This is a genomic window from Bhargavaea cecembensis DSE10, from assembly GCF_000348905.1.
GTDB classification, from domain to species: domain Bacteria; phylum Bacillota; class Bacilli; order Bacillales_A; family Planococcaceae; genus Bhargavaea; species Bhargavaea cecembensis.
The window spans coordinates 115,343-173,013 of sequence record NZ_AOFT01000001.1; the positions used below are offsets into that span (position 1 = coordinate 115,343).

Consider the following 57,671-nt stretch of genomic DNA (forward strand, 5'->3'; position numbering starts at 1 on the left):
CGGTGTACAATCTGATCGGCGGCCGTGCCCATGACCGGATCGAATATCCGCGGGTTCTCAGCATCGAGGCTCCCGAAGTCATGGCGGAAAAAGCGGTCCGGGCGGTGGAAGACGGATATTCCTCGCTTAAGCTGAAAGTCGGAAAAGGGGACCCGAAGGAAGATGTCGCCCGCATCAAGGCCGTCCGGAAGGCTGTCGGGCCGAATGTTCCGATCCGTGTCGATGTCAATCAGGGCTGGAAAACACCGGGGACCGCGGCCGCGGCCATCCGTGAGCTGGAAGGGGAAAACCTGAAATGGATCGAACAGCCGATCCGCATGGGGGACATCCGGGGACTGTCGGATGTCCGGAGAAAAGTGACCGTACCTGTCATGGCAGATGAAAGTCTCCATGGCATGGAAGAGTTTCTTGAGATCGTCCGCCTTGAGGCGGCTGATGTATTGAACATCAAGCTCATGAAATGCGGCGGCATCTATCCGGCAATCCATATTGCCAAAGCGGCAGAGGCGGCAGGAATGCCGTGCCAGGTCGGATCGATGGTGGAGTCGTCTGTCGGATCGGCGGCAGGGTACCACGTCGTCACGAGCCGGGCGAACATCGAGTCAGCCGAACTGACCGGGCCGCTCCTTTTCAGCGAAGAAATCGGCGACCTGAACTACGAGCTGCCGCAGGTTCTCCTGTCGGGCAGGCCGGGCCTCGGCATCATTGTGGATGAAGCACAGCTCGAAAAACTGACAGTGAAAAAAGAAACGGTGCAATAAGACAAGCCGTTAAAAAAGGTTGTGCCCCCGCTGTTTCGGGGTGCACAACCTTTTACGTTTCTCAGTTCTGTTTCTGGGCTTCAATGAAAATTCCGGCAAAGGTCCTTGCGGCCATGGCAAGTGCCGGCTCATGGAAGTCGAACTTCTCATGGTGATGCGGGTAGGCGATCCGCCCGTCTTCCACCTTGGCACCGACAAAGAAGTAGGCACCCGGGCGATGCTGGAGGTAGTAGGCGAAGTCTTCGGCCGGCATGACCGGATCGATTTCCCGGTACACGCCGTCACCGCAGACACTTGCGACCGCCTGCTCGATCACACGTACGCCCTCCGTGTGGTTTTTGACCGCATCATAGCCGTATTCGACATCGGCTTCTGCCGTGCAACCAAGCGCTTTCGCGGTGTATTCCGCGATCTCCCTGATTCTTTGGGCACCAAGTTGGCGCAGCTCTTCATCAAAGACACGCATCGTGCCTTCCATCTCAGCTTTTTGCGGGATGACGTTTCCGGCGGAACCGGAGTGGAACTGCCCGATCGAGATGACGAGCTGTCCGAGCGGATCTGCATTCCGGCTGACCACCGACTGGAGGACGGTCATGATATGGGCCGCCGCAAGAATCGGGTCATGGCCGTTATGCGGCTCGGCGCCGTGAGTGCCTTTCCCGGTGACGGTGATGCGGATCGTATTTTCGGCCGCCTGCAGGTATCCGTCCCGGCTGTAGATGAGTCCGGCAGGCAGCAGGGACTGCAGATGAGCCCCGAACACCATGTCGACGCCATCCAGGCAGCCGTCCTCGATCATGCCGAGTGCGCCGCCGGGGTTCACTTCCTCGGCATGCTGATGGATCAGGACGATGTTGCCTACAAGCTCCTCCCTGAACTCGTTCATCACCTTCGCGAACACAAGCAGGGAAGCGGTATGCCCGTCATGGCCGCAGGCGTGCATGACACCAGGTACGGCCGACTTGTACGGGACATCGGTGGCTTCCTGGATCGGGAGCGCATCAAAGTCCGCGCGGAACGCGATGGTCTTGCCGGGCCTGCCGCCTCGGATCGTGCCGACGACACCCCTCCCGCCGACATGGCGGCGTACCTCGATCCCGAGGGCTTCCAAGTAATTGGCGATGTATTCGGGGGTTTTCTCTTCTTCAAAGCTGAGTTCCGGATTCATGTGGAGATGGCGCCGGATTTGGATCATTTCATCAAGTGATTCCCGGATTTTCCGGTCGATTTTCTGCAGGTCCATGTCAAGCAGCTCCTTCCGGAAATGATTATATCACCGGACGGAAGGGCGGAGACAATGGAAAATCCGGAAAGCGGGGGATCCGCTTTCCGGACTGGGTCCGAACCTGTCAGCTTGTAATAAAGTCGCCGCCATCGATGTGGATGGTCTGCCCAGTCATATAGCTGCCGTCCTTGGAAGCGAGCAGCACATAGGCCGGTGCAAGTTCTGCAGGCTGGCCGCGGCGCTTCATCGGAGTGGTGGAGCCGTGCTCCTCGACTTTGCCTGCATCGAAAGTCGCAGGAATGAGCGGGGTCCAGATCGGGCCGGGGGCCACCGCATTCACGCGGATGCCCTTGCTGGCGATGTTCTGTGCGAACGAGCGCGTGAAGGCCGTAATGGCTCCTTTGGTCGCGGAATAGTCAAGCAGTCCCGCCGAGCCGTTGTAGGCCGTTACAGAAGACGTGTTGATGATGCTGTCGCCTTCCTTCAGGTAGGCCATCGACTCTCGGGTCAGGTAAAACAGACCGTAGAAATTCGTTTCGAACGTTTTCTTCAGCTGATCGGAAGTGATTGCCTCGATATCCTTTTGCGGATACTGGACGCCCGCGTTGTTGACGAGGATGTTCAATCCGCCGAGTTCGTCCGCAACCTGCTTCAGAAGGGCGCGGCAGCTGCCTTCGTCGCGGATATCCGTCTTGATCTTCAACGCGCGGCCGCCGTATTTCTCAATATCACGGACGGTCTGTTCCGCGTCTCCGTCCTCGGCTTCGTCCAGATAAGCGATGGCGACATCTGCGCCTTCCTTGGCGAACGCGACCGCCACCGCACGGCCGATGCCGGAGTCGCCGCCCGTGATGAGGGCGACCTTGCCTTCCAGCTTTCCGGACCCTTTATATTCCGGATCGTCATAGATCGGCTCCGGCTTCATCTCCGATTCGATGCCGGGCTGGCTCTGCTGAGACTGCGGCGGCACCTGCTGATCCGCTTTTTCGTATTCTTTTCCTTTGCTCTGATTGTTCGTCATGCTGATCGCCTCCTTGGATAGATCTCCGTATTCAGATTCCGTCCATGTCAAAACGGATGCCGTTTCGGCTGCACCAGTCGTTCAGAAGCTTCTGCCGGGACATCTCCCGGTAATTTTTCCACTCATGCAGCAGCTCTTCGTTTTTAAGGATCTCTTCAAATTCTTCGGCCGGGCGGTTGTAGGCGAAGATTTTGCCAATCTTCTCCTGCAGGCCCGGCCTGTCCTGCAGGGTATGGGTGAATGCTACCCTCATCTGCTGCTCGGCTGTGTCATCAAAACGGGGAAGTTCGATATAGCGCGGCTGGTCATGATCGGCCTCATGCTGGGTGACCTGTCCGGTTTCCCGGTCATACCAGGACGGCTTGACGTCATGGGCCGCTTCATGCAGGTCGCGGTATGCGATGCGGTTGTGCTCCATCCGCCGATCCCTTCCTTTCCTGACTTCTCCTTTCGTATACCCTGCCACCGCAAGGGGATAAACCGTCATACCGGTATGGGTACAAAGAAGGGGGAAAGGGTGATACAATGGGGAGATGGAATATGCAGACGACGAAAAGGAATGATGAAGTTGGTTAAACGCAATGACCCGTGCCCCTGCGGCAGCGGAAAGAAATATAAGAAATGCCATGGCCGTTCTGAAAGCGGCATCCATCTGCTTGCGGAACAGGAACTAAAGAGGATCATGGCGGATTACATCGGCAACACGCCCGCCCCCGGTCCTGACCGCACCGAATTATCACTTCTCGTGAAAACATGGATGTCGAGGCTCGGCGGACTCATGAAAGCCGGGGCGATCGAAGGCGCGGCATATGAACATTACGCGTTCAACATCCGCCGCGACCTGTGGCAGCGGCATCTGGAACAGTCTGTTCCCGGCGCAAGGGAAGAAGTGAAGCGTGTTCTGGAAGCATGGAATCAGCCTTTTGTCATGTTCGCGGAACTGATCGGGAAAGCGGATGGCTTCCTGTTCCTGAAGGATGTGTTCGGGGACAAAAAGTGGGCGATGGCGGAAAATGAACGAATCACAGCCCCGGAGGGAACCCTACTGTTCGGTACGGTATTGGCGGATCCGCGTGTGCGGGAAGAGGCGATCCAGCCGGTATCCACGCTTTATTCGATCCCATCACAAAATGACGATGTCATAGACCGGGTCCGCGAGTACGCGGCATCCCTCGGTGAAAAGGCGGATGAAGCTTTTCTCGAGTCCCGTCTCCTTGAGATCTTTGCCATCCTGCACACGCCTGTGGAAGAGGCTGGAGAATTGCCGGATGCCGGGGAGAAGCGGGAACTGGCGGGTCGATCTGAAAAGGCGGCGGAAGAAGCCGCTGCCGATACAGAAGCTCCGGAAGCAGTCGAACCCGTACAAACTCCTGATGATGGAGACATCGAAGATCTGACGGACGGACAGCGCAACACGATTGACATGCTGATGTCGGAACTGGCATCCGACGGACAGGACAGCAACAGTTCCGAGAACCTGAAACAATCGGTCATCCGCTATTTCCGGGAGGAAAATCCGATTGTCCGGAAGCCGGGCGGCATCGTGGCCGGACTCTATCTGGCTGCACAGGAAGCGAGCCTTCTTCCCGGTGAGCCGTTCACTTCAAAAGAAGTGGCCAAACGTTTCGGCGTATCGGAAGGCACAGCCCAGAAATACGCAGCAGTGTTTTTTGGACGCCTGAAATAACTTGAAAAACGGACCTGCCGGTTTTGGCAGGTCCGTCTTTTTTGTATGCTTAATCAAAGCAGGCCGATCCACTTCCAGTAGGTGGCGCTGAAAAGCAGGATCAGCAGATAGCCGACGATGGTAAGCGGGATGCCGGCCTTGATAAAGTCCTTGACCGTAAATGCACCTGTTCCATAGGCGAGCATACTCTGCGGCGCATTGACCGGAAGCAGGAAGCCGAACGAGATGACGAACTGCTGGATCAGCACGAATCCGACGCTGCTTTCGCCCAGTCCGAGTGTTGCAGTGAGTGCAATGAAGATCGGGATCAGGGCTGATGCAAGGCTAGTCGCACTTGCAAACCCGAGATGGATGAATATGTTGAATAGCGAGACGAGCGCAATGGTTGCCAAAAGCGGCATGGAATCCAGTCCCAATGAGCCGAATACGGTGTTGGAAAGCCAAGAAGCCCCTCCTGTATTCAGCAGGATCGTACCGAGTGTGATTCCGACGGCAAAGACGATGATGGTCCCCCAAGGAATCAGCTTCTCGGCACTTTTCCAATCGAAGACACCGATTTTAGGAAGAAGCATGATCGAGACGGCGAGGAGTGTCACGCTTGTCGTGTCGAGCGGGTGAAGCTTTTCTTCTGTAGACCAGAGGGTCAGGAGGATGACGGAAAGGACGATGAGCCGGATTTCGACCGGCTTCAGCGGCCCCAGTTCCGCAAGCTTTTCCCGGATGACCTCTTTGCCGCCTTCGATGTTATCGGTTTCCGGTTTGATGAGACGGGTCATGATGAAATAAAGCACGATCGACATAATGATCGAAAACGGAGCGGCATACAGGAACCATGAGCTCCAGGCAATGGTTTCGCCCATCTCTTCCTCGATGAACCCGATGGCGACCATGTTTTGCGCGGCACCGGTTTTGAGGCCGATGTTCCAGATGGACACCGCATTTACGGCAGTCAGTACCAGAAGGGCGGCCAGCCGGCTATTGTTTTGAAGGCCAAATGCCGCCACCATACCGAGCAGGATTGGCACGACCGCTCCGGCACGCGCCGTCGCGCTCGGTACAAAGAAGGCAAGGATGATCGAAACGATGATACCGCCCATCACAATGGCGTTCGTCTTCGTTCCGACCCTGGACAGGATCCAGAGCGCCAATCGTTTATGCAGGTTTGTCGCCTGCATCGCCGCCGCGATGAACAGGGCACCTGCGACGAGGGCAACCGCACTGTTCGAGAATCCGGCGAGCGCAAGCTTCAGGGCACCTTTTGTACCGAGCAGCTCTCCTGTCCCTTCGGGGTCCGGGGAGAATCCGAGCAGCAGGGTGATCAGTCCAATGATAATCGCGGCACTGACCGGGTAGGTGACCGCCTCTGTCATCCAGACAATGACGGCAAAGGCCAGGATGGCGAGTGCGCGGTGGCCGATGACCGACAGCCCTTCAGGGGTGGGCAGCGCGAGGACGATGATCATGGCGGCAAAAGCCAATAGAAGGAAGAGCGCTTTTCGGTTTTGCTTTTTAGCTGCCGGAGGTAGTTCTGCCTGCCGGGGTTGCAGGTCCGGTTTGTTTTTTGCCATGTGATCCGCCTTTCTGCCCGGACACCCGGGCCATCTTTTTTCACATCATACCCTCCTTCAACCGGTGATAACCGACAGGTATATTGTTTGAAATCAGGGTAAGTCTGTTATAATAGGGTCCCCGCCAAGGAAGATGATGGATGAAAGGGTGTTCGGCTACACGATGGCATCGGATTACATCAAGAGGAAAGTCACGAAGATCGGGAACAGCCATGGGGTGACGCTGCCCTCGAAAGTCATGGAACATCTCGATCTGGGACCGGGTGACGAAGTACGCTTTAAAATCGGTCAGGACGGACGCGTCGCACTCGACAAACATAAGGAGCCTTCAGGACCGGATAACAGAAATGACGGTTTCCGGCTTCTGATGGACAACTACGAGGAGTCTTTCCGCAATATGAGGAAACGTCAGGACCCATAGAAGATTTGAAACAGACCAAAACCGGCCTCCCGCTAAGGGGAGGCCGGTTCTATTTGTGCAGCGATTATTTTCCGCCTAGGAGGTCGAACAGTCCGCCCGCAACGCTGCCTTCGCCTTTTGACTCGCCCGGTGTGTATGGGGCAGCGGCAAACACGCGGCTTGCAAGACGCGAGAACGGGAGGGACTGGACCCAGACTTTGCCCGGTCCGCGGAGTGTCGCGAAGAACAGCCCTTCTCCGCCGAACAGGGCCGTTTTGACACCCTTCACGGTCTCGATATTGTAGTCGACGCCTCGTGTCATGGCCACAAGACAGCCGGTATCGACCCGGAGAACTTCGCCCGGTGCAAGTGTTTTTTCATGGATGGTGCCGCCAGCATGGATAAACGCCATGCCGTCACCTTCAAGCTTTTGCATAATGAAGCCTTCGCCGCCGAAGAATCCTGCGCCGAGCCGTCGCTGGAATTCAATCCCGACAGAGACGCCTTTGGCGGCCGCGAGGAAGGCGTCTTTCTGGCAGATGATCTTTCCGCCTTCCTGGCTGAGGTCGACGGGAATGATTTTTCCCGGGTACGGGGAGGCGAACGAAACATGTTTCTTGCCTGCACCGGTGTTCGTGAAGGTCGTCATGAACAGGCTTTCACCGGTAAGGAGCCTTTTGCCGGCGCCTTTGAGCTTGCCGAACAGCCCGCCGCCTCCGCCCGAGCCGTCCCCGAAGATTGTCTCCATCTCAATGCCATCTTCCATCATCATCAGGCTTCCCGCTTCTGCGATGACCGTCTCGGAAGGGTCCAGTTCAACTTCAACAAACTGCATGTCATCTCCGTGCAGGACATAATCGATTTCGTGGTTGTTCATCTCTTCATCCCCGTTCCAGTTTGATAGTTAAGCATACGGCACGGACCGCCCAATGGTTTCACTTAAGATTCGAGGATTTGAGAAGCCGCCAGAGTGCGGACATGACGGTACGCGCTTCCGGTTCATTCGGCAGGCCGTCAAACAGCTTGCGGAATGGAACGGCAATGCTTTGCATGAGGGAGGCACGCGGCTTTTCCGACTTCAGTTCCGTCGAGAGGAAGCCGGCGAATTCCCGGCCGGTTCCCCTGCTTTCATGCGGAAGAGTTTCTGCAAGCCGCAGCATCTCCTCCGCAACCCGTCCCGGTGCCGGAAGGGAAGGGGAATCGGCCCTAAGGTCAAACTGTCCGGCCTCCAGCAGGTGCTCATCATTCTCTGCCATGTCCCGGAGCAGAGCTTCAGTCCGCCTGATGACAAAGCGGATCCGTTTGGACAGCTCCTCGGAGGAAGTGATGTCCGGAGCAAACTGCAGGTATTGGCCGAGCATGCCGAATTCCATAAGGGCAGCATCAGCGGCATAGGGACGGAACTGCTCTCCGTACACTTCTGTGAGCCTCTGCTCAAGCCAGGCGAGTTCGGAAAGGTGGACTGACTTCATATAGTCCCTGAGTTCCGGATCTCCGGAATGGAGGATCGCCTCGTATAGCCGGATCAGTTTCTGTTCACGGTTCATCCGGAGGCGGACAAGAATCTGTTCGACCAGCACCTCCGGACCGTCCGGACCGTCTGCAGCGAGTTCTTCGCGAAGGACGGATGCAGTTCCTGTGGATTCTTCGATAATGGAGATCAGGCATTCATTTTTGGAATTAAAGTAGTTATAGAACGTTCCTTTCGAAATGCCGGCTTCATCCAGGATGTTCTGGATGGATGTGTTGGCAAAACCGTTCTCAAGGAACAGCCGTTTGGCGGCATTCAGGACGTGCTGTTTCCGTTCGTTCAAAGCAGTCACCTTTCTGTATATCAGCGTTTACAAACGTTTTTATACCGGTGGTATAAGTTTAATTATAGCTGATTTCATGCGGTTGCTCAATTTATAGTAATGCAACGAAATTTATATGTTGAAATGATTGTACTGCCGGTATAAAATAGTTTGCATGCGATTTTTATTCGTAACACGGAATAACCGAATCGCTTTGAACGGAGGAATGACAATTGAATGAGCAACAACTCCACGCAAAACCCCCGTATGCGATGATTGCGGTCCTCTTTTTCGGGGCGTTTGTTGCGTTTCTGAACAATACGCTGCTAAACGTGGCCCTTCCGGTCATCATGACCGAATTCCAGGTGAACCCGGCACAGGTGCAATGGCTGACGACCGGTTATATGCTTATGAACGGGATATTGATTCCGGCGAGTGCGTTCTTTATCCAGCGGTTCACGAACCGGAATCTCTTCCTGACGGCGATGACACTATTCACGATCGGTACGCTGACGGCAGCGCTTGCTCCGTCATTTATCGTGCTGGTCATCGCCCGGATGATCCAGGCATCCGGTTCCGCCATGATGATGCCGCTCCTGATGAACGTCATGCTCGTCGCCTTCCCGGTGGAAAAGCGGGGGACCGCGATGGGATATCTTGGCCTCGTCATGATCACGGCGCCGGCAATCGGGCCGACGCTGTCCGGCTGGATTGTCCAGCATTACTCCTGGCGTGTGCTGTTCTGGATGGTGCTGCCGTTCGCGGTGCTCGTCATCCTGATCGCCTTCTTCAGGCTGAAGAACATCATGGAGACAAGAGACGTCAAGCTTGATGTCCTGTCGATCATCCTGTCGAGCCTCGGGTTCGGCGGACTGCTCTACGGATTCAGCATGGCCGGCGACAAAGGCTGGATGGATCCGCAGGTCTATGTGACGATCATTGTCGGTGCCGTCGCCCTGACCGCCTTTATCCGCCGGCAGCTGAGCATGCCGGTGCCGATGCTGGAGTTCCGGATCTACAAGCATCCGATGTTCACGCTGTCGACGATCATCCTGGTCGTGCTGTCGATCGCGATGTTCTCCGGAATGCTTCTGACACCGATCTACGTACAAAACGTGCGGGAGATCTCTCCGTTCCACTCGGGACTCCTGATGCTGCCGGGAGCGGTCATCATGGGGATCATGTCACCGATCACCGGGCGGCTTTTCGATAAGTACGGACCCCGGACACTCGCGATTTCCGGCCTGCTGATCACAACCGTGACGACGTTCATGTTGAGCCGTCTGGAGATGGATTCCGGCTACTTCTACATCATGGCTGTCTATACGGTCCGTATGTTCGGGATGTCGATGGTCAACATGCCGATCATGACAAACGGGCTGAACCAGCTGCCGATGCAGATGAACCCGCACGGCACCGCGATGAACAACACGCTCCAGCAGGTCTCGGGAGCCATCGGTTCCGCATTCCTCATGACGGTCATGAACAAGCGGACAGAAACGGAGGCGGCCTCGCTTGCCGGTGAATCGGCGGGGCTTCCGGATGCCGAAGCTGCGGCGGTGAAGGCGCAGATCGCCCAGGAAGCGCTGCTCCACGGCATCAATTTCGCTTACTTTGTGTGTACGGTCATCGTCTTCATCGCCCTGATCCTGACGTTCTTCGTCAAGCGGGTGGTCCCGCCGAAGGAAAAGGCGGAAGCGATGAAGGCTGCCGGCGGCGATCCGGTCAAGGCGGGCAAGTCCGGTACACATACTCCCCAGCACGAATGAATAAGATGAATCCGCAGGCAATTTGCCTGCGGGTTTTTTATTTTCCGCGGACAGGCAGGTGAATTTTGGCTGCCTGCCGGAAGAGTTCAAAAAACTGGGAAGGAATCCGGCCGGATTTGTCGAAAAAGGACAATGAAAGCGGTTTCAATAGAATGCGGAAAGGGGAGCTGGGCATGCAACTGAACAACTATATCAATGGATCCTGGCAGGACGGCGGCGGAGCCGATTACACGGCAGTCGTGAACCCTGCAAACGGGGAGACGCTTTGTGACGTCAGGCTTTCAGGCAAGTCCGATGTGGACGAGGCGGTTAAGGCTGCGAAGCGGGCACAAAAGGAATGGGCACTCGTCCCTGCGCCAAAGCGCGCAGATTATCTATATGAGATCGGCCGCCTCATGAAAGAGCGGAAGGAGCATCTCGCGCAGGTGCTCACAAAAGAAATGGGCAAAGTGATCGAAGAAGGGCGCGGCGAGGTCCAGGAAGGGATCGACATGGCGTTTTACATGGCCGGAGAGGGGCGGCGCCTGTTCGGCGAGACGGTCCCGTCCGAACTTCAGGACAAGTTCGCGATGAGCGTGCGGGCTCCGATTGGCGTGGTCGGACTCATCACGCCCTGGAACTTCCCGGTCGCCATCGCGACATGGAAGTCGTTCCCTGCGATTGTTGCGGGCAACACCTTCATTTGGAAGCCGGCAACCGAAACCCCGATGATGGCTTATGAAATGGCGAAAATCTTCGACGAGGTCGGACTGCCTCCGGGTGTGGCGAACGTCGTTTTCGGAAGCGGCGGAGAAGTCGGCACGGCAATGATCGAGCATCCGGACATCCGAGTCATCTCGTTCACGGGATCGACGGAAACCGGACGCCGGGTGGCGGAGCTTGGCGGCCGTCATCTGAAGAAAGTGTCGCTGGAGATGGGCGGCAAAAACGCGGTCATCGTCATGGATGATGCCGATCTCGATCTTGCCGTGGAAGGCATTTTGTGGAGTGCTTTCGGAACGGCCGGCCAGCGCTGCACAGCCTGCAGCCGGGTCATCGTACACCGGGATGTAAAGAAAGAGCTGGAGCAGCGCCTGCTTGAGCAGATGAAAGGACTCACCATCGGTGACGGGCTCGATGAGTCGGTGAAGGTCGGCCCGGTCATTAATGCACCCGCTCTCGAGAAGATCCACGGCTATGTGGAAATCGGCAAGAAAGAAGGCGCAAAGCTGCTTGCCGGCGGCAGGATCCTTGATGACGAGGGGCTGAAAGGCGGCTACTACTATGAGCCGACGCTCTTCACCGACGTGAAGTGGGACAGCCGGATCGCCCAGGAAGAAATCTTCGGCCCGGTCATCTCGCTAATTGAAGTGGATAGCCTCGATGAAGCGATCGAAGTGAACAACAGTGTCACCTACGGGCTGTCGAGCTCGATCTTCACGAGGGATGTGAATCAGGCATTCCGTGCCCAGCGGGACCTGGATACGGGGATTGTGTATGTGAATGCCGGCACGACCGGGGCGGAAATCCACTTGCCGTTCGGAGGGACAAAAGGGACCGGCAACGGCCACCGTGACTCGGGGGTCGCCGCGCTCGACGTCTTTACCGAATGGAAGAGCATCTACGTGGACTACAGCGGCAAGCTGCAGCGGGCACAGATCGATACAGAATAAAACGGCGAAAGGGGAGAGCTGCATGAAAGTAGTCGTCCTGGGAGCAGGCCTGATGGGAAAAGAAGCGGCACGGGACCTGGTGAAAAGCGATGGTGTGGAAAAGGTCTGGCTGGCAGATCTGAACGTCCGGCAGGCGGAAGACTTTGCTTCAGCGCTGATGTCGGACAAGCTGGACATCCTCAGGCTGGATGCGACGGATCACGACCGGCTCAGGGAAGTCATGTCTCTCGGCGATGTCGTCATCAACGCGCTGTTTTATACATTCAATGAGAAAGTCGCCCGCACGGCGATCGAGGCCGGTGTACACTGTGTCGACCTCGGAGGCCATATCGGCGGCGCGACCGATGCTGTCCTCGGACTCTCGGAAGCGGCAGAGAAAAAGGGTGTCACGCTCATCCCTGACCTCGGTGTTGCCCCGGGCATGATCAATATCCTCTCCGGCTACGGAGCGGGCAAGCTTGACCGGGCGGAGTCGATCCGTCTGTTCGTCGGCGGCATACCGGTTAAGCCGGAACCGCCGCTGAATTACAATCTCGTCTTTTCACTGGAAGGCGTTTTCGACCATTATACGGATCCGTCTCTTGTCATCCGCAAGGGTAAAGTCAAAGAAGTGCCTTCCCTGAGCGAGATCGAGACGATCCGTTTCGACGGCTACGGCGAGCTCGAGGCGTTTCATACGTCCGGAGGCACATCGACGCTGTCGAAGTCATTCCCTGACCTGGACACGCTGGAGTACAAGACGATCCGCTATAAGGGACATGCCGAGAAGTTCCAGCTGCTCGTCGATCTCGGGCTGCTGTCCCGCGACTCCGAAGTGACGGTCGGCGGGCAGCAGGTGAAAGTCCGCGACGTGATGAGGGAGCACCTGACGCCCAAGCTCCGGCTGGGCGACAAGAAAGATGCCGTACTTCTGCGGGTTATCGTGAAAGGGAGCAAGGACGGGGAAGAGGCGTATTACGAGTATGACCTGATCACCGAGAAGGATCCGAAGACGAATGTCACCGCTATGGCCCGTGCGACAGCCAATACGATTTCCGCAGTCGCCCAGATGATCGGAAGCGGAGTGATCACGAAGCGCGGTGTCCATCCGCCTGAAACGATCGTGCCGGGCGGGGAATATATCGCCGAAATGAAAAAGCGCGGCGTCCATATTATCGAGACATCGTCGGAGACGGCGGCAACGGTTTAAGAGGGACGGGAAGGAGAGAAGGCAAATGGATTTCCGGTTCACGGATGAGCAGGATCTGCTCCGGAAGACCGCAAGGAAGTTCACGGATGACGAAATCATGCCAAACATCGCCAAATGGGATGCGGAAGGCGGGTTCGACCCGGTGATCTGGAAACGTCTTGCTGAACTCGGGTTCATGGGTGTCTGCATCCCGGAAAAGTACGGGGGCAGCGGAATGGATTACAACGCCCTGGCTATTCTGTGCGAGGAGCTGGAGCGCGGCGACACGGCATTCCGCACCGCTGTGTCCGTCCATACCGGGCTGAACTCGATGTCGCTTCTGCAGTGGGGCAACGAAGAGCAGAAGCAGAAATACCTCGTACCCCAGGCGAAGGGGGAAAAGATCGGTGCATTCGGCCTGACCGAACCGGGAGCGGGGTCGGATGTCGCGGCGATGTCGTCGACCGCCGTGCGTGACGGCGACCATTATGTGCTGAACGGGCAGAAGACTTGGATCTCGCTGTGCGACCAGGCGGACCACTTTCTCGTCTTTGCCTATACCGACAAGCCGAAAAAGCACCACGGCATCACTGCCTTTATCGTCGAGCGGACGATGCCCGGATTTTCTTCCAAAGCGATCAAGAACAAATACGGCATCCGTGCGGGGAACACGGGTGAACTGTTTTTCGAGAATGTGCGTGTGCCGGCGGAGAACCGGCTCGGTGAAGAGGGAGAAGGCTTTAAGATCGCCATGGCTTCACTCGATAATGGCCGTTTCACCGTCGCGGCGGGAGCAGTAGGACTAATAAAAGCCTGTCTTGAGGCGAGCGTGAAGTACTGCCATGAACGGGAAACATTCGGCAAGCCGATCGGTAAGCACCAGCTGGTCCAGCAGATGATCGCCAACATGGAAGCGGGGTACGAGATGAGCCGGCTGCTCGTGTACCGGGCAGGAGAACTGAAAAACCAGGGTGTGCGCAACACCCGCGAGACATCACTTGCCAAATGGCAGGCGTGCGACTTTGCCAACAAAGCCGCGGACGATGCCTTCCAGATTCATGGTGCCTATGGCTACTCGGACGACTACCCGGTCGCCCGGTATCTCCGGAACTCCAAGGCACCTGTCATCTACGAGGGCACCCGTGAAATCCACACGATCATGCAGGCTGAATACGTGCTCGGTTACCGCCGGGACAAACCGCTCAACAAGATGCTGCCTGCGTGGGAGCCGGGTGAATAATAGAGGAGAGCCCCGCCGGAGACGGCGGGGCCTGTTTGTGCGCGACATGGAAGTTTACAGGCATTGAGTGCGCCCGTGTTTGCGTGCACATATCGCCGGGGCAAGGGAGTTACGGAAAATATAAATGACGCCTTGCCGGACTGGCCGGCAGGCGTCATGAAAGGGGTCCTTCAGAAGAAATAAAGCCCGATGGAGATGACGATCCCGGACAGGACAAGGACAAACACACAATACCCCATGATGTCCTTCGCCTTCAGTCCTGCAATGGCCAGTGCCGGGAGTGCCCAGAACGGTTGGATCAGGTTGGTCCAGGCATCCCCCCAGGCGATGCTCATCGCAACTTTCGCATAGTCGACTCCAAGCGTCTGCGCGGCATCCAGCATGATCGGTGCCTGTACAGCCCACTGGCCGCCGCCGGATGGTACAAAGAAATTGACGATGCCTGCTGCATAGAAAGAGAACAGCGGGAACGTATGCTCATTCGAGATGGACACGAAGGCATCCGAGATGACCCCGGCAAGTCCGGAGGAAGTCATCATCCCCATGATGCCCGCGTAGAACGGGAACTGGATGATGATTCCGCCTGCAGTTTTGACGGCATTGGCGACCGCGGCGAGGAAACGGCGCGGTGTCCCGTGAAGGATGATGCCGAGAATCAGGAAAATCAGATTCACGATGTTCAGGTTCAGGTCGAATCCGTTCCGAACAAAGTGATGGATCAGATAAATGAGTCCGAGCGCGCCGATCAGCATCGATAGAACTACGCTGTCTTCCATACGGGATGCAGGAGTCTTTTCGGACGGCTCTTCCACTTCGATCGGCTCTTCAAGCTTTGCCGGGTCGACCGTCACCGTATCTTCTGGCTTCGGCATCATCCAGCGGTTCAGGAGAGGAATGGTAATCAGAAGAACAAGAACGATAAACAGGTTATACGGCGTAAAAATGGTGTCGGTTGTCGAAATGACGCCGATCTGTCCGGCAAACGGATGGTCCGGTGTCGCAATCGACAGCGGAATCGACCCGCCAAGGCCGCCGTGCCAGACCACAAATCCCGCATAGGCACTGGCCACAAGGAGACGGTAATCAACGTTTGTGACTTTCTTCGCAATTTCCTTCGCGAACAGGGCGCCTATGACCAGACCGAATCCCCAGTTGATCCAGCTTGCGATAATGGAGACGACCGATACGAGAAGAATGGCAGCTCCGGGTGATTTTGCAATTCCGGCAAGTGTGCTGAGCAGCCGCTTAAAGAACGGGCTATTGGCCAAAACGTGGCCTGCAACGAGTACGATGACCATCTGCATGGCGAAGGCCAGAAGTCCCCAGAACCCGTCTCCCCAATAATCCACCATCTCGATCGGCCCTGTATCGGTCAGACCAAGACCGAGCAGAAACACGACCAGTGTCAGGACCGCAACAAAGATATACGGATCCGGCAGGAAGCGCTCCATGAGCGTGTTTGAGAATCTCGTTAATGTTTTCAAAGCTTTTCCCCCTTGTCGAAAGTTGTAGAACATCCCCCACTCCAATGTAGTCGAAGATGATTTGGATTGCCAGATTATTTTTATAGTATGTGATACCAACTCTGTCGATGAGCATTGGATGTAACCCTTTCCTGCAGTCCGCAGACTAATCAGAAAAGGGAGGGGTCCAGATGCGGAAGGGAAAAAAGGCGGTGTGGTTCGGGCTCGCCGTGCTGCTGGTCATAGCCGGTATTGCCGGTATCCGGGCAGCGGACCGCCAGAATGCGGGGGCAGAAGTGCGTGCGGATGCCAGTGTGGTCAGCGGGGAAACATGGCGTGCGTCATTTGCTGCAAAACTTTCAGGGGATGCTGCTGAAAGCGGAGCACTGAAAATCACGGATGAAGAAGGAAATCCTGCGCGTGCAAACATGCGGCTTTCCGGCAGCCGACTGGAAGTGGACGGACTGGCGCCGGGGCGCTACATTCTTCAGGTTTCCGAAGATGCCTTCGGAAAACGGCCGACGGCAGGGGTAGGAGCCATCCCGTTCACAGTCAGGGAAGACATCGGGCCAGTCGGATCGCTCAAGGAACTTGAGGAGCACTTCCGGCTGATCGCCGAGCAGCGGAAGAAGGAGATGGAGCTTTATCGGGAAGGGGCTGTGGTGGAAGAATCTGCAGCGTCGGAGGACAGTGCGGCAGGTCCTGACGGTGGTGCCGGACATTCCATGACCAACAATCAGGTATCGGGCATTGACGAAGGAGACATTGTCAAGACGGACGGCGACTTCCTGTATGTGACTTCCGACGGCACACTGGTGAAAATCTACGATATCCGGACTGAAGGAAAGCCGGCACACATCGCCACCCTTGAAGGGGAAGACGGATTCCAGCCGCTGGAGCTGTATCTGTCCGGGGATATCCTGGCAGTAGTCGGCCACGTATACCGGGGGACGGGCGGAAATCCTGGCGGGCCGGCAGATATCATGCCGGTGGAAAGCAGCGCAGTCGGGGTCCGGCTCTACGATGTCGGAAATCCGGCCGATCCCAAGCTTGTCAGGGAAGCCGGGAATGAGGGCTGGCATGTCTCATCCAGGATGAGCGGGAACATCCTCTACCTGATCTCCTCGATGACGCCGGTTTTCCGAATCATGGAGCAAGAAGGGGACGTCCGGCCGTACGAGTATGACAGTGCCCGTTCAGACGGGGCGCAGCCGATGGATACCGAATCGATTACCATCCTGCCCGGGCCTGCCGGTGATTCCTACACGATCATCTCCGCCATTGATCTCAAAGGCGGAGCGGACGCTTCTTTTGAAACGGAAGGATTTGTCGGCAGCGGCGGCGCGGTGTACATGTCACAGGACAATCTGTATCTTGCTTCCTCGGAGTATCAGGCGGAGCTGTTTTCAGAAGACGGATCATCGGGCGCAGCAAACGGATCGTATACGAAAATCTTCAAATATGCGCTGGATGGCACAGATGTCTCCTTCGCTGCATCCGGGGAAGTACCGGGCACACCGCTCAACCAGTTTTCGATGGATGAACATGACGGTCATTTCCGTGTCGCAGTCACTGAAGGCAACATGTGGGATGAGCGGCAGCCGTCCGAATCGGCGGTCTATGTACTCGATTCGGAGCTGAAAGAAACCGGTTCTGTAACGGGACTGGCAAAGGGTGAGAGGATTTATTCCGCCCGGTTCATGGGGGACCGTGCCTATGTGGTGACATTCCGTGAAACCGATCCTCTCTTCGCAATCGATCTTTCGGATCCGGCCTCGCCGGCCGTTCTCGGAGAATTGAAGATACCGGGCTTCAGCAATTATCTCCACCCGCTTGGCGAACGCCATCTGATCGGGTTCGGCCAGGAGACGGTCACCGTGAAGGGGGATGGGCCGGAGCCGCAGGTGCTGACCGCGGGCATGAAAATTTCACTGTTCGATGTGTCGGACATGACCGCGCCGAAGGAAGTCGCCGTGGAAGTGATCGGGGGCAGAGGGACTTATTCGGAGCTGCAATATGACCATAGGGCGCTGTTTGAACACAGTGGACTCGGCCTGTACGGATTCCCGGTGGACCTCTACGAGGGGACCACGGAGAGCGAGGAGGTCCGCTTCAGCGGGAGCGGCGCGATGATCTATGAAATCACCCCCAAAAATGGCATCCGCCTGCAGGGGAATTTCATTTCAGAGGAAGGGGCTGTACAGGGATATCCGGATTATGAAAAGAGGATTCTCCGGATCATCTATTCCGGGAACACGGTCTATACCGTATCACCCGAAAAAGTGTCTGCGTACTCGATTGACGGATTCCGGCAGCTCGGCACTTCAGCCGACTAAGTCCTCCGTTGAGTTTTCAGCCCGTTTCCGCTACGATGAAATTCAATGAACGGACGGACGGCGGTGAGCGGATGAACGATGCAAGGGAAGAGATGGGGATCGACGCCTGCCTGCTTGCGGGCAGGCTGATGATGGAAGCGGGTGCCGAAACGTATCGGGTCGACGATACGATGACAAGAATGGCCGCTTCTCTGGATATGGAAGGCGCCGACTCGTTCACCACTTCGACCGGGATCATATTTTCACCGGGCGGCCAGCGGAGGGTGAAACTGACCAGTATCCGGAGGCGGGCGACCGACCTCGAGAAAATCGCCCGTGTCAACGCCATTTCCAGGGCGCTGTCATCCGGCGAGATGACACTGGAAGGGGCATATGGTGCGCTGAAGAAAATTGAGAGCGGCAACTTTATGTTTCCGTTCTGGCTCCAGGTGCTGGCGGCGGCAATTGCCAGTGCCAGCTTCCTCGTCCTGTTTGGCGGCAATTGGCAGAACATGATTTTCGCCGTAATCGCGGGAGGCATCGGTTTTGTCGTATCGGAAAAGTTCCATGAGCGGACCCGGGTGAAGTTCTTCTCGGAATTCACCGGTTCAGCCGTGATCGGACTGATTTCTCTGGCCGCCGTCCGTCTGGGACTGGGGAGCCAGCTCGACATCATCATCATCGCTTCCGTCATGCCGCTTGTGCCGGGACTGCTCATCACAAACGCCATCCGCGACCTGATGGCCGGCCATTTCATGGCGGGGATCTCCAAAGGGGCGGAAGCTTTCCTCACAGCCTTCGCGATCGGGTCAGGAATTGCACTGATCCTGTCACTCCGGGGGGCGGGGCTATGACGTATGTGATCCATGGGATCTTCAGCTTCCTGGCCTCCACGATGTTCGGCATCATTTTCAACTCTCCAAGGAACCGGCTGCTGCACTGCGGATTTGTCGGGGCGGTCGGCTGGCTTGTGTTTCTCGCGTCGAGGGACCTGCTCCTGGAGGGGGATGCGGTCAAAGCATCCTTTCTCGGGGCATTTGCGGTCGCGATTGTCGCCCATCTATTCTCCAAGCGTTACCGGACACCGATGATCATCTTTAGTGTAGCCGGCATCATCCCGCTTGTCCCGGGCGGAACGGCATACAACACCATGCGCAACGTCATGGAAAAGAATTATGATGCAGCCACCGTCCATGCGATGGAGGTGTTCATGGTCTCCGGGTCGATTGCAATGGGCCTCGTGTTCGCGGAAGTGATCATTCAGCTGATTTTTAAGAAGCGAAAAACGACATAAACAAAACCCGCCCCCGGATGTGAGAATCCGGGGGCGGGTCTTTGTGGCAGTGGTCACGACTGGGCTTGGAGGCGTTCGGTCAGCTGGGCAACGGTCATCGGTCGGCCGGTGTAGTAACCCTGGACCGCATCGCAGCCGCTTTCTTCAAGCGCCTTCCAGACCGCCTCGTCCTCTACACCTTCCGCGACGACGGTCAGGCCGAGGGAATGCCCGAAACGGACAAGTCCGTCGACAATCTTGCCGACTTTGCTGTTGGTCGGGAAAGAAGCGATAAACTCCTCGCCGATCTTGATCTTGGAAAGAGGGACGGTCTGCATGTAACGGAACGATGCCGAACCGGTTCCGAAATCATCAAGCGCGAGGGACACCCCTTCCTCCTGCAGTGCTTTCAGCTGGTGCATGATCGCTTCCTCGGCTTCTGCCTCGAAGGCGAACCGCTCGGTAATCTCCAGCTCAAGCAGAGAAGCCGGGCAGCCTGTCCTTGCCAGGATGTCGCGGACCCTTGCTGTCATCTCTCCGTTGCGGAATTCCCGCACAGATGAGTTGCAGCTTACCCGGATGCCGATTCCCTGCTGCTGCCAGTAGACGGCCTGCCGGCAAGCGGCTTCGATCATGACTTCCCCGAGCGCACCGATCATTCCGCAATCTTCCGCAACCGGAATCAGTTCGGCGGGGCTGACCGCGCCGAGATCCCGGTCTTCCCAGCGGACCAGGGCTTCGGCGGCGATGATCTTCCCGGTCTTCATGTCGACCTGCGGCTGGAAAACAGGCTGGATGGCACCTTCCCCAAGGGCCCGGGGCAGCTTCTGCTCGATACGGAGTTTTCGGGCAACCGCGCGCTGCTCTGACTTTGGCAGGGAGGCGATGTGGTTCCCGCCTTCCATCCGTACCCGGTGCCGTGCCATGGAGGAAGCGCTCAGCAGATGCTTAAATGACTGCTGATCATCAGGGTATTTTGCGATGCCGCCGCTCACGCGGATCTGGAGGCCGGTAAGCTCCGAACGGATCGGATGCTCGTCCAGGAAGCTGAGGAACCCTTCGGCGAACCAGCTGCCGAGCGGGGTGAGGACGGCGAACTCATTCATGCCGATCCTGGCGAACAGGCTGTTGCGGAAATAGATTTTCATGCTCCGGACAAATTCCTGGAGAATCCGCTTTTCCGCATCCTGGTCCCCGGGTTCCATGAGTGTATGGAAATTTTCGATGGAGAGATAGACGAAGGTAAAGTGACGGTCTTCCGATATCAGGCGCTCTGCCTCGTCCGACAGCTTATGGCGGTTCATCAGGCCGGTATCGGGATCTACATAGGCGATCTCTTCAAGCTTTCTCTGCAGTTCCCGCTCTTCTGTCCGGTCCGTTTCCAGCATGAGCGTATAGAGGAGGCTGCCGTTTGAAAAGACGGGGACTGCGGTCAGCATGACGTGATACGGCGTGCCTTCTTTCGTGACCTGGTCCACATCTCCCTGCCACGGCCGGCCTGCCCGGATGCGCCGCCAGATTTTCAGGGCATGCGCCTTGCCCTCGCGGGTGTCCGGGAACATCACGCGAAATGGTTTTCCGAGTACGCGCTTCGGTGTCCAGCCGCTTTTTTCAAGAAATCTGGTATTGGCTTCAAGAATGAGTCCTTCCGCGTCGATCTTATAGATCATGAACTTCTTGTCGAGCCCGGCAAGCAGGCTTTCATAGGCGGTTTCTTGCTGTAATGTGGCTGCGCTCTTGTCGAGCCCTCGATTGTCCTTCAACGCACTCCGACCTCCTGAAAAAGCAGGTTGTATTTATCCCAATATACAGGATACTGCCCGAAGAGGCATCCTTTTTCCGGCATTTTCCTGCAAAAGTAACGGGTCTTCGCGGATGGAATGCGACCTGAGAGGGAAGAGGATAAAAAAGGACAACCATTTAAACGGAATTTATGTAAGATAAACAAGGCTGAAAATGATTCATGGCAGAAAGGAGGGGGCCGGATGGCACGGATGAAAGGGATCGCCATGATTATCATCGGTGCGATCCTCTGGGGAGCAACGGGCCCGATGATGGAGTGGCTGCTTGAGGAGAAGCCGATTGAAGTCGCGCCGTTTATCGTATTGCGCCTGCTGATCGCCGGAGCAGTGCTTCTCCTGGTTCTGCGATCGCAGGGAAAGCGGGTCGGACTCATCTGGCGGCAGAAGGCGTGGGCACGCCAGCTGGTCATTTTCGGGGTAGTCGGGATGCTGGGTGTCCAGTTCACATTCCTAAAAACCATCGAAGAAAGCAACGCGGTCATCGCGACACTCCTGCAATTTCTTGCACCGATTTTCGTCATCGGCTTTGTCACACTGAGCCAGAGAAGATGGCCGCCGGTTTACCAGGTGCTCGGTATCGCGGTTACGCTTGCCGGGCTCGTGCTGCTATTGACAAACGGTTCCCTGTCGTCGCTCGAAGTGTCCAATTCAGCACTGGCCTGGGGGGTGACCCTCGGGTTCACGTTCGCATTCTACACGCTGTATCCCGCACGGCTCATGCATGAATATGGAGTTATCCAGACGGTCGCCTGGGCAATGGTGATCGGGGGGGCGGCGCTGTTCATGACACAGCCGCTTGCCGTGTTCAGGATGATTCCGATGCTGCTGGATCCGTTGGCGCTCCTTATGCTGCTCTTGATCATCGTGTTCGCGACAGCAGGATTTATCCTGCTGCTCGGAAGCACACAATATATCTCCCCGGTCGAGACAAGCGTCCTCTCGAGTTTTGAACCGCTGACGGCGATGGTCGTGTCGATTTTCTGGTTTGGCCAGCTGCTCGGACAGTGGCAGTTTGCCGGGACCGCGATCATGCTGATCGGTGTTGTCTGGCTGTCGGTCGCCGGCAGCAAGGCGTCCAAGGTCGAGGCGGAACCTCCGAAGACGATGTGAAGGCCGGAGATAACAATAAAACGAGCCCTCCCTCTGCACCGGTGCAGGGGGAGGGCTTTTCAGATGCGGAAGAGTAAAACGGCCATTCAATCGACTGAAAATTCTCCCTCCGCCTATCCGGTCGGGGAGGAATATGGCATAATAAAGAAACAGTTGATTCGATATGCGAAGGATATTTGGGGTGAAACTTTGAAAACGGTATTCTCTTACGCCAAGACGTACAAATGGCCGATCGCCATTGCACTCCTGCTGATGTTCGTGGAGCTGGCGGTCGAGCTGATCCAGCCGCTCGTCATCGGGAAGATCATCGATGACGGCATCATCCCCGGTGACACCGGAACGGTCTGGACATGGGGGGCCGTCATGATGGGACTGGCGCTTGCCGCGTTCCTGTCGGGGGTCACGAACTCATTTTTCGCGGCACATGCTGCACACAGTTTCGCTTTTGACCTGAGGGCCGCCATGTTCCGGAAAATCCAGTCATTCACGATGTCGACGTTCCTGCGCTTCCCGCAGTCCGGGCTCCTGACCCGGATGACGAGCGACATCACGATGACTTCAAACGTCCTTTATATGAGCCTCCGGATCATGCTCCGCGCTCCGCTTGCCGCGGCCGGCAGTTTGATCATGGCGTTTATCGTTAATCCGAAGCTCGCGCTGTTCCTGATGATCGGCGTTCCGTTCCTCGTCATCTTCCTCGTCTTCATGGTGAGGAAAGGGGTGGCGATGTTCGGGCGCGTACAGCGCCGCCTCGACCGGGTGAACCGGGTGGTGCAGGAGAACCTGCAGGCCGTGCGACTGGTGAAGGCCTACCTCCGCGGGGCCTATGAATCGTCCCGCTTCACGAAAGTGGCTGGGGCGCTCCGCTCGGATACGGTTTCGGCCGTCCGCCTGATGGAACTGATCCTGCCGGTGCTGTTGTTCGTCATGAACGTCAGCCTGCTTGCCGTTCTCTGGTTCGGCGCGCAGGAAGTCCGGGGAGGCGGTGCGGAAGTCGGCGAAGTGGTTGCGATTGTCAACTACGCGCTCAGGATGACCGGATCGTTTTCGATGTTTTCGTTTATCATCGTGGCGTATTCGAGGGCCAAGGCGTCCGCCGAGCGGATGGAAGAAGTGCTTCTTGCAGACGGCGGTACCGAAGAGGCGGAGCGGGGAAGCGGCAGGCAGCCGATCGGCGATCTGCGCTTCGAGAATGTGTCATTCACTTATGAGGGAGCGGACAAGGGCGTCCTTCACGACATCAGCTTCCATGTGAAGCCGGGCGAAAAGCTGGCCATCATGGGGGCCACGGGCTCCGGCAAATCAACACTCCTGAATCTTATACCGAGATTTTTCGAGCCCACATCCGGCAGGGTGCTGCTGGACGGCCGGGACATTCAGGAATGGCCGCTGAAGGACCTCCGGGATGCGATCGGCTATGTGCCGCAGCAGTCGATGCTATTTACCGGTTCGATCCATGAAAACCTGGGGTGGGGTGATTCTGAAGCGGGGCTGGACGAATTGGAGGAAGCCGCACGAAAAGCCCAGATCCATGACTCCGTCGAGCGCTTCCCGGACAAGTACGGAACGCGTGTCGGCCAGAAGGGGGTCAACCTGTCAGGCGGGCAGAAGCAGCGTTTGTCCATCGCACGGGCGCTTGTGCGCCATCCGTCGATCCTCATTCTGGATGACAGCACGTCTGCGCTCGATGTGAAGACGGAAAATGCCCTCTGGAAGGCGCTTGAGGGGGAGCGGGCGACGATGCTGGTCGTCACGCAGAAAGTCGGGACTGCTGCCGGGGCCGACCGGATTCTCCTGCTTGACGAGGGCCGGGTGTCCGGCTACGGGACGCATGAGGAACTTCTTGAGCAGTCGGTGCTTTACCGGCAGATCGTCGAATCACAGAGTGCGCATGCCGGGGAGGTGAACGGGGATGTTTGATTTCATCAGAAAGCCGTTCGGCTATGAGCCGATCCTTACGAAGGAAGACCTGAAGAAGCCAAAGGAGAAAAAAGGGGAGCGGCCGAACAATTCGAAGGATGTGCTCCTGCGCATATGGCGGCTTGTTGATGAGCAGCGTGCGCTCCTTATTGCGGTGCTTGTCCTTGTCGCCATCAGTTCGGGACTGTCGATCCTCGGGCCGTACCTGGTCGGACATATCGTCGACGAATACATTGTCGCCGGACGGTTCGGTGGATTCGGCCGGATGGTGGTGCTGCTGATTGCCGTCTATGCCGGCCTGTCCGTCGCGATGTACCTGCAGAGCTTCTGGATGATCGGCATTTCCCAGCGTGCGGTGTATAAGATGCGCACGGGCCTCTTTAGTCATTTCCAGCAGCTGCCGGTGAAGTTTTTTGACCGCAGGCAGCACGGCGAGCTGATGAGCCGGATGACAAACGATATCGAGAACGTCAGCCAGACGCTGAACAACTCGTTTATCCAGGTGTTTTCGAGCGTACTGACGCTTGTGGGTACGGTTGCCGTTATGCTGTCCCTCAGTCCTTTGCTTACCGTGCTCACGATGACAATCATTCCGCTCATGTTCGCCGCGGTCCGCTGGATCACGAAGCGGACAGGCCGGCTCTACAAAGCCCAGCAGCGCGCGGTCGGCGAGCTGAACGGCATGATCGAGGAATCGATTTCCGGGCAGCGCATCGTCAAGGCTTTCTCGCAGGAGGACAGGGTGATGGATGAGTTCACCGAGAAAAGCGAACGCCTCCGCCGGACCGGCTTCTGGGCGCTGACCTATGCGGGCTTCATCCCGAAAGTGATGAACTTCCTGAACAACGGGGCATTCGCGGTGGTTGCCGGCATCGGGGGGATCCTGGCGCTGACCGGCGACGGGCTCGTCACAATCGGGACAATTGTCATCTTCACTGAATATGCCCGCCAGTTCACCCGCCCGCTCAACGACCTCGCCAACCAGTTCAACACTGTCCTCTCCGCCATCGCGGGTGCGGAGCGCGTGTTTGCCATCATGGATGAGAAACCGGAGCGGGATGACGCGAAGGGGCATGCGGATACGGTACTCAAGGGGGAAGTGGAGTTCCGCAATGTCGCTTTCGGCTATGGCGAGGGTGACTATACCGTCGAAGAAGTGAGTTTCAGGGTGCGCCCGGGTGAGGCCGCCGCATTTGTCGGAGCGACCGGCGCCGGGAAGACGACCGTCATGCAGCTGCTTGCCCGCTTCTATGACGCAAACGAGGGCCAGATCCTGATCGACGGCATCCCGATCACCGAGCTGCCGAGAAAAACCCTCAGAAGCCAGACGGCATTTGTCCTGCAGGATCCGTTTCTGTTCGAGGCAAGCGTCATGGACAACATCCGGTACGGCCGCCTGGATGCGACGGATGAGGAAGTGATCGAGGCGGCAAAGGAAGCAAACGCGCACGACTTCATCATGAAGCTGGAGGACGGATACGAAACGGTGCTGTCCGCGGACGGCGGGGAGATCAGCCAGGGGCAGAAGCAGCTGCTTTCCATCGCCCGCGCGCTTGTCGCGGATCCGGTGCTGCTCTTGCTGGATGAGGCCACTTCCTCGATCGACACCGTCACCGAGATGAAGATCCAGGAAGCGCTCGAACGCCTGATGGAAGGCAGGACCAGCTTCATCATCGCCCACCGCCTGAACACAGTGAGAAAAGCCGACCTCATCTTCGTCATGCAGGATGGCCGCCTTGCCGAATCCGGCAAGCAGGAAGAACTGATCGGCAGCGGTGGCCTCTACGACCAGATGCTGAAAGGCGCGGAATTATAATTGAACCCGGAGCCGCGCCGGCTCCGGGTTCGTCTGGATGATACATGATGGAAGATCAATAAGAGGCCGTGAAAGATCAATAAGGGGTCACGAAAGATCAGAATCCTGCGGTGAAAGATCATCAACCAGCCCAGGACTTATCCCCCGAAATAACCGAAAAATCCGGAGAGGCGGGCCTCTCCGGAGTTTTCTTTATCTGACCATCGCTGCGGAGCCGGGTTTCTTTCTCGGGCGGAAGCCACCGAGGAGGATTTTGCCATATGGAACGAATTTCTCGAGCGCGACCGATACCAGAATCGGAAGGACGAGTCCGATTGCGGTAAATCCGATCAGACCATAGTTGAAGAAGTCGTTCAGCACAATGTCCGCGAAAATATGGAGGTACATGATCGAGATCGAATGCTTCTCGACAAACTGCAGCCATTTCAGCGGCATCCTCTTGGCAGCACGCTGGAACAGCCCGATGACAACGATTGTGCAGGAGACCGGAATGATCAGGTCAAGGAAGAAGTGGTCATACCGCAGGAACTTCATGCTGAGGTGGTAGTCGAACAGTCCCGCCGCATCCAGGGCGAGGCAGACGGCAACCGCAACGGCCGCCGCGCCAAGCCACTTGCTGCTGATCTCCATCCAGAATGTCTTCAGATAGTAGCCGATTGCGAAATACACGAGCGCCATGAGCGCGACATCGACGTTCCAGGGAAGGGGGATCTGCTGGGCGGATTCGACAACCCCGCCGTCCAGCACCCGCTGGGCGAACAGGCTCTCCGTGTGGGCAATGACATAAGAGATGGCAACGAGCCCGATCTGGACTTTCCGGCTGAAGTGGCGTGTCATGAAGGTGAACATCACGAACACCGCAAACAGTGCCGTCACAAACCAGAACACACCGTAAGCGCCCCGGACAAAGCGTCCGCCGACGACAAGCGTCCACAGGTCATTGAGGTACCATTGAATGTCGGTGTTGCCATAGCCCAGTTCCATCCCATATCGCATCGCGGTAATCAGGACAAGAAAGAACAGGTACGGGACAATCAGCTGCATAAATCGTTTTCGGATGGATTCTCCGGCTTCCGCACGGGTTTTCACTTCTTTGAAAAACAGCCCGCTCAACAGGAAAAAGGCCGGCATATGGAACCAGTAAATGTATTTGGACAGCGGGAAATCAAGTTCCCCGGGATAATGGCCGACAACGACAAGGATCATGAGAAACCCTTTCGTGACGTCGACCCAGGTCAGTCTCTTTTTTGCCATGGTGAAGACCTCCGTCTTGGTTTCTATCTCCGGATTAGTTGCCCCATTTCGGCAAATCTTAAACCTGCCGGGGGGTTACGGGCATCTTACACCCTGAAGCCCCGTTTGAAAAGATACAAAAATTGGCGGCCGGTCCCGAAATATGGGACGGCCGCCGCTGCGGATCACTTATTTTCTTGGATGTTCAGGTTTTGGCCATCCTCAAATTTAACTTCGAGTTCAAATTTCGTGTAGTCCTGAATCTCAAGGGCATTGAGGATTTTCTTCTTGGCTTCTTCTTCGGTCACGTTCTGGTCGAGCACGATCTCCTTGAACAGGGCATCCAGCTCATTCATTGCTTCATCCTGCTGGTTATCTTCGCCGTAATCCACACCTTCAAGCGTGTTTTCGTATTCCGCTTCAAACGTCCCGTCTTCCTTTGTTTCGTAGCTGGCATCCACCGCGTCTTTGCCGTCTACGTCAATTTCGAGGTCAAAGTCCTTGAAGCCGTAACCCTGTGTGGTTTCCTGCATTCCCTCGTTTTTGCCGCCGGAAGGGTTGTCGCCTGCTTCATCGCTTTCAATTGCTGTTTCGGTCGCATCACCGGTTTCTTCGGTGGTCGGCGCCTGATCGTCGTTGTCGCCGCCTGCCGCGTCGTCCATGGCATCGTTATTGCCTCCGCCGCATGCGCCAAGTGTAAGCACGGCGGCAAGCGCAGTCATTCCAAGAAGTTTGTGTTTCATGGGTGCACGTCCTTTCGGATACTCTGTTTGTCCTTTATCTTTCCTGTTCAGGCGGATTTTAAACCGCGGCCTGCATGGCAGGAGAGATTTGGATATGCCATAATCGATGAAAACAGGACGGGACGGAAAGGGAGGATCATTTTGGAAATTTTTGCGCATCGCGGCGCATCCGGCAGCCGGCCGGAAAATACGATCGCCGCATTCAGGGAAGCAGCTGGATTGCCGATTGCCGGAGTTGAATTCGATGTCCATCTGTCCGGGGACGGTGTGCCGGTCGTGATTCATGATGAGACGGTCGACCGGACCACAGACGGAAGCGGATACGTCAAGGACCTGACACTGGAAGAGCTGAAGCAGCTAAGCGCCGGATGCCGGTTTTCGGATGAATTCTCCGATGAGCGCATCCCGACCTTGCGGGAAGTGCTGGAACTGTTCCGGGACAAGCCCCACAGGCTGAATATCGAGCTGAAATCGGATGTGTTCCCCTATCCGGGCATGCGGGAGAAGGTCATTGCGATGGTACGGGAATTTGGGATCGGGGACCGCATCATTTTGTCGTCGTTCGACCATGTGACGCTGGCGGCGGCAAAGCGTGAAGCCCCGGACATCGAGACGGGAATGCTGTTTGTCGAAATTCTGGCCGATGCACGGTCAGCTGCATCCGGCATCGGAGCCGATGCCCTTCATCCTGCACTGCCGTTCTCGGTGCGGGAACCCGGCCGCCGGGCGGCCGCGGAAGGGGCAGTGCTGAGGGTGTTCACTGTTAACGAACCAGAACATGCGCTGATGGTCCGCGAGGCGGGCGCCCGGGCAATTTTCACGGATTACCCGGATAGGATGCTCAAATTATTCAAATAAAAACACAGGAACCGCCGGGTGCGGTTCCTGTGTTTTTTTGATCACCATGTGGCCCGGTGCTCTTCGCTGCATCCGAGCAGCTTGACGAGATGAAGATTTACGCCGGCATCAGGCAGGCGGATGCGCCCCCTGAAGTAGCCGACCATCTGGTGGACATCCGATCTGACAAGCTTTGCATCGGTCGCTGCGGTCCGCTCGAAAAACGGTGTGAAGGTCAGGTCGACTGAATCCGTGAATTTCGTCCGGATTTTCCATGTTTTCATATAGTTTTCCGGATCATAATCGAACAGCACATCTTCACTGATTTTGTACATCTTGCCGTCGACGAATACCGCGTTTTCAGTCATGCCGGTTCCGTCGGTCCATTGTCCGCCGAAGTTCAGCCCGATGCGGCGGCGTCCGTAGCGCTGGGAAGCCATTGCCCAGTTCCAGGCGGCCTTCCGGGGCCAGATGCCCCTGCCAAAGTCCAGGACGGCGAATGATTCCTCCCTGCCGATCCGGAAGCGCCGGTCGTCGATTGTGATGAACCCCTCGGTTGGCAGAAGGTGATGCTTTGCCGTGAACTGGTATTGGCTGCGATTCCACGGGACGACCACGTTCAGGGATTCTTCTCCTTCAGGATGTCCGATGTGCAGATCCGCATGGAGAAGTTCACCGTCAAAGTCGGGCACGGTGACGAGCAGGTGCGTCTTGCCTTTGAAGTGGATCATCTGGATATTCATCTCCGGATGGGTGAACGATACATTACCGAGCACCTCGTCGCCCATCCTGACATTGCGTCCCATCGGCACAGTGACCGTCTTCTCGAAAAACCGTTGGGTCTCGTAATGGAAGACGTACACGAAACAGGACGCGGCATAATCGAGGTGGGACACCGTTACGGAGAACAGCACGTCTTCCCCGTATACGCACCAGTAGTTCCAGCGTTTTTTGCGCATATAATTTTTTGCGAGATTGCCCGTGATAATCGGGTTCCTGGCGAAGCCGATCGCTTCAGGATTCAGTGTCCCGTCCGGGTTGGACAGCAGGACGGGCTCCGTCAATTCGCGTTCCTTGTGCTGCATGCGATCACCTCGAAAACGGCTATTGTCAGATTTGCGTTTTGCTGATATACTCTTCATTGTACCAGAGATACGGGGCATTAGCTCAATTGGGAGAGCGTTGCGCTGGCAGCGCAGAGGTCAGGGGTTCGAGCCCCCTATGCTCCATCATACGAAACCGCCGGAATTCCTTTACGGGATTCCGGCGGTTTTTTGCAATTGTAGACACATCCGGGGCTCTCACGGCCAATTTGAGGGCATTCGCCCCGGGATTGGAAGCACTCACCATGAATTCAGAGGCACTGGCACCGAATCCACCATCCGAAGCATAATACTTTCCGCCCGCCGCATACGTTGCAGGAGAGGGGGTGCGAAAGTTGGCGGTCTATGACCGGGAAGCGGCCGTTGCTTATGCAAATCGGTGGTGGAATGACTACAATCCCGCATATCCGAAGTTCGCGGTTGACTGTACGAACTATGTTTCCCAGTGCCTGAGGGCAGGCGGTGCGCCGATGTGGGGATCACCGAACCGGGAGCGGGGCTGGTGGATCGGGGGAGGCAACTGGAGCTTTAGCTGGAGTGTTTCCCATTCGCTCCGGTGGTACCTGGCGGGCTCTCAGCGCGGATTGAGGGCAAGGCGGGTCCAGTCGGCAGGGGAACTGGAGCCCGGTGATATCATTTCCTATGACTTCGAAGGGGACGGCGTCTTTAATCACACGACCATTGTGACGTCTAAGAGGGACGGCGTGCCGTATGTGAATGCCCATACGTACAATGTCCGTGACCGTCACTGGGCATACAAAGATTCCTATGCCTGGAGGCCGGATGCGACGTATATCTTCTGGAAGATCAATGACCGGTTTGATTAAGACGAACTGACGGCCCGGGGCATGTCCGCCCCCGGGCCGTCGGTTTTTATCGATGGGAATCCATCCGATCCCTTAATCAAAGTCATACCAGATGACGGCCATCGTGCCTTCGCCGGCATGGACGGCGAGGACGGAGCCGATGTCACCCGTCTTCACTTCTAGTCCGGGCATGGCGTCGAGCATCTGCTCCTTTAGCCGGGCCGCTTCCTTCGGACTGTCAGCGTGCATCAGGTGGATGGTGCGCCGGCCGTCATCATAGGCCGCCTTCACTTTGTCTACAAGGTAGCGGAACGCCTTTTTCTCGGAGCGGACTTTGTCGATCACCTCAAGTGTACCTTCAGAGGTAATCTGGATGATCGGCTTGATCTGAAGCATGCTGCCGAGATAGAACTGGACACTGCCCATCCGTCCGCCCTTATGCAGCTGGTTCAGCTGTCCGATATAGATATAGGAGCGGGTTTTCCCGATATGGACGGAAATGTCTTCGGCAATCTCATCCCGGCTTTTGCCCTGCTGCTCCAGTTCCATGGCGAGCCGCACAAGCCCGGTTGTGCCGTAGGAAAGCGATTTGCCGTCGAGGATGCGGACATCGAAGCCGCTCAGCTCCGCCCCTGAAACGGCGGAGGCATAGGTCCCGCTCAGTTCTGATGTCAGCATCACCGCTAGGCCCTGCTCGTATTCTTCTTTGAGGCGGTCGAACAGCTCGGCGAAACGGCCTGCGGACGGCTGCGACGTTTTCGGCAGCTCGGTCGATGTCCGGATCTTCTCATACAATTCTTCCGGCCGGATGCCGACGCCGTCTGCATACTCCTGGTCCCCGAAATGGACATTGAGCGGCACGACATACAGATCCGGGTGATTCGCGAGTTCATTTGAAATATGGGCAGTGCTGTCGACGATATAGGCAATCGGTTTTTTCTTCATCTCTCATCCCCCTGAATGCGCTGTCATTTTCTGAATACTATACCATACTGTGAAATGGAGAGGGCGGAGAAATAGAAAAAGCCTTATATTATAGTGAAATAATATAAGGCTTCTCCGTTTTTTATTATTAATCGAATAGTGTCTAATCACGTCGGATCGCTGCGCGGAAGTCTTCCCGATGGCGGACAAGAACGAGTCCGGCAGCCAGCAGAAGCGGCCATGAAGCAGGAAGCATGCCGGAGAACCAGAGTGCGGCTGTCCACGCAGCGAAGCCTCCGGGCATGGTCAGAGTCGCTGAACCGAGGGGCAGGAGGGCGGCGGCCGTACCAACTGCAAATCCTGCAAAGGCTGTGGGGGAAAAGGCCAGCGCCGCGCCGACAAAAGCGGAGACGCCCTTTCCTCCTTTTCCTCCGTACAAGGGAAAAATATGTCCGAATACAGCCAGCGCCCCGCCGGCGGCAATCAGCCATTCCGGTTGGACAAGATACCTGCCTGCCAGGACGGCAGCGGCGCCTTTCAGGGCATCTCCCGTGAACACTGTGAAAAATGCAGGGGCTCCCAACAATCTTCCGGCATTTCTCGCACCGGGATTCCCGCTTCCTTCTGAGGAAGGATCCGTGCCTAGCACACGGCCAAGAACCCGAGCCCAAAGAATAGAGCCCGCAGCCCAGCAGAAAGCAAGATAAAGAACGGCTTCCGGGCTTATGGCGTTCAACGGCATCCCTCCCCGGGGTCTGCTATAATCAGGGTGACTATTGGTAAGCGAAGGAGAATCGACATGAGCCAACAGCAGTTGAGTGTCAGGCAAGCGGTGATCGAGCGCCGCTCCATCAAGAATTTCAATGGTACCCCGGTCTCCCGTGAAGATGTCATGGAAGTCCTGTCCGATTCAAGGTTCGCCCCGAACCATGGCAAGCGTGAGCCATGGAGGTTTGTTGTCGGTGCAGGAGACAACTTATCCGATGTGCAGAGCCTGGTCAGGGAATACGCCATTCCAAACTGGCGCGAACTGACGGAAGACGCGCTTGAGCGCCAGTCGTCCAAGTTCACGAGTGCGGGAGCGATCGTCTTTGCAATCGTCCGCGAAGACATGCGCCAGAAGCAGCGGATCGAAGACCATATGGCCATTGCCGCCTTTCTTCAAAACGCCCAGCTCCTCGCGTGGGATAAGGGCATCGGCACATGCATCAAGACACCTGCCTGGCTGGATCAGCCAAATTTCCGCAAGGCGCTGGGCGCCGGGGACGGGGAGCGCGTGATCAGCATGCTGCACTTCGGGCATTCGGATACAATGCCGAAGGAATGGGACCACACGCCGATTGAAGAAAAAGTGACCTTTTACTCCGCTCCGGAAAGCGCAGACGACACTTCAAAGTAATAGTCGCCGATGACGCGCAGCCCCTTGTCGAAATTCTCAAGATGGAAGTGCTCGTTCGGCGCATGGAAATTCTCGGACGACAGTCCGAAGCCCATGAGGACGACCGGGAGGCCGAGAATCTCATCAAACGCGGCCACGATCGGAATCGAGCCGCCGCCGCGCGTATAGGCGGTCGGGACTTGGTAAACACGCTCATACGACTTGCCGGCGGCCTGGATGGCCGGGTGGTCGTAAGGGGTGAGGAACGGCTTGCCCTTGTCGAATTCGGTGATATTCACCGTCACGCCGGCCGGCTTGTTTTTCTCGATATGGCTGCGCAGTTTTTGGACGATGTCATCCGGGTCCTGATCCGGTACGAGGCGGCAGGTGATTTTCGCGCCTGCTTGGGCCGGAAGGACGGTCTTGATCCCTTCGCCGGAGAACCCGCCGAACACGCCATTGATCTCGAGCGTCGGGCGCGTCCAAGTGCGCTCCAGATGCGAATAGCCCGGTTCACCGAAGAGCTCGCTGACGCCGAGCTCTTTTTTCAATGCTTCCTCGTCAAAGCCCAGCTTCCCGTATTCTCCTCGCTCCTCTTCTGTTGCCGGGCGAACGTCATCGTAAAAGCCGTCAACGGTAATTGTGCCTTCCTTGTCGCGGAAAGAGGCGAGCAGTTCGACCAGCGCGTGGATGGCATTCTGGACACCGCCGCCGTACAGGCCGGAGTGGAGGTCGCCCCTGGCTCCCTTCACGTCGATCTGGACGCCGGCAAGGCCGCGGAGGCCGTAGCAGACTGCCGGCTGGCCCGGTCCCTGCATGCCCGTATCGGAGATGACGATCACGTCTGCCGCAAGCTTGTCCTTGTTCTCTTCCACATAGGCCGGAAGGTTCGGGCTGCCGATCTCTTCCTCGCCCTCAATGCAGAATTTCACATTCACGGGGAGTTTGCCGTGTGTCTTGAACAGGGCCTCGACGGCCTTTACATGCATGAACACCTGGCCTTTGTCATCGCTGGCCCCGCGCGCGTACAGTTTGTTGTCACGGACTTCCGGCTCAAACGGAGCACTGTCCCAAAGCTCCAGCGGGTCGACCGGCTGGACATCATAATGGCCATAGATGAGAAGGGTCGGCTGGCCTTCCGCATGCAGCCAGTCTGCGTAGACGACCGGCTGGCCGGAGGTTTCATCGATTGAGATGTTTTCAAGTCCCGCAGCCTTGAGCGATCCGGCAAGCCATTCCGCGGCTTTCCTCATATCGCCTTTGTGCCCGGAGAGCGAGCTGATGCTCGGGATGCTCAGGAAGTCATTCAGCTCGGCAAGATGCGCTTCGCGGTGTTCGCTGAAATGGCGGTCAAGTTCCTTCAGATGATCCATCAATTTATCCCTCTTTCCACGTTGGTTTTCGTGAATAAGTATACCAGAAACAGAGAAAGCGGATTCAAATGGGCGTGGCCGGGGAAGTGTTTATGGTATGATGGTCAATAAGGTTTTTGAATTCCGTGTAAATTAGTTTCTTCAGGGGGAATGGCTTTTGTTTATCGTCTTGGGAATCCTGCTCTTCCTGTCCTTTTTCTTCTCGGGCAGCGAAACGGCACTTACCGCCACGAACAGGATGAAGGTGCAGCTGCGTGCTGACCAGGGAGACAGGAAATCTGAGAAACTGCTGAAACTCATCAGCAAGCCCGATCGGATGATTACGTCGATCCTGATCGGGAATAATATCGTGAATATCCTCTTGCCGACCCTCCTTACGGCGATCGCAATTGACAAGGGCTGGCAGGTCGGGCTGGCGACAACGATTCTGACAATCACCCTTATCATCTTCGGTGAAGTGCTGCCGAAGACGATTGCGGCAACGTTCTCTGAAAAGGTCGCCTATCTGGTCTTTCCGATCATCCGGTTCCTGGTCATCATTCTTTCGCCGCTGACGTATCTGCTGTCGCTGTTCACGAATGTCTTTATCCGCATCATTTCGCGGGGAACGGTGACGGAAGCGACGCTGACGAAGGAAGATCTCCGGTCGATGGTTGATATCGCGTCTACTGAAGGGACTTTTGAGGAAGAGGAATCTATCCGCCTCAAGGGCGTGATGGACTTTCCCGAAAAAGATGTGTCCGATGTGATGTCGGCTCACCGGACGGAAATTGTCGGTGTGCCACTTGATGCGACTTATGAATATGTTCGGGATACCCTCCTTGAACACTGGTACACGCGTTATCCGGTGTATGAGGACAATATGGATACCATCGTCGGCGTGTTTTACTCCAAGCAGCTGATCGAGTGGTCAATGGCGCCTGAATCGACGATCGAGGACTATATGGACCGTGAACCGATGTTTGTTGTCGAGACGCTCAGTGTCGAGCGGGTATTCAAGATGATGCTGGCGAAAAAGAAGCATATCGCGATCGTCCTCGACGAATACGGCGGCACCCTCGGCATCGTCACGCACGAAGATATCATTGAAGAAATGATCGGCCAGGACATTGAAGACGAGACCGACCAGCAGGACGAGGTGCTCGTCTATGAAATGACGGATACCCGCCTGGAGTGCTCGGGACGTCTTGAGATGGATGACGTGATGGAATCCTTCCGTTCCGAGATGCCGGACGAGCATGAGACGGTCGGCGGATTCGTCCTCCAGCAGCTCGGTCACGTCCCGGAACCGGGCGACCAGTTTACTTATGGCAACCTGGACGTTATGATCGAGGAGATGGACCGCAACCGCATCACCCGCATGCTGATCACCAAACGGGAGCAGGAAGAAGGGGAAGAAGCGGCAACGTCCGAAGAAGAATAAGAAGAAATCAGCAAAACAAAAACGCAGGCAACAGCCTGCGTTGGGGCGCTTCCTGTAAGGAGGCGCTTTTTTTTATTGTTTCCTGACCGCTGCGTCCGGCATACAGCGCCCGGCAACCAGCAAACTTTACACTTTCCTCTGCGATAAAACAACATCGGTTCGTTCCTCACCGTTTTTCCTTTATCTCATTGCGAAGTACTCCAGTTTGTACGTTGCTAAGCGGGCGCTTGCGCTTTTGCTACGTCAGCTCCAGCGCCCAGCAACTGGCAAACTTCGCACTTCTCCACTGCGATCAGTCAACATCGGTTCGTTCCTCACCGTGTTTCCTTTATCTCATTACGAAGTACTCCAGTTTGTACGTTGCTGAACGGGCGCTTGCGCTTTTGGATAACCTTTCCCCGTTTCTTACATCTTTGTAATGGACCTGAAAGAGAATCCGATGGAGGGCAAGGTTTCTCTATAGGACAATAAGGTTAACAAAGAACAGTACGAACGGGAGGGATCGGCCATGGCCGGTCGTAACATCGAAACCATCTACGAAGAATATGAACGATTCATTTATCACCTGTGCCTGAAGCTCACAAGGAACAAGGACGAGGCGGAAGACCTCATGCAGGACGTCTGGCTGAAAGTCGTCCGCAACGAAAAGTCGCTCGAGGGCGTCGACCACGTCAAGGCATGGCTGACAACGATCTGCATGAACACGTTCCGTGACCGTTACCGCAAGACGGTCCGACGGAGCCAGCATGTCATGGAGCAGCCGGAAACGCTCGACGTGCCGATCCTCGATCTCGTGCCGTGCGGGGAGCCGACTGCGGACGATCTGCTCGAGCGTGATGATATCCGCCACATCGTCCAGTCGAAGCTGGATGAGCTGGATGGCATCTACCGCAAAACCGTGCTTTATTTCTATGTGAACCAATACTCGCTCAACGAAATCGCCGAGCTTATGAAAGTGTCGATCGGGACGGTCAAATCCCGGCTTTTCCGCGCCAAGCAGCGCCTGAAGGAAATGATGCTTCTCGACGAGCAGGCGGAAGGCTATGTCACAGCCGGCTAAGATAATCACTAGGACGGCGGTCCGGGCAAAAAGTTGCCCGGACCGTTGTTATTTTTGCAGCCTCTTTCATAAAAGAACAGGGGCTTTTTCGCATCCCGCGTTTTCCGATGCAGTTGAAAGGGGAATGGAAGGGGGACCAAAGGGGGTACGCGCATGGACAGGAAGAAAATAAAAGAATGGAGCATGAGGCGAAGGGTTCTGACGATCATCGCCTGCCTGTTTGTGCTCGTTTATATCGGTATCGTTCTCTACCATACATACAAGCCGCTCCCAGAGGGCATCTCCCACGACGGGACGCTATACCGGACGGACAATGTGGAGATGCTTACCGACCTGACCTTTTCGCAGGACCGGTCAAAGGATGGCATGCAACACGAACTTCAGATTTTTGATGAAGTGTTTTCGATGATCGATCGTGCCGAAGAGTTCGTTGTGGCTGACTTTTTCCTCTACAACGGCTTTTACGATGAAAAGGAAGACTTCCCGGAGCTTGCCCGCACGCTGACCGACCGGCTTGCGGAGAAAAAAGAGGAAAACCCCGACATGCCGGTCATCCTCATTACCGATCCCGTCAACAACGGGTACGGTTCGTATAAATCCGAGGAAATCAGGCGCCTGGAGGAAGCGGGCGTCGAAGTTGTGGTGACTGCCCTCGATCCGCTCAGGGATTCCACGCCGGTCTATTCGGGCATCTACCGGATCCTCTTCCAGTGGTGGGGAGAGGAAGGAAAAGGATGGCTGCCGAATCCGATGGCTGAAGACGCTCCGGAAATGACGGTCCGTTCCTATCTGAAGCTGCTGAATGTCAAGGCCAACCACCGCAAAGTCGTTGCCACTGAAGAAGGGGTTCTTGTGAATTCCGGCAACCCGCATGATGCGAGCGGCTGGCACGGCAATGTCGCGTTCAAGGCGGACGGCCCCGTGATCAATGATGTCCTCAAAGCGGAAGAAGCGGTCTCCCGCTATTCGGGCGGCCCTGAAGAGTTCCCGAGGACGGAAGGTGAAGAAAACCCTGACGGCCAGTACGGCGTACAGTATCTCACGGAGCGGCCGATCCTCGATCACCTTCTAGAGGACATCGGAAAGGCAGGGGAAGGGGATGAGGTATGGCTCGGCATGTTTTATCTGGCCAAGCGGGACGTTTTGTCTGCCCTCGTCGAAGCCGCTGAGCGGGGTGCCCGTGTCAGGATCATCCTTGACCCGAACGAGAATGCTTTCGGGAACAAAAAGACCGGATTGCCGAACATGCCGGTCGCGGAAGAGCTGATCGAGGATTCGGAAGGCCGGATCGAAATCCGCTTCTATAATGCCGTCATCGGGCAATACCATACCAAACTGGTCTACGTGAAGGACGGCGGCGAAACCTATATCTCGAGCGGCGCCGCCAACATGACGGAGCGCGCGCTGGATGATTACAACCTCGAATCCAATCTGCGCATCGAGGCACCGGCAGACAGCCCGCTTGCGAAAAAGCTGGATGCTTATTTCAAGCGGCTCTGGGACAATGAAGATGCCCTCTATACGCTGGAGGCCGAGGAAAAGCTGGACGGCTTCTCCCAGGCACAGCGGGTCGTCTACGGCCTTCAGAAACTTCTGAAGCTGACCACTTACTGATCCGAAAAAAACAAAAGCGGCCTCCGCACCCGGTTAGTGGTGCGAAGGCCGTCTTCGTATGCTCAGTCAAGCGCATCCAACTGCCGGTTCAATTCCGACAGCCTTGCTTCCATGTCCGCAAGCCGCTGTTCCGCTTTTTGGACCTGGGCCTCGTGGCCTGTCGACTCGAGTTTCTCGATGTCGCCCTGCAGGCTGATGTAGTCCATCTTCAGTTCTGCAATTTCCGCTTCGAGGGAACGTTTGTCCATCATGAACGCCTCCTTGTCGCGGACATTGTACCATAACCGGGGCGGCGGCGTATCCCTGCAGGGAAGGAAACAAGTCAAGGCCCCGATTGGAAAATCAGTGTTTCCCGGCCTTCCTGCGAGGCGGGTATTCCAGGTAGTAGTGAACGGCTTCGCTCACCATGTCGAGCCCGTCCTCGACGTTGAGCGCGGCCTGTCTTTCAATTGCGCGTTTTCTGCGGGGTTCGTGCAGAAGAAGCTCCATCACCGCATTCAGCAGCATCGACTGTTTGACTTTGCGACCGAGCCCGAGCGGAATAAAGCCGTTTTCCTCGTTCGGAAGTGCATGTCCCAGCTCTTCTTCATCCTGTGCGAGGACGATGCATGGGATGCTCAGGAAAGCGACATCGTAAGGGATGTATCCGGAAGAGCAGATGACAATATCGGCGGATGCGAGTTCCCTGCCATAGTCATAGGGCACCCTTTTGACGGTCACATTGCGGCGGCCGAGAGCCATCATCATAAGCGGGTCGTCCGGATGGGAGTAGGCTTCCCCGAGCAGAACGGTCACCTTCAGCGGAATGTGGAGCTGTGTCAGATGCCGGAGCGTCCGGTGAGAGAGGTTGGCCGGATCGGTTGGGCCATGGGCGACGACAATATGCGGCAGGTCGCCGGGAGGCCGCTTGCCGAGCCCGACGCGGCGGTGACGGATCAGGCTCGGATCAGCGATAAATCCCGCCTGGCCCGTCACCACATTGCGCGGGACGGGGCCCCGGATTTCTCCGCCGAAAGTGCGGAAGACAAGATCGGCCGCCGTTTCGCCTTCGCCGCTGTCATCAAAATGGATGATCGCGGGAATCATATCCCTGAGCGCATCAAGTTCCCCCGGTTCTGAGCGGCCGTCCCTCAGGAGGATGTCCGGCCGCAATTCTTCCGCCGCTTTCCTGAGCCCGTCCTTTCCCCGGATCCGGACGACCCGGAAGCCCGCCTCCTCGATGTGGGAGAGCGGGCGCTCCGAAAGGAAGATCACTTCAATATCGGTAAGCGACTGCGCGATGCGCATCGCGCGCCGTGTCCGGTAGGCGGAGGGGATATCGATTGCCGTGCAGTAAAATACCGCTTTCTTTTTCGGTTGTCCGGTCAAGGCCTTCACCCTTTCTGGCTGCAATATCGGTTCCTGTCCAACATATGGGACCGGGCCCCGGAATATGAGGGTTTGAGCTGGAAGTCTCGTCTGGGTATGGTAAACTGGGTATTATTTTTGAGGACACGAAGGGGGGATTTCCCATGTTCGATTCATTCCTGTTCTCCTTCATGGCGATTGTTGCACTGGGAATCGGATCACAGTGGCTGGCCTGGCGTCTCCGGCTTCCGGCAATTGTCGTCATGTCCATTGCGGGACTTTTGCTTGGACCGCTGCTCGGGCTGCTGAATCCCGAACAGCAGCTTGGAGACTTTTTTGGCCCGATCATTTCGATCGCGGTGGCGATCATCCTGTTTGAGGGGAGCCTGAATCTCGACGTGCGGGAAATCCGCGGATTTTTCCGTCCGGTCGGGCGCATCGTGACAATCGGGGCGTTTCTTGCCTGGATTTTCGGTTCGCTCGCCGCGCACTATGTGGCAGGACTCAGCTGGGAAGTGGCGTTCGTCATCGGGGGCCTGTTCATTGTTACGGGGCCGACGGTCATCCTCCCGCTCCTCAGGCAGGCAAAGCTGAAGCCGCGGGTCGGGGCCATCCTGAAATGGGAAGGGATTATTGTCGACCCGTTCGGCGCACTGCTTGCGCTGTTTGCATTCGAGACCATCCGCTTTCTGAAGGGGGACCTGACCGGCGCGGGCATCCTGATCTTCTTTGCGGCCTCGGCTTTCGCGGGTTTGCTCGGCTGGTTCTTCGCCTGGGCGCTCGGAAAGATGTTCGAGGCAGACAAAGTCCCGGAATTTCTGAAGTCCCCGGTGCTGTTTGCGGCAGTGCTGCTGGTCTTTGTCGTGTCTGATGAGATCATGCATGAGACCGGGCTGCTCGCGGTCACCGTGATGGGGGTCGCAATGGCGAATATGCATCTGTCCTCAATCGAGGATATCCGGCATTTCAAGGAAAACATCACGGTTCTTCTCGTTTCCGCCATTTTCGTGATGCTGACGGCTTCGCTGTCGGTGGATACGCTGCTTGCCATCTTCGAGCCCCGGATCATCGCCTTCGTCCTCGCGACACTGTTCGTTGTCCGGCCGCTGTCAATCTGGCTGTCGACCATCGGCACCGACCTGACCAGGCAGGAGCGCACACTCGTCGGCTGGATCGCGCCGCGCGGGATTGTCGCACTCACGGTCTCCGGCTACTTTGCGACCATCCTGCTGGACCAGGGCTACGAGGATGCAGAACTTCTGACGGCACTGACATTCGCGCTTGTTTTCGGCACGGTTGTCGTGCACGGTTTCACACTCGGGCCGCTCGCCAAGAAACTGAACCTTGTCGCAGCGGACAACTCCGGCGCCCTGATTGTCGGCGGCGGGCCATTTATCGCAAAGCTTGCCGCCTCGATCAAGGAAGACGGCAAGCCGGTCGCCATCATGACCGACGCCTGGAACGATGTCTTCGAGGCGCGCAAGGCGGGCATCAAAGTGCTTTCGGGTGACATCCTGTCCGAGCAGGTGGATTACAGATATGACCTGGCGCCTTACCAGAACCTGCTGTCGATGACCCATATGGATATGTACAATGCTCATATCTGCAGCGACTTCGTTCATGACTTCGGCCCGTCGTTCGTCTTCCGTTCCGGCCTGAAGGGGGACCCGAAGCGCTACGGCGTGGACAGCGTCCGGCTCGTCCGTTCGCCGGGCAGGTTCCTCTTTGAGCCGGCGGTACCTGTGGGTGTGCTGGATTCGCGGATCCGGAACGGCCATGTGATCCGGAAGACCCCGATCACGGAACGCTACAAGTACACACAGTACCTCCGCGAGCGGGATGAGAGCCCGGTTCTCCTGTACATCCTGAGAAAAGACGGCCGGGTCGACTTCTTCTCGCCGGGAACGGAGCTGGCAGCGGAGCCGGGCGACCTTGTCGTCTCCCTGAGCCCGCCCGACAAGACGGTCGAGAAGGTAAAGGAAAAGCTGGAAGTCAAGACTGACGGAAAAGCATCCGCCAGCAAGGAACAGATCGAGAAGCGCCTGAACGGCAACGATCCGGCAGGCGGGGACGGAAACGGCGGCAAACCGCCGATTCCGGGCCCCGTGCCGGAATCGGCACTTAAATAAAGCAATCACGGCCGGGAGCAGAAACGCTCCCGGCTTTTCTTATCAGGACTTAGCACGGTGGATTCGTACTTACAGCGAGGATATCGGACTTAGCGGGGGGAATTCGGACTTACAGGAAACCTTGCACCACACGTTATCCATCCTGCCGTGCCCGATGAAATCCGGCCGCCGGTCTTGTATAATCAGTACGTATGAGAGGAGTGGACGCACATTGTCCAAATCATTGGTATTGGCAGAAAAACCGTCCGTCGCGCGGGACATTGCCCGCGTGCTCGGATGCAACGATAAACGGAACGGCGCACTGGAAGGAAAGGATTACGTCGTCACATGGGCGCTCGGCCATCTTGTGACACAGGCCGACCCTGAGCAGTACGACCCGAAATACAAGGAGTGGAAAATGGAGGATCTGCCGATCTTGCCCGAGCCGTTCAAGCTCATGCCGATCCGGCAGACGACCAAACAGTACAACGCCGTCAAGGCGCTCCTGAAACGCGGTGACATCCGGGAAGTCATCATTGCGACCGATGCCGGCCGCGAAGGTGAATTGGTCGCCCGCTGGATTCTGGAAAAAGCAAAGGCAAGCCAGCCGGTCAAACGGCTCTGGATCTCTTCGGTCACCGACAGGGCGATCAAAGACGGCTTCCGCAACCTGAAGGACGGACGCGAGTATGAAAACCTGTTCGAAGCGGCCGAAGCGCGTGCCGAAGCGGACTGGGTCGTCGGGATCAACGCGACGCGGGCCCTGACCGTGAAGCACAATGCGCAGCTGTCGACGGGACGTGTTCAGACGCCGACGCTTGCGATGATTGCGGAGCGGGAGCGGCAGATCAGGGAGTTCCGGCCGAAATCGTTCTATGGAATTGATGCGCTCACCGATTCCGGCAGGTTCAAGTGGACGGCCAAGTCGGGAGACGGCCGAACGTTCGACAAAGGGGAGGCGGAGTCGCTTCTCGGAAAGCTCGAGAACATCCGTGAAGGTGTCATCGAAGAAGTGAAGCGCACGCCGAAAAGCCAGCCGGCCCCGCAGCTCTTTGACCTGACGGAACTGCAGAAGGAAGCACACAGACGCTTTGGCTGGTCTGCGAAAGAAACCCTGAATACCTTGCAGGGACTCTACGAGTCGCATAAGGCGGTCACTTATCCGCGGACTGATTCCAAGCACCTCACCTCCGACATGGCGTCGACACTGAAGGACCGGCTGGAAGCCGTGCGCCTCGCTCCGTACCGGAAGGACATTGCGGCCATCCTAAAAAAGGGCAGCCCGAAGCCGCAAAAAGGGGTCATTGATGACGCCAGGGTCAGCGACCACCATGCGATCATCCCGACAGAGGAGCCGGCGATCCTTGAGCGGATGTCAGACGGCGAGAAAAGGCTGTTCGACCTGATCGTGAAGCGGTTCATCGCCGTCTTCTCGGGCCCGTACAAGTACGAAGCAGTTACCGCAGTTCTTGGGGCCGGCGACCAACGGTTTCACGCAAAGGGCAGGACGATCATCGACGAAGGCTGGCGCGCCGTCTATGGTTTGGACGCGGAAGAGGAAGACGACAAGACACTTCCGCCGTTTGAAAAAGGGGAAAAACTCGGCATCCGCGCGTTCTCGATGACGGAAGGCCAGACAAAGCCGCCGGCACGCTTCAATGAAGGAACCCTCCTCGCTGCGATGGAGAACCCTGCGCAGTTCATGGCAGGCGAATCCAAAGAGCTGATCCGGACGCTCGGCGAGACGGGCGGACTCGGAACGGTCGCGACACGGGCAGACATTATCGACAAGCTGTTCAACTCGTTCGTCATCGAGAAGAAGGGCAACGACATCTATACGACATCCAAGGGACGCCAGCTGCTTGAGCTGGTCCCGGAAGATCTGAAGTCCCCGGCACTGACCGGCGAATGGGAGCAGAAGCTCACCGAAATCGCGAAAGGCCGGCTCTCTAAGAAAGAATTCATGAAAGAGATGACCGGATTTGCCAGGCGGGCCGTCTCGGAAGTCAAAGCTTCCGAGAAGAAGTTCAGGCACGACAACGTCACCGGCAAGATGTGCCCGGATTGCGGCAAGCCGATGCTCGAGGTGAACGGCAAGCGCGGCAAGATGCTCGTGTGCCAGGACCGCGAGTGCGGTCATCGCCAGAAGGTTTCCCAGCTGACGAACGCCCGGTGCCCGAACTGCCACAAAAAGCTTGAACTGCGCGGGGAGGGAGAAGGACGGATCTTCACCTGCCGCTGCGGCTACCGCGAAAAGCTGTCCGCGTTCGAAAAGCGCAAGGCAAAGACGAACAAAGGGAAAGTGTCCAAGCGCGACGTTCAGAAGTACATGAAAAAGCAGGACGAAGAGCCGGTGAATACGGCGCTGGCAGACCAGCTGAAAAAACTGCTCGGCGACCAAGACTGAAGGGGTGTCCGGTTTGGGCAAAAAGGACAAGATCCAGAAGACAAATGCCGTCCGTATCCTGGACCGGCAAAAGGCCGATTATGAACTGATTGAATACGATAGGATGACGGACAGCTTGACGGCGTTTCGGTTGCGGAAAAGACCGGCCAGGCGGAGGAGACTGTCTATAAAACGCTAGTCGCCACTGCCGGAACGGGGAAGTACTTCGTTTATGTCATTCCTGTCGCAGGCGAGCTTGACCTGAAAAAGGCGGCGAAGGCGGCGGGAGAGAAAAAGATCGAGATGCTGCACCTGCGCGACCTGACCGATGTGACGGGATATGTCCGGGGCGGATGTTCGCCGGTCGGCATGAAGAAAGCCTTCCCGACGTTCATCGATGAATCGGCCCGGGCACTCGGCCGGATGATTGTAAGCGCAGGAAAGCGCGGGCTCCAGATGAAACTCACACCGGCTGCGCTTGCGAAGGCCGCTGACGCGGTCTTCGTGCCGCTCCGCAAATGATCCGCAAGCGGGGGAATAGAGGGGAGGTGCCTGCATGCAACGCTTCCAGGCTCTAAGATGGACATTCTTTTTGGCTGGCCAGCTGCTTCTGGCTCTCGGAATCACATTGACGATCAAAGGTTCCATGCTCGGGATCAATCCATGGGATGTACTTCATGTCGGCCTGTTCATGCAGCTGGGGCTGACGATCGGCACATGGTCAATCCTGACCGGGCTCTTTATCGTTGTCTCGACGTCCATCTACCTGCGCAGGCTGCCGCAGATCGGTACATGGATCAATATGGTCCTGATTGGATCATTCATCGATTTATTTAATTGGATCCTGCCGGATGTTCATTCACTCGCCGGACAGACCTCGGTATTCCTGGCCGGTATCGCGGTGCAGGCAGTCGGTCTCGGAATGTATGTATCGCCCGGCATCGGGGCCGGCCCAAGGGATACACTCATGCTGGTCCTGATGGAGAAAACAGGTTGGAGCGTGAAGACGGTCCGGACCGTCCTGGAGGCTTCCGTTGCACTGGCGGGATGGCTGATCGGCGGGCCGGTCGGCATCGGAACGGTCATCATCGTCCTGTTCTTCGGGCAGTTGCTGCAGTTCACCATTCCTTACTTCAGGGGCCTGCTCGAACGGCAGTCGGGAGCAAGAGAGGAAGCGACCGCCGGGTAAACCGGAAAAGGCACGGCAGGGGGATGTCCCCGCCGTGCTTTTTCACGTTCGTTCCGCATATACTGTGCCGTCAAGAGGAAAGGGTGATCGCTTGAACGGGACCATCACATCCTATATGAGCACGGCCTACACGTCAGAGGGGATCCGGCACAGTTACAGGGAACTGCTTTCGGGCGCATCCAAGGCATTCCTGCTGAAGGCCCCGCCTACCGGGGCTTTATCCGTGCTTCTGAGGGAGGTCGCACAGTATTATGTGAAGCGCGGTTGGGATGTGGAGCTTTTCCACGACCCGCTCACACCGGACGGGCTGGATGCCGTCCATGTGGTAAAGCCGGGGATTCTGTTTGTCCAGGCTTCCCATCCGGTATCGCTCGAACCTGTGCATCTCGGAGGGGCACACCGGGTGGTGACCTTTTACGACGGTTATGATGAGGACCGTCTCCGGCTGCAGCACGGTTTTATCCGTGAGACGGCGGAAAGGGCTGACGAAGCCCTCGGCAAAACGTTTGCGTCCCTCCGGCAGGCCAAGGAACTGCACGATCGGTGGGAAGAGGCGAACCGGGCACGGATGTCCTGGGAGCTTGCGGACAAACTGTCCTCCAGCCTTTCGGAATCCCTGTTCGGCGACCTGTCGCTAAACAAGGAATCGTCTGTCGCCAACCGGTACATCGGCACGCTGACCGCTGAGGGGGCGCAGGACTTTTTCGACTCGGTCACAAAAGGGCTGAAGCGCCGGCTTCTCATCAAGGCGCATCCCGGGACGGGGAAGTCCACGATGATGAAGAAGCTCGGCAAGCAGGCGGAAGCCCGCGGCCTCGATGTGATTTACGGATGGTGCGCACTCGATCCGGGAAGCGTCGACCTGATCGTCCTGCCGGAGCTTTCCGTCTGCGTATTCGACGCGACCAAGCCGCATGAATACGGACCGGAGCGGGACGGCGATGAGATCGTCGACATGCTCGGAATGTGCCGAGACGATGAGTTGCTGGAGGAGAAGGCGGCTGAAATCGAAGCGGTCTACCGGGAAGCCATGCTGGACGCCCGCGCGTACATGAATGCCCATGTGAGGGACATCCACGCCATCCGGGCGAGGATGGACAGCGCCATCGACCAGGAGCGGTGGGAAGAGAAAATCAGGATGATCAGAGAACAGTTGTGAAGAACCGCCCGGGAAAGTTCCCCCGGGCGGTTTCTCTATGTGGGGCCGGCCCCGTTCTGTTAAAGTGGAAACAATAGCAGTATGGAAAGAGGTGACGGCCGGTGGCATGGCTGTATGTATTCTTCGCTGCCGTCGTCGAGGTGTTCTGGGTGGTCGGCTTATCCTACTCTGACAGTGCCCTCGAATGGACCGGGACGGCAATTGCCATCATCTTCAGTTTTTACTTCATCATCAGGGCCTGCGAGAGACTTCCTTCCGGTACGGTCTACGCGGTCTTCACGGGTTCTGGGGCAGCGGCGATCGTGCTCGTTGACATCATCGTCTTCGGCGAGCCGTTCTCGCCGGTCAAGCTGTTTTTCATCGCCCTTATCCTTGCCGGCGTGGTCGGCATCAAGCTGACAGACGGGGACGGCAAGCAGGAACCGGAAAGAGGTGAGCCGTGATGGCCTGGGTATTCCTGGCGCTCGCCAGTTTTGGCGAAATCTTCGGCGTCATGTTCATCAATCTCTATCTGAAAGACAAAAAATGGTGGCGGCTCATCCCGCTCATCGTTTCATTCGGGCTCGGTTTTGTCCTATTATCTCTCGCCATGCGGGAGATCCCGATGGGGACCGCCTATGCAATCTGGACAGGGCTTGGAGCCGCGGGTGCAGTATTGATGGGCATCCTGTTTTTCAAAGAGCCCGCGGGATGGCGTCGGCTCCTGTTCATTTCGTTCATCATCGCGGGGGCGGCCGGCCTGAAGCTGTTCAGCTGAGGGCGCTGTGTTAAAATGAAGTCAATCACGTGTCGGAAAGGAAGATTCCTTTGGCGAAAATTTTGGACCAATTTCTCGAAGAAAATCTGCAGGAGCTGCGGGGAGCGGGGCTCTACAATGAAATCGATCCGGTAGAAGGGCCGAACGGGCCGACGATCAAGGTCGGCGGAAAAGACCTCGTCAACCTCAGCTCGAACAACTATCTCGGCCTTGCAACGGACGAAGGCCTGAAAAAGCTGGCAAAGGATGCCGTCGACAAGTACGGAGTCGGTGCAGGCGCAGTCCGTACCATCAATGGCACGCTCGATATCCATGTGCGCCTTGAGGAAAAGCTTGCCGAGTTCAAGGGAACCGAAGCGGCAATCGCTTATCAGTCCGGATTCAACTGCAATATGGCGGCCATTTCCGCGGTGATGGACAAAAATGACGCGATTCTCTCCGATGAGCTGAACCACGCGTCGATCATCGACGGCTGCCGGCTGTCCCGCGCGAAAATCATCCGTGTGAACCACCAGAACATGGACGACCTCCGCAAGAAAGCGAAGGAAGCGACGGAGTCCGGCCAGTACAATAAAGTCATGTATATCACGGACGGCGTGTTCTCGATGGACGGCGATGTCGCCAACCTGCCGGATGCAGTCCAGATCGCGAAAGAATTCGACCTCATCACTTATGTGGATGATGCGCACGGATCCGGCGTGATGGGCCGCGGAAAGGGCACCGTCAAGCACTTCGGCCTGGAAAAGGAGATCGACTTCCAGATCGGCACGCTTTCCAAGGCGATCGGCGTGGTCGGCGGCTATGTGGCCGGGAAGCAGCAGCTGATAGACTGGCTGAAAGTCCGTTCCCGCCCGTTCCTGTTCTCGACGGCGATGACACCGGGAGACGTCGCGGCGGTCATCGGCGCGGTGGACAAGCTGCTGGCATCCGACGAGCTCGTGGACAAGCTGTGGGAAAACGGCGACTACCTGAAGGCCGGCCTGAAAAAGCTTGGCTTCGACATCGGCAACTCTGAAACGCCGATTACGCCGTGCATCATCGGCGAAGAAAAACTGGCACAGCAGTTCTCGAAGCGTCTGATGGAAGAGGGCGTCTACGCGAAATCGATCGTCTTCCCGACCGTCCCGAAAGGCACAGGACGGGTCCGCAACATGCCGACGGCCGCCCACACGAAAGAGATGCTCGACGAAGCACTCGCTGTCTATGAAAAAGTCGGCAAGGAACTGGGTGTCATCGGCTGAGGAGGGATCCCTTGAAAAAGCGGGACGAAGAACAGATCCAGCTGCTTCACCCGGAAGGCAAGCAAGGCGCGAAAATCCTGAAGAGACGCTATGACGCCATACGGATGGCAATCCTTGATGAGGTGGCAGCATCCGGTGAAATCTCATTTATCGACCTGACCGAACGAGCCCCGAAACGGCTCTCCCATTTTGACGGCAAGACGACTTGGTACATCACCGCCGTCAAGCTCGACCTCGAGGCGAGGGGAGAACTGGAGCGCTTTGAGCGGGACGGCAGGCAGCAGATCAGACGCATATGAAAACCGCCAGGAATCCGGCATTGCCGGTGTCCTGGCGGTTTTTCCGTGTCCGGCTCAGACCGGACGGTTCACTTCTTCGGCAAAAACGGTCACAATCTCCCCGTCTCCCATTTCGACATCATACTGGATGGATTCCCCATTGTCCCGAACGTCCACAATCAGCCCGCGGCGGCCGTCCTTCAGTTCGATGGCTGTGTTCTCGACAAGCAGCATGGCAATCATCCTCCTGTATGTTTTTTAATGAGCAGCCGGTTCCTCCATCTTCCTGAAATTGTGGTGCAGAAGGTAATACTGGATGCCTCCGGCGTCAGCCTTTGCCGCGCCCGCTTCTTTGCGGAATGCATCACGGTCGCCTTTGCGGTTCGCCATGACCGCCCTTATGGCATGCTTCATCCAGGCATAGCCTTCAGGGATGCGGGATAGGGCTTGTTCTGCCTCGTCATACTCCCCGTTCAGGGCATGTCCGTATGCGTCATAATACGATTGCATCGGCTCGCTGCCGATCTTCTCCGCATGGGACAAAACGCCGTCAACGTCCTTTTCCGTCACGGCATGAAGGGCGCCGTAGACGTGGTGGATGTCAGGCTGCTTATACCGGTTCATGATCTCCCTCAGTGAAGCACGGATTTCGTCATCAGTCCCGTGTGCCACCGAATAGGCATACTTATAGATCGGCTTCCGGGAATTCCGCAACAGGAACCGGTCGATCGCCCGCAGATTCTTCGACTTGTATGACAGAACCAGCGTCGGCACGGTGGTCAGCGTCATGTACAGGGCGGCAAGCACGAGCACCGTAAGCCAGAACGGTGCGCCGAGCCAGATCAGCAGCAGTGCCGCCAGCACGAGGATGGCCAGAAGCATCAGAAATTGTATGATTGCAATCAAAACGGCACTTCCTCTGTTTTTTCATTATTATACCAATACTGAGCTTTCGGGAAAAGTAATCCGCGGTTGTACTTACAGTGAATACAAATTATAATAGTGAACATCGAATTGCAGTAACATCAGTGTTTCAATACAATGAATTGTCCACGCTGTAAATACAAATGGATGAATAGGAGTGACGGAAATGAAGAAGATCATGGTGACCGGTGCACTGGGCCAGATCGGCTCGGAACTGACGGGAAAACTGAGGAATCTGTATGGTCCGGAGCAAATTCTCGCAACAGATATCCGGCTGCCTGAGACCGGGCCTTCGCCGGACGGACCATTCGAGCAGCTGGACGTCACGGACGGCAAACGAATGCATGAGCTCGCCAAATCGTTTGGTGCCGATACCATCATCCACATGGCCGCACTCCTGTCAGCGACAGCCGAGAAAAATCCGCTTTTCGCCTGGAACCTGAATATGGGCGGACTTGTCAACGCGCTCGAGACCGCACGTGAGCTGGACCTCCAGTTTTTCACGCCAAGCTCGATCGGCGCTTTCGGCCCGGGCACACCGAAGAAAAACACGCCGCAGGACACGATCCAGCGCCCGACGACCATGTACGGCGTCAATAAAGTGTCCGGGGAACTGCTCTGCGACTATTATTTCGAGAAATTCGGCGTCGACACCCGGGGCGTCCGGTTCCCGGGACTCATCTCGTATGTGACGCCTCCCGGCGGCGGAACGACCGACTACGCCGTCGACATCTATTACAAGGCGATTGAAGAAGGCGAGTATGCATCATTCATCGCAGAAGGCACATATATGGACATGATGTATATGCCGGACGCTCTGCAGGCCATCGTCGACCTGATGGAGGCCGACCCTGCGAAGCTGATCCACCGGAATGCGTTCAATGTGACCGCGATGAGCGTGGAACCTTCCGATTTCGAAAAGGCGATCCGGAAACATATGCCGGATTTCCGGCTTACTTATGACGTTGACCCGGAACGGCAGGCGATCGCCGAAAGCTGGCCGGACTCGATCGATCCGTCAGCCGCCATTGCGGAATGGGGATTCGAGGCCAAGTATGACCTTGAATCGATGACTGCCGACATGCTGGAGAAGCTGAAGGGCAAACTGAAGAAATGATTGGAGAACCGCCGGGTGCCCGGCGGTTTTTTGATTGGGGGATGAATGCCTTGCCCACAATGTGTAAAGTAGGGGAAAAGGGGGCGGCATGATGAACATCCTGGTGAGGGCGGCACGGGATGCCGGAGAGGCTGCAACGTTCATAGCAGCACTAAACAGCCACCGCACGAATCATATCGGATTCTGCGGCGGGGAGGAAAAGGAGATCCGGCATACGCTGGAGCATGACTTTTCCGATACGGGATTTGAACAGTCATTTTTCATGGCGGAAAAAGAAGGGCGAATCGTCGGTGCGGTCGGCTTCGACATCGACAGTGACGATGGGATTGCGGAAGTGTGGGGACCGTTTGTCAGTGAGGATCTTTCATTCAGGGAAGTGGCCATGCCGATGTGGAGCAAGGCTCTGCAAAGCTTGAATGATGTAAGGGAATTCCTGTTTTTCGTAAACGAGGAAAATACCGATGTGTCGGCAATGGCCGAATCCATCGGCGCGGACCATGCCGGCCGTCACCTGATTCTGCGGGCACAGCCGGGAATTGCGACCGTCGGTGACCATCAGGCTATTCCGGCGGAAGAACGGCACGAAAAGGAATTCCGTTCTATGCATGATCGGGCATTCCCGGGTACCTACCTGTCTGCGGAGGAAATTCTGGGTCTCCGTGATGACAACCACCGGCTCCTGGTCATACCGGACGGGGAAACAGATATAAGAGGATATGTCTACACCGAGGCGGACCCGATCCATGGAGAGGGAAGCATCGAGTTTCTCGCGGTCGGGGAGGCATACCGCCGGCAGGGGCTTGCGACAAAGCTTCTTCAGGCGGGTCTCACCGACTTGTTCCGCCATGATTCAATCAAGGAAGTGCGCCTCACTGTCGGGGCGGATAACGAAGCGGCACTCGGCCTCTACGAAGCAGCGGGCTTTGAGCGTCTACACCGGATGAACGCCTACCGGCTGGAATTGGGCTGAGCCGGGCAGGCAATATGCGGGCGTTGAAATCGTAAGAGGCCGGTTTCGTAGCGAGGAACACGAAATTCGTACCAGGAAGGGCAGTTTCGTACCACGGAATGATATATCGTACTACGTGGGCCGGATTCGTACTATGGAAGGCATTCTCGTACTATGGCGGAAAGCTTCGTACTACGCAACGAGTTATGGGCTTCAAATCGGGCCCAGGTGGAAAAACCCAATCCAATAATATTCAGCATGAAAAAACCGCCGCTTCCGAGGGAAGGGCGGTTTTTTCACAGTCAGAACAGCATATGGGCGATCAATGCGACGATCGGCAGGGCGATCACCGTCCGGAGAAGGAAGATCACAAACAGCTCGAAGAAGTTGACAGGGATCTTGGAGCCGAGGATCAGGCCCCCGACTTCCGACATATAGATCAGCTGGACGACCGAGATGACAGCCACAGTGAAGAGGGTGACTTCGGAAACGATCGTGCCCGCTGCCAGGATCGAAGGCAGGAACATGTCCGCGAATCCGACGATCATGAGCGGAGCGGCAGCGGCGGCCTCCGGAATCTGAAGAAGCGCCAGATACGGCTCAAACGGCTTCCCGATGATCTGGAAGAAGCTTGTGTATTCAGCCACGATAAGCGCAATGGTACCGAATGCCATGACGACCGGAATGACGCCGAACCACATATCCAGGACATTCTTCATACCGTCTTTGAGTGTCTTTCCGATGTCCCGGTTGGCATGTGCCTTTGTCAGGGCATTTTCAAGACCATGAGTGAAGGAATTGTAGCCTGCAGGCACTTTTTCCTCCTCACCCGTGAACGGACGGCCATCGGCATACTCCTGCTTCTTTCGGGATAGCGGATAAATGCGCGGCATGATCAGTGCGAGGATCAGGCCGGTCAGCACGACCGTTCCATAGAAGGGAAGGAAATAGGCGGACATGCCGACAGTCCCGATGATGACGATCGAGAAGGTGATCGAGACGACGGAGAAGGTCGTGGCGATGATGGACGCTTCCTTCTTTGTATAATGCCCTTCCCGATACTGCTTATCGGTAAGGAGGACGCCGATTGTGCCGTCCCCGACCCAAGAGGCGAGCGCGTCGATGGAAGAGCGCCCCGGAAGCTTGAACAGCGGGCGCATGATCTTGACCATCATCGTACCGAAGAATTCCAGCAGCCCGAAGTTCATGAGCAGCGGCAGCAGGAGTCCTGCGAAAACGAAGATCGTGAAGAGGAACGTGACGAGCCCTTCCGCCGGGTCGAGGAGAAGACCGCCCGTGCCGCCGCTCCAGATGGCTTCCGGACCAAGCTGGAATGCGGTCATCACTGCGAAAATGGCACCGATGACCCGGACAACGGTCCAGAAAGGCGTGACACCGAACAGATTCTCCCAGAATCCGCGCTCTGTGGATTCTTTTTTCGGAACAAACAGCATAAAGACCGAACCGGCGGCCGCAATCAGAAGGACCGCGACGGCCACCCACGTAATGAACGGAGTGACGATGCCCGCCAGCCAGTTGGCGAGGATGGCAATCGGAACCACCCATTCGCCGTCATATTTGATCGGAATCATAAACAGGAAGACCCCGATGATCGACGGGATCAGGAACCATGTCCATGTCGATGCACTTGTTTTCTGCATTTTTTATTATCCCCCAATATTAATTTTACCGATTTTGACATTCACTTTTTTACATAATAATTCACTCTGGTGAATAAGTAAATCCCCCTGCAAATGAAAGTGAATTCAGCCAATTCCGGCACAAAAAATCCCCCTCCCCACAATAGCAGGGAGAGGGTGTGCCGTCAAAAGGATTCTTCGAAATCATCATGCCAGCGATAGCGATAAAAGCGTTCCTTTGCAAATCGTTCGATAGCCTCGGCTTCACCGGCGGCGATTGCCTTCTCGAGATCATGGATCATATAGCCCGTCTGTGAAGCATGGGCCTTCAGTGTCTTGATTTTCCTGTCGAGCATATCGGCAACTTCATGCTCGATATCAGGCATGCCAAGGCCTTCTTCCGTATCGTTCGCGAAAGCGACGAGGTAGAGTTTCGGCCGCTTTTCCTCCGGCAGCCTGCGAACCGCGCGGACGACCGCACGGGCGGTCGCTTCATGGTCAGGGTGAACGGAGTATCCCGGATAAAACGTGATGATGAGAGATGGGTCCAGTTCGTCGATGAGCCCGCTGATGAGCTGGACCATCTTTTCATCGTCTTCAAATTCAACTGTTTTATCCCGGAAGCCCATCATGCGGAGGTCTTTGATGCCGATGGCGTCCGCGGCAGCCTGGAGCTCCTTTTTTCGGACTTCGGGAAGTGTCTCTCTCGTGGCAAATGGCGGAATGCCGAGGTTGCGTCCCATCTCGCCAAGTGTCAGGCAGGCATAGGTGACCGGAACGCCCATGTCGACATATTTGGAGAGCGTCCCGGATGTGCCGAAAGCCTCGTCATCCGGGTGAGGGAAGACGACGAGGACACTGCGTTCTTTTTCAATCTTTACAGCCATATCGTTTCCCTCCTTAGTATGCGAACGGCGTCTCGCTCAGTTCAAGCGCAACGGCGAGTTTTCCGCTGCCGTCGAGCCCGGCCATGAGCAGGCGTCCGTGTTCATCGAGTTCATAGTGGGTGATGCCCTGTGCGTACACCCAGCCGTAAGGCAATTTCAGCCCGACGCGGTGCGGGGCTTCGCCGGCAACCTTGCCCAGTTCAAAGCGGATCTGGGCATTTCGGATGAAGGCGCCGGCGTTAAAAAATCCTTCGTTGAAATGGGCCGCATACGAACCGTTCGTCGTCTCCAGATGGATGTAGAGCTCCTTGCCGGCGAACGAATCGATGAGGCGCTGAAGTTGTTCGGGGTTCACTTTTTCCATATTCAGGCCTCCTTCAGTTACCTATATCGTATTCAGTATAAAGAACATCAGCCGGGAATGCGAAATGGGCGCTTTTCGGTAAGGTTTGCGGATGCATTTGGCAGATTTTCTGCTTTGCACGTCAAAAAACGGCCGGGAATCCCGGCCGTCTGGGCTTGCATCAGATATCTGTAACGGTAACTTCTGCCGGACCGTGCTGGTTTTTGGCACCGTGGAGGACCGGGCCGACGTACTGGTTCAGTTTCCAGCCATGTGCGATTGCAGCGGCGACAAACTTTTTCGCATCGACGACGGCTTCCTCAACGCCAAGGCCGTTTGCGAGATTCGCTGTGATGGCAGCGGCGAATGTGCAGCCGGCGCCGTGAGTGTAGAGCGTGTCCTGCTTTTCGGATTCAAGAAGCAGGAACTTGGAACCGTCATAGTAGAGGTCGGCAGCCTTGTCATGCTGGAGCTGTTTGCCGCCCTTGATGACGACGTTCTTCGAGCCGAGATCGTGGATCTTCTCTGCGGCTTTTTTCATGTCGTCGATGGTTGTCAGCTTGCCGAGGCCCGACAGCTGGCCGGCTTCGAACAGGTTCGGCGTGACGACTTCCGCGAGCGGAAGCAGGTATTCGATCATTGCGTCAACTGTGCCCGGGTTCAGGACTTCGTCTTCGCCCTTGCACACCATGACCGGGTCGATGACGACATGGTCCGTGCCGGTTTCGCGGATGCCTTCGCCAGCCGTGCGGATTACGTCTTCGGTGCTCAGCATGCCGGTCTTCACCGCATCAATGCCGACGGAAAGCGCCGTCTTGAGCTGGGCTTTCAGGACGTCGATCGGAAGCGTATAGACACCGTGGCTCCAGTTGTTGTCCGGGTCCATCGTCGCAACGACGGTAAGCGCGGTCATGCCGTATGTTCCGTGTTCCTGGAAAGTTTTCAGGTCGGCCTGGATGCCGGCGCCGCCCGATGTATCGGATCCTGCGATTGTGAGTGTCTTCTTAAGTGTCATAAGTCAGGGCTCCTTTATGGATAGTTAATTCGAATGTTCTTATTGTAACAAATAAAATGCACACTTTACGAAAAATTAATTTCCCCATCAAGAGATGCCGGCGATCTCACGATTCGCCGCGCCCCGCGTGCGTGAAGCGGCGGACATCGGGTATTGTAGAAGAATGAAAGAATCAACCAATCGGAGGGAGAGGGGAGAGAGGAAATGGCTGGAGGAAAAAATAAAAAAGGCCGCGCCGAAGAGGAAAGCGCGGTCACGGTGGAGGAAACCTGGGATGCACCGGCGGTGGTGCGAGGCGGGAAGCGGCGGGGCCGTGCGCTAAAGGGATTTCTGTGGATTGCGGTTCCTCTTCTCCTGCTTGCGGTCATCCTCCCGGTGGTCGCGCTTCGGATGCTGACCGGCGGCAGTACGTTTACCGAACAAAAGGGAGCCGTCGTCGAGAGAGTACAGGAGCTGAGCGAACTTGTGACGGCAGAAGCCTATACAAAAGTGATCATCGATGAGTCGGATAATGAGTTGTTCGGAATGAGTCTCGGCATTGATATTCCGGGGACCAAGCGCGAGTTTCTCGTGATTATCCCGGGATCGGTCAAGGCGGGCATCGACTTCGGCAAAATAAAAGAAGATGATATAACGATTGATGAGGATGCCCAGACAGTAACACTCGTCGTGCCGGAGCCGGAGTTCCTGGGGGAGCCCGAAATCCGTTTTGATGAGATGGAAGTGTTTTCTCATGAAGGGCTGTTCCGCGACCCTCCGGATATCCAGAAAGGGTACGATCTCGCGGGAGAGGCCCAGGAGATGATGATCGAGGAGGCGACTGAGCAGGGCGTTCTCAACCAGGCCAAAGAGAATGCAGTAAAGACTCTGAAGCAATTGTACTCGTTCTCGGGCTATGACGTACAAGTTGAGTTCAAGGAGTGACTGATATGGCAAAGGAAATCTTGGACAATAGCTGGCAGGACGTGATCGGGGACGAGTTTGCCAAACCCTACTACCTGGAGCTTCGTGAGTTCCTCAAAGAGGAATATGCCGGCCGGGAAATCTATCCGCCGATGAACGACATCTGGACAGCGTTCGAGCTGACGCCGTACGAGTCGGTCAGGGTGGTCATCCTCGGCCAGGATCCGTATCACGGGCCCGGCCAGGCGCACGGCCTCAGCTTCTCCGTGAAACAAGGCATCCGGAAACCGCCTAGCCTGCGCAATGTGTTCAAGGAACTGGAGCAGGACATCGGCTGCGGCATCCCTGAGGACGGGACGCTTACCGGTTGGGCGCAGCAGGGTGTCATGCTGCTGAACACCGTGCTCACGGTTCGCTCCGGAGAGGCGCACTCCCATCGCGGAAAAGGATGGGAAACGCTCACCGATGAAGTGATCCGGAAGCTGTCACAGCGCGAGGCGCCCATCGTGTTCGTTCTCTGGGGACGCCCTGCACAGGAAAAGAAAAAACTGATCGACTCGGAGCGGCATGCGGTCATCGAATCACCGCATCCGAGCCCGCTTAGCGCAAAGCGGGGCTTTTTCGGAAGCAGGCCGTTCAGCCGTGCGAATGCCTATCTGAGGGAGTGGGGCGAAAAAGAGATTGATTGGTGCCGAACGATCGCACGGTGAATTGTCACGGGATTGTGCGGATCGGCAGAAAACAGGCGATTTTAGGTATGATACACTCTAACGGAATGGAGGGGATCGGATGATTCCGGTTGAACGGATCCTCGAAGAGATGGAGCGTCATCTGCGCGCTGCCAGAAGCACAGGCGACCCGGCAGCGCAGCGGGAGTCGCTTGCCGCCATTCGCGCATTGTCCGATGCGGCGCTCGGCAGCAGGACGCAAAGCCGGATGCCGGAAGTGAAG

At 56.6% G+C, this 57,671-nt stretch carries 54 protein-coding genes, 1 tRNA gene and 1 pseudogene (2 of these 56 running past the window's edge); 34 read left to right on the forward strand and 22 right to left on the reverse strand.

What is annotated here, in order from left to right; genetic code table 11:
• On the forward strand, positions 1 to 761 hold the 3' portion of the coding sequence (locus tag C772_RS00550) for a mandelate racemase/muconate lactonizing enzyme family protein (RefSeq protein WP_008296527.1). 352 nt of this gene lie to the left of the window's left edge; only the last 761 of its 1,113 coding nucleotides appear in the window; its start codon lies off the left edge, out of view; its stop codon occupies positions 759 to 761.
• Between the two features lie 61 nt (positions 762 to 822).
• Here C772_RS00550 and C772_RS00555 read toward each other — a convergent pair whose 3' ends face one another.
• The 3 genes from C772_RS00555 to C772_RS16775 form a co-directional block, all read right to left on the reverse strand.
• Positions 823 to 2,004 (reverse strand): M20 metallopeptidase family protein, encoded by a 1,182-nt coding sequence (locus tag C772_RS00555; RefSeq protein ID WP_008296528.1) that lies wholly within the window; start codon positions 2,002 to 2,004, stop codon positions 823 to 825.
• Positions 2,005 to 2,110: 106 nt separating this feature from the next.
• Positions 2,111 to 3,007, reverse strand: coding sequence for an SDR family oxidoreductase (locus tag C772_RS00560; RefSeq protein WP_008296529.1), 897 nt, complete (start codon positions 3,005 to 3,007; stop codon positions 2,111 to 2,113).
• A 31-nt stretch (positions 3,008 to 3,038) separates the two neighbouring features.
• A complete protein-coding gene (locus tag C772_RS16775) occupies positions 3,039 to 3,425 on the reverse strand; it encodes a UPF0158 family protein (protein ID WP_008296530.1) in 387 nt (128 codons plus the stop codon).
• 150 nt (positions 3,426 to 3,575) lie between these two features.
• On the opposite strand from C772_RS16775, the gene C772_RS17000 reads away from it, so the two are divergent.
• A complete protein-coding gene (locus tag C772_RS17000) occupies positions 3,576 to 4,694 on the forward strand; it encodes a YecA family protein (protein ID WP_008296531.1) in 1,119 nt (372 codons plus the stop codon).
• A gap of 53 nt (positions 4,695 to 4,747) precedes the next feature.
• Here the strand turns inward: C772_RS17000 and C772_RS00575 are convergent, their stop codons facing one another.
• The gene (locus C772_RS00575) at positions 4,748 to 6,262 is read right to left on the reverse strand and encodes a DASS family sodium-coupled anion symporter (protein WP_008296532.1); all 1,515 of its coding nucleotides are present in this window, start codon (positions 6,260 to 6,262) and stop codon (positions 4,748 to 4,750) included.
• Positions 6,263 to 6,395: 133 nt separating this feature from the next.
• Between C772_RS00575 and C772_RS00580 the strand changes: the two genes are divergently transcribed.
• The gene (locus C772_RS00580) at positions 6,396 to 6,683 is read left to right on the forward strand and encodes an AbrB/MazE/SpoVT family DNA-binding domain-containing protein (protein WP_035000975.1); all 288 of its coding nucleotides are present in this window, start codon (positions 6,396 to 6,398) and stop codon (positions 6,681 to 6,683) included.
• A 64-nt stretch (positions 6,684 to 6,747) separates the two neighbouring features.
• On the opposite strand, the gene C772_RS00585 is transcribed toward C772_RS00580, so the two are convergent.
• Together C772_RS00585 and C772_RS15960 are read right to left on the reverse strand one after the other, a co-directional pair.
• Complete coding sequence (locus C772_RS00585; RefSeq protein ID WP_008296534.1) at positions 6,748 to 7,539, reverse strand: TIGR00266 family protein; 792 nt, start codon at positions 7,537 to 7,539, stop codon at positions 6,748 to 6,750.
• A 58-nt stretch (positions 7,540 to 7,597) separates the two neighbouring features.
• On the reverse strand, positions 7,598 to 8,476 hold the full coding sequence (locus C772_RS15960) for a TetR/AcrR family transcriptional regulator (protein WP_008296535.1): 879 nt from the start codon (positions 8,474 to 8,476) through the stop codon (positions 7,598 to 7,600).
• A 251-nt stretch (positions 8,477 to 8,727) separates the two neighbouring features.
• On the opposite strand from C772_RS15960, the gene C772_RS00595 reads away from it, so the two are divergent.
• The 4 genes from C772_RS00595 to C772_RS00610 all read left to right on the forward strand — a co-directional run bounded on the left by C772_RS00595 (position 8,728) and on the right by C772_RS00610 (position 14,284).
• A complete protein-coding gene (locus tag C772_RS00595) occupies positions 8,728 to 10,224 on the forward strand; it encodes a DHA2 family efflux MFS transporter permease subunit (protein WP_152419664.1) in 1,497 nt (498 codons plus the stop codon).
• A gap of 173 nt (positions 10,225 to 10,397) precedes the next feature.
• Positions 10,398 to 11,876: an aldehyde dehydrogenase family protein gene (locus C772_RS00600; RefSeq protein ID WP_008296537.1), complete on the forward strand. Its 1,479-nt coding sequence runs from the start codon at positions 10,398 to 10,400 to the stop codon at positions 11,874 to 11,876.
• A gap of 22 nt (positions 11,877 to 11,898) precedes the next feature.
• Complete coding sequence (locus C772_RS00605) at positions 11,899 to 13,065, forward strand: saccharopine dehydrogenase family protein (RefSeq protein ID WP_008296538.1); 1,167 nt, start codon at positions 11,899 to 11,901, stop codon at positions 13,063 to 13,065.
• Positions 13,066 to 13,090: 25 nt separating this feature from the next.
• A complete protein-coding gene (locus C772_RS00610; RefSeq protein ID WP_008296539.1) occupies positions 13,091 to 14,284 on the forward strand; it encodes an acyl-CoA dehydrogenase family protein in 1,194 nt (397 codons plus the stop codon).
• Positions 14,285 to 14,454: 170 nt separating this feature from the next.
• Here C772_RS00610 and C772_RS00615 read toward each other — a convergent pair whose 3' ends face one another.
• Complete coding sequence (locus tag C772_RS00615) at positions 14,455 to 15,768, reverse strand: short-chain fatty acid transporter (RefSeq protein WP_035000976.1); 1,314 nt, start codon at positions 15,766 to 15,768, stop codon at positions 14,455 to 14,457.
• A gap of 170 nt (positions 15,769 to 15,938) precedes the next feature.
• Between C772_RS00615 and C772_RS00620 the strand changes: the two genes are divergently transcribed.
• From C772_RS00620 to C772_RS00630, 3 genes are all read left to right on the forward strand, one after another.
• Positions 15,939 to 18,083, forward strand: a complete 2,145-nt coding sequence (locus C772_RS00620) for a beta-propeller domain-containing protein (protein ID WP_008296541.1) — start codon at positions 15,939 to 15,941, stop codon at positions 18,081 to 18,083.
• A 71-nt stretch (positions 18,084 to 18,154) separates the two neighbouring features.
• On the forward strand, positions 18,155 to 18,916 hold the full coding sequence (locus tag C772_RS00625) for a threonine/serine exporter family protein (RefSeq protein ID WP_008296542.1): 762 nt from the start codon (positions 18,155 to 18,157) through the stop codon (positions 18,914 to 18,916).
• Positions 18,913 to 19,356: a threonine/serine exporter family protein gene (locus C772_RS00630; protein ID WP_008296543.1), complete on the forward strand. Its 444-nt coding sequence runs from the start codon at positions 18,913 to 18,915 to the stop codon at positions 19,354 to 19,356. The genes C772_RS00625 and C772_RS00630 overlap by 4 nt, the downstream gene beginning before the upstream one ends.
• A 53-nt stretch (positions 19,357 to 19,409) precedes the next feature.
• On the opposite strand, the gene C772_RS00635 is transcribed toward C772_RS00630, so the two are convergent.
• Positions 19,410 to 21,098, reverse strand: coding sequence for a putative bifunctional diguanylate cyclase/phosphodiesterase (locus C772_RS00635; RefSeq protein WP_008296544.1), 1,689 nt, complete (start codon positions 21,096 to 21,098; stop codon positions 19,410 to 19,412).
• Between the two features lie 222 nt (positions 21,099 to 21,320).
• On the opposite strand from C772_RS00635, the gene C772_RS00640 reads away from it, so the two are divergent.
• The 3 genes from C772_RS00640 (at position 21,321) to C772_RS00650 (ending at position 25,983) form a co-directional block, all read left to right on the forward strand.
• Positions 21,321 to 22,247 carry a DMT family transporter gene (locus C772_RS00640; RefSeq protein WP_008296545.1) on the forward strand — a complete coding sequence of 309 codons (927 nt, stop codon included), beginning with the start codon at positions 21,321 to 21,323 and terminating at the stop codon, positions 22,245 to 22,247.
• A gap of 189 nt (positions 22,248 to 22,436) precedes the next feature.
• Positions 22,437 to 24,167 (forward strand): ABC transporter ATP-binding protein, encoded by a 1,731-nt coding sequence (locus C772_RS00645; protein WP_035001076.1) that lies wholly within the window; start codon positions 22,437 to 22,439, stop codon positions 24,165 to 24,167.
• Entirely contained in the window at positions 24,160 to 25,983 is a 1,824-nt protein-coding gene (locus tag C772_RS00650; RefSeq protein WP_008296547.1) for an ABC transporter ATP-binding protein, read from the forward strand. Before C772_RS00645 ends, C772_RS00650 begins: the two co-directional genes overlap by 8 nt.
• 192 nt (positions 25,984 to 26,175) lie before the next feature.
• Here the strand turns inward: C772_RS00650 and C772_RS00655 are convergent, their stop codons facing one another.
• Together C772_RS00655 and C772_RS00660 are read right to left on the reverse strand one after the other, a co-directional pair.
• On the reverse strand, positions 26,176 to 27,237 hold the full coding sequence (locus C772_RS00655; RefSeq protein WP_008296549.1) for an acyltransferase family protein: 1,062 nt from the start codon (positions 27,235 to 27,237) through the stop codon (positions 26,176 to 26,178).
• A 164-nt stretch (positions 27,238 to 27,401) separates the two neighbouring features.
• Positions 27,402 to 27,959, reverse strand: coding sequence for a YusW family protein (locus C772_RS00660; protein ID WP_008296551.1), 558 nt, complete (start codon positions 27,957 to 27,959; stop codon positions 27,402 to 27,404).
• A gap of 141 nt (positions 27,960 to 28,100) precedes the next feature.
• On the opposite strand from C772_RS00660, the gene C772_RS00665 reads away from it, so the two are divergent.
• Positions 28,101 to 28,817: a glycerophosphodiester phosphodiesterase gene (locus C772_RS00665; protein WP_008296553.1), complete on the forward strand. Its 717-nt coding sequence runs from the start codon at positions 28,101 to 28,103 to the stop codon at positions 28,815 to 28,817.
• A 41-nt stretch (positions 28,818 to 28,858) separates the two neighbouring features.
• On the opposite strand, the gene C772_RS00670 is transcribed toward C772_RS00665, so the two are convergent.
• On the reverse strand, positions 28,859 to 29,881 hold the full coding sequence (locus tag C772_RS00670) for a DUF2804 domain-containing protein (protein ID WP_008296554.1): 1,023 nt from the start codon (positions 29,879 to 29,881) through the stop codon (positions 28,859 to 28,861).
• A 71-nt stretch (positions 29,882 to 29,952) separates the two neighbouring features.
• On the opposite strand from C772_RS00670, the gene C772_RS00675 reads away from it, so the two are divergent.
• Together C772_RS00675 and C772_RS00680 are read left to right on the forward strand one after the other, a co-directional pair.
• Positions 29,953 to 30,025, forward strand: a tRNA-Ala gene (locus C772_RS00675).
• Between the two features lie 200 nt (positions 30,026 to 30,225).
• Positions 30,226 to 30,726: an amidase domain-containing protein gene (locus tag C772_RS00680; protein ID WP_152419657.1), complete on the forward strand. Its 501-nt coding sequence runs from the start codon at positions 30,226 to 30,228 to the stop codon at positions 30,724 to 30,726.
• 72 nt (positions 30,727 to 30,798) lie between these two features.
• Here C772_RS00680 and C772_RS00685 read toward each other — a convergent pair whose 3' ends face one another.
• Positions 30,799 to 31,650: a DegV family protein gene (locus C772_RS00685; RefSeq protein WP_008296556.1), complete on the reverse strand. Its 852-nt coding sequence runs from the start codon at positions 31,648 to 31,650 to the stop codon at positions 30,799 to 30,801.
• A gap of 142 nt (positions 31,651 to 31,792) precedes the next feature.
• Positions 31,793 to 32,365 (reverse strand): glycerol-3-phosphate acyltransferase, encoded by a 573-nt coding sequence (locus tag C772_RS00690; protein ID WP_008296557.1) that lies wholly within the window; start codon positions 32,363 to 32,365, stop codon positions 31,793 to 31,795.
• A gap of 63 nt (positions 32,366 to 32,428) precedes the next feature.
• Between C772_RS00690 and C772_RS00695 the strand changes: the two genes are divergently transcribed.
• Positions 32,429 to 33,028: a nitroreductase family protein gene (locus C772_RS00695; protein ID WP_008296558.1), complete on the forward strand. Its 600-nt coding sequence runs from the start codon at positions 32,429 to 32,431 to the stop codon at positions 33,026 to 33,028.
• On the opposite strand, the gene C772_RS00700 is transcribed toward C772_RS00695, so the two are convergent.
• On the reverse strand, positions 32,989 to 34,380 hold the full coding sequence (locus C772_RS00700) for a dipeptidase (protein WP_008296559.1): 1,392 nt from the start codon (positions 34,378 to 34,380) through the stop codon (positions 32,989 to 32,991). The genes C772_RS00695 and C772_RS00700 overlap by 40 nt on opposite strands.
• A gap of 157 nt (positions 34,381 to 34,537) precedes the next feature.
• On the opposite strand from C772_RS00700, the gene C772_RS00705 reads away from it, so the two are divergent.
• The 3 genes from C772_RS00705 (at position 34,538) to C772_RS00715 (ending at position 38,477) form a co-directional block, all read left to right on the forward strand.
• On the forward strand, positions 34,538 to 35,803 hold the full coding sequence (locus C772_RS00705; protein WP_008296560.1) for a hemolysin family protein: 1,266 nt from the start codon (positions 34,538 to 34,540) through the stop codon (positions 35,801 to 35,803).
• Positions 35,804 to 36,311: 508 nt separating this feature from the next.
• Positions 36,312 to 36,863: an RNA polymerase sigma factor gene (locus C772_RS00710; protein WP_008296562.1), complete on the forward strand. Its 552-nt coding sequence runs from the start codon at positions 36,312 to 36,314 to the stop codon at positions 36,861 to 36,863.
• Between the two features lie 153 nt (positions 36,864 to 37,016).
• Positions 37,017 to 38,477 carry a phospholipase D family protein gene (locus C772_RS00715; RefSeq protein ID WP_008296564.1) on the forward strand — a complete coding sequence of 487 codons (1,461 nt, stop codon included), beginning with the start codon at positions 37,017 to 37,019 and terminating at the stop codon, positions 38,475 to 38,477.
• A 62-nt stretch (positions 38,478 to 38,539) separates the two neighbouring features.
• Here C772_RS00715 and C772_RS00720 read toward each other — a convergent pair whose 3' ends face one another.
• Together C772_RS00720 and C772_RS00725 are read right to left on the reverse strand one after the other, a co-directional pair.
• Positions 38,540 to 38,725 (reverse strand): SE1832 family protein, encoded by a 186-nt coding sequence (locus C772_RS00720; protein WP_035000982.1) that lies wholly within the window; start codon positions 38,723 to 38,725, stop codon positions 38,540 to 38,542.
• 94 nt (positions 38,726 to 38,819) lie between these two features.
• Entirely contained in the window at positions 38,820 to 39,845 is a 1,026-nt protein-coding gene (locus C772_RS00725; RefSeq protein ID WP_051059373.1) for a hypothetical protein, read from the reverse strand.
• Between the two features lie 143 nt (positions 39,846 to 39,988).
• Between C772_RS00725 and C772_RS00730 the strand changes: the two genes are divergently transcribed.
• The 9 genes and pseudogenes from C772_RS00730 to C772_RS00770 all read left to right on the forward strand — a co-directional run bounded on the left by C772_RS00730 (position 39,989) and on the right by C772_RS00770 (position 48,963).
• Complete coding sequence (locus C772_RS00730) at positions 39,989 to 41,953, forward strand: cation:proton antiporter (RefSeq protein WP_008296567.1); 1,965 nt, start codon at positions 39,989 to 39,991, stop codon at positions 41,951 to 41,953.
• Positions 41,954 to 42,164: 211 nt separating this feature from the next.
• Positions 42,165 to 44,339, forward strand: a complete 2,175-nt coding sequence (locus tag C772_RS00735) for a DNA topoisomerase III (protein ID WP_008296568.1) — start codon at positions 42,165 to 42,167, stop codon at positions 44,337 to 44,339.
• 13 nt (positions 44,340 to 44,352) lie between these two features.
• Positions 44,353 to 44,840: pseudogene (gene ybaK / locus C772_RS00740) on the forward strand (Cys-tRNA(Pro) deacylase).
• A gap of 34 nt (positions 44,841 to 44,874) precedes the next feature.
• Positions 44,875 to 45,507, forward strand: a complete 633-nt coding sequence (locus C772_RS00745; RefSeq protein WP_008296570.1) for a YczE/YyaS/YitT family protein — start codon at positions 44,875 to 44,877, stop codon at positions 45,505 to 45,507.
• Between the two features lie 91 nt (positions 45,508 to 45,598).
• Positions 45,599 to 46,666 (forward strand): hypothetical protein, encoded by a 1,068-nt coding sequence (locus C772_RS00750; protein ID WP_008296572.1) that lies wholly within the window; start codon positions 45,599 to 45,601, stop codon positions 46,664 to 46,666.
• A gap of 101 nt (positions 46,667 to 46,767) precedes the next feature.
• Positions 46,768 to 47,109 carry a DMT family transporter gene (locus C772_RS00755; protein WP_008296573.1) on the forward strand — a complete coding sequence of 114 codons (342 nt, stop codon included), beginning with the start codon at positions 46,768 to 46,770 and terminating at the stop codon, positions 47,107 to 47,109.
• Entirely contained in the window at positions 47,109 to 47,423 is a 315-nt protein-coding gene (locus C772_RS00760) for a DMT family transporter (RefSeq protein WP_008296574.1), read from the forward strand. The genes C772_RS00755 and C772_RS00760 overlap by 1 nt, the downstream gene beginning before the upstream one ends.
• A 50-nt stretch (positions 47,424 to 47,473) precedes the next feature.
• Positions 47,474 to 48,664, forward strand: coding sequence for a glycine C-acetyltransferase (locus C772_RS00765; protein WP_008296575.1), 1,191 nt, complete (start codon positions 47,474 to 47,476; stop codon positions 48,662 to 48,664).
• Positions 48,665 to 48,675: 11 nt separating this feature from the next.
• A complete protein-coding gene (locus tag C772_RS00770; protein ID WP_008296576.1) occupies positions 48,676 to 48,963 on the forward strand; it encodes a DUF6958 family protein in 288 nt (95 codons plus the stop codon).
• 54 nt (positions 48,964 to 49,017) lie between these two features.
• Here C772_RS00770 and C772_RS16595 read toward each other — a convergent pair whose 3' ends face one another.
• The gene (locus C772_RS16595; protein WP_008296578.1) at positions 49,018 to 49,176 is read right to left on the reverse strand and encodes a S41 family peptidase; all 159 of its coding nucleotides are present in this window, start codon (positions 49,174 to 49,176) and stop codon (positions 49,018 to 49,020) included.
• A 24-nt stretch (positions 49,177 to 49,200) separates the two neighbouring features.
• On the reverse strand, positions 49,201 to 49,848 hold the full coding sequence (locus C772_RS00775; protein ID WP_008296579.1) for a hypothetical protein: 648 nt from the start codon (positions 49,846 to 49,848) through the stop codon (positions 49,201 to 49,203).
• A 184-nt stretch (positions 49,849 to 50,032) separates the two neighbouring features.
• Here C772_RS00775 and C772_RS00780 point away from each other — a divergent pair, with 184 nt between their 5' ends.
• Complete coding sequence (locus C772_RS00780) at positions 50,033 to 50,983, forward strand: L-threonine 3-dehydrogenase (protein WP_008296580.1); 951 nt, start codon at positions 50,033 to 50,035, stop codon at positions 50,981 to 50,983.
• A 91-nt stretch (positions 50,984 to 51,074) separates the two neighbouring features.
• Complete coding sequence (locus C772_RS00785) at positions 51,075 to 51,953, forward strand: GNAT family N-acetyltransferase (RefSeq protein ID WP_008296581.1); 879 nt, start codon at positions 51,075 to 51,077, stop codon at positions 51,951 to 51,953.
• A 281-nt stretch (positions 51,954 to 52,234) separates the two neighbouring features.
• On the opposite strand, the gene C772_RS00790 is transcribed toward C772_RS00785, so the two are convergent.
• From C772_RS00790 to thiD, 4 genes are all read right to left on the reverse strand, one after another.
• Positions 52,235 to 53,593, reverse strand: coding sequence for a YjiH family protein (locus C772_RS00790; protein ID WP_008296582.1), 1,359 nt, complete (start codon positions 53,591 to 53,593; stop codon positions 52,235 to 52,237).
• A gap of 164 nt (positions 53,594 to 53,757) precedes the next feature.
• A complete protein-coding gene (bshB2, locus tag C772_RS00795) occupies positions 53,758 to 54,459 on the reverse strand; it encodes a bacillithiol biosynthesis deacetylase BshB2 (protein ID WP_008296583.1) in 702 nt (233 codons plus the stop codon).
• A 13-nt stretch (positions 54,460 to 54,472) separates the two neighbouring features.
• Positions 54,473 to 54,823, reverse strand: coding sequence for a YojF family protein (locus C772_RS00800; RefSeq protein ID WP_008296584.1), 351 nt, complete (start codon positions 54,821 to 54,823; stop codon positions 54,473 to 54,475).
• Positions 54,824 to 54,983: 160 nt separating this feature from the next.
• Positions 54,984 to 55,817, reverse strand: a complete 834-nt coding sequence (gene thiD, locus C772_RS00805) for a bifunctional hydroxymethylpyrimidine kinase/phosphomethylpyrimidine kinase (protein WP_008296585.1) — start codon at positions 55,815 to 55,817, stop codon at positions 54,984 to 54,986.
• Between the two features lie 204 nt (positions 55,818 to 56,021).
• Between thiD and C772_RS00810 the strand changes: the two genes are divergently transcribed.
• From C772_RS00810 to C772_RS00820, 3 genes are all read left to right on the forward strand, one after another.
• Positions 56,022 to 56,741, forward strand: a complete 720-nt coding sequence (locus C772_RS00810; RefSeq protein WP_008296587.1) for a DUF4230 domain-containing protein — start codon at positions 56,022 to 56,024, stop codon at positions 56,739 to 56,741.
• A 5-nt stretch (positions 56,742 to 56,746) separates the two neighbouring features.
• A complete protein-coding gene (locus C772_RS00815) occupies positions 56,747 to 57,430 on the forward strand; it encodes a uracil-DNA glycosylase (protein WP_008296588.1) in 684 nt (227 codons plus the stop codon).
• A 79-nt stretch (positions 57,431 to 57,509) separates the two neighbouring features.
• Positions 57,510 to 57,671, forward strand: the 5' portion of a protein-coding gene (locus C772_RS00820; RefSeq protein WP_008296589.1) for a YwdI family protein. 102 nt of this gene lie beyond the right edge of the window; the window shows 162 of its 264 coding nt (coding positions 1-162); the start codon lies at positions 57,510 to 57,512; the stop codon falls past the right edge of the window.

Coding starts and splice junctions, on each gene's coding strand:
- C772_RS00605 (WP_008296538.1), top strand. CDS start 11,899: ATGAAAGTAGTCGTCCTGGGAGCAGGCCTGATGGGAAAAGAAGCGGCA.
- C772_RS00785 (WP_008296581.1), top strand. CDS start 51,075: ATGAACATCCTGGTGAGGGCGGCACGGGATGCCGGAGAGGCTGCAACG.
- C772_RS00780 (WP_008296580.1), top strand. CDS start 50,033: ATGAAGAAGATCATGGTGACCGGTGCACTGGGCCAGATCGGCTCGGAA.
- C772_RS00620 (WP_008296541.1), top strand. CDS start 15,939: ATGCGGAAGGGAAAAAAGGCGGTGTGGTTCGGGCTCGCCGTGCTGCTG.
- C772_RS00555 (WP_008296528.1), bottom strand. CDS start 2,004: ATGGACCTGCAGAAAATCGACCGGAAAATCCGGGAATCACTTGATGAA.
- C772_RS00610 (WP_008296539.1), top strand. CDS start 13,091: ATGGATTTCCGGTTCACGGATGAGCAGGATCTGCTCCGGAAGACCGCA.
- C772_RS00560 (WP_008296529.1), bottom strand. CDS start 3,007: ATGACGAACAATCAGAGCAAAGGAAAAGAATACGAAAAAGCGGATCAG.
- C772_RS00585 (WP_008296534.1), bottom strand. CDS start 7,539: ATGAACAACCACGAAATCGATTATGTCCTGCACGGAGATGACATGCAG.
- C772_RS16595 (WP_008296578.1), bottom strand. CDS start 49,176: ATGCTGCTTGTCGAGAACACAGCCATCGAACTGAAGGACGGCCGCCGC.
- C772_RS00595 (WP_152419664.1), top strand. CDS start 8,728: ATGATTGCGGTCCTCTTTTTCGGGGCGTTTGTTGCGTTTCTGAACAAT.
- C772_RS16775 (WP_008296530.1), bottom strand. CDS start 3,425: ATGGAGCACAACCGCATCGCATACCGCGACCTGCATGAAGCGGCCCAT.
- C772_RS00760 (WP_008296574.1), top strand. CDS start 47,109: ATGGCCTGGGTATTCCTGGCGCTCGCCAGTTTTGGCGAAATCTTCGGC.
- C772_RS00685 (WP_008296556.1), bottom strand. CDS start 31,650: ATGAAGAAAAAACCGATTGCCTATATCGTCGACAGCACTGCCCATATT.
- C772_RS00630 (WP_008296543.1), top strand. CDS start 18,913: ATGACGTATGTGATCCATGGGATCTTCAGCTTCCTGGCCTCCACGATG.
- C772_RS00625 (WP_008296542.1), top strand. CDS start 18,155: ATGAACGATGCAAGGGAAGAGATGGGGATCGACGCCTGCCTGCTTGCG.
- C772_RS00580 (WP_035000975.1), top strand. CDS start 6,396: ATGATGGATGAAAGGGTGTTCGGCTACACGATGGCATCGGATTACATC.
- C772_RS00815 (WP_008296588.1), top strand. CDS start 56,747: ATGGCAAAGGAAATCTTGGACAATAGCTGGCAGGACGTGATCGGGGAC.
- C772_RS00655 (WP_008296549.1), bottom strand. CDS start 27,237: ATGGCAAAAAAGAGACTGACCTGGGTCGACGTCACGAAAGGGTTTCTC.
- C772_RS00710 (WP_008296562.1), top strand. CDS start 36,312: ATGGCCGGTCGTAACATCGAAACCATCTACGAAGAATATGAACGATTC.
- C772_RS00650 (WP_008296547.1), top strand. CDS start 24,160: ATGTTTGATTTCATCAGAAAGCCGTTCGGCTATGAGCCGATCCTTACG.
- C772_RS00730 (WP_008296567.1), top strand. CDS start 39,989: ATGTTCGATTCATTCCTGTTCTCCTTCATGGCGATTGTTGCACTGGGA.
- C772_RS00810 (WP_008296587.1), top strand. CDS start 56,022: ATGGCTGGAGGAAAAAATAAAAAAGGCCGCGCCGAAGAGGAAAGCGCG.
- C772_RS00715 (WP_008296564.1), top strand. CDS start 37,017: ATGGACAGGAAGAAAATAAAAGAATGGAGCATGAGGCGAAGGGTTCTG.
- C772_RS00695 (WP_008296558.1), top strand. CDS start 32,429: ATGAGCCAACAGCAGTTGAGTGTCAGGCAAGCGGTGATCGAGCGCCGC.
- C772_RS00640 (WP_008296545.1), top strand. CDS start 21,321: ATGGCACGGATGAAAGGGATCGCCATGATTATCATCGGTGCGATCCTC.
- C772_RS00745 (WP_008296570.1), top strand. CDS start 44,875: ATGCAACGCTTCCAGGCTCTAAGATGGACATTCTTTTTGGCTGGCCAG.
- C772_RS00700 (WP_008296559.1), bottom strand. CDS start 34,380: ATGGATCATCTGAAGGAACTTGACCGCCATTTCAGCGAACACCGCGAA.
- bshB2 (WP_008296583.1), bottom strand. CDS start 54,459: ATGGCTGTAAAGATTGAAAAAGAACGCAGTGTCCTCGTCGTCTTCCCT.
- C772_RS00660 (WP_008296551.1), bottom strand. CDS start 27,959: ATGAAACACAAACTTCTTGGAATGACTGCGCTTGCCGCCGTGCTTACA.
- C772_RS00720 (WP_035000982.1), bottom strand. CDS start 38,725: ATGGACAAACGTTCCCTCGAAGCGGAAATTGCAGAACTGAAGATGGAC.
- C772_RS00600 (WP_008296537.1), top strand. CDS start 10,398: ATGCAACTGAACAACTATATCAATGGATCCTGGCAGGACGGCGGCGGA.
- C772_RS00790 (WP_008296582.1), bottom strand. CDS start 53,593: ATGCAGAAAACAAGTGCATCGACATGGACATGGTTCCTGATCCCGTCG.
- C772_RS00575 (WP_008296532.1), bottom strand. CDS start 6,262: ATGGCAAAAAACAAACCGGACCTGCAACCCCGGCAGGCAGAACTACCT.
- C772_RS00670 (WP_008296554.1), bottom strand. CDS start 29,881: ATGCAGCACAAGGAACGCGAATTGACGGAGCCCGTCCTGCTGTCCAAC.
- thiD (WP_008296585.1), bottom strand. CDS start 55,817: ATGACACTTAAGAAGACACTCACAATCGCAGGATCCGATACATCGGGC.
- C772_RS00800 (WP_008296584.1), bottom strand. CDS start 54,823: ATGGAAAAAGTGAACCCCGAACAACTTCAGCGCCTCATCGATTCGTTC.